Source organism: Chryseobacterium sp. MP_3.2, assembly GCF_035984805.1.
GTDB lineage: Bacteria > Bacteroidota > Bacteroidia > Flavobacteriales > Weeksellaceae > Kaistella.
Genome location: NZ_JAXCHW010000002.1, coordinates 1 through 57,671, shown reverse-complemented (window position 1 = coordinate 57,671; position 57,671 = coordinate 1). Strand labels below are relative to the sequence as shown.

The following is a 57,671-nucleotide window of genomic DNA, read 5'->3' as shown; positions in this document are numbered from 1 at the left end:
TTCTCACCATGGCGCGTTCCAATAATCTTAATTTCATTGTTCGCATTTTTTAATTCGAGAACCGCTTTAGCCAAGTCTCCTATGGTTGCAGCAGGAGCTTTATTTACAAATAAATCGCCAGGATTTCCATTTTCAAAAGCAAACAATACCAATTCTACAGCTTCATCCAATGACATTAAAAACCTTGTCATATTAGAATCTGTAATCGTTATATGCTGATTGGTTTTTATTTGATTTAGAAAAAGTGGTATTACGGAACCTCGTGAAGCCATGACATTACCGTAGCGAGTAAGACATACTGTTGTCTCTGTCAAATTTCTCGCTTCAGAAACTGCTACTTTTTCCATCATTGCTTTGGAAATACCCATTGCATTGATAGGATAAGCTGCTTTATCTGTAGACAGACAAATTACTTTTTGCACTTTATTTGCAGCGGCTGCACGTATCACATTTTGTGTACCAATTACATTTGTTTTCACCGCTTCCATTGGAAAAAATTCACAAGATGGTACTTGTTTTAACGCTGCAGCGTGAAAAATATAATCAACTCCTTTGGTTGCATATTCAATACTTGCAAAATCTCTTACATCTCCAATATAATATTTGATTTTATTATTTTTATAATAATTTCTCATATCATCTTGTTTTTTCTCATCACGTGAAAAAATTCGAATTTCTTTGAAGTGGTTAGTTTGTAAAAACCGGTTTAACACTGCTGTACCAAACGAACCTGTTCCGCCTGTAATTAAGAGCGTTTTATTTTGAATTTTCATAATATATATTATTTGAACAAATATTCTTTTTCTTCTTTTGTAGGATAATTAATAAGCACAGCTTTGTATTTTCCTTTATAAACAAATAAACTTCCGGCAGCTACTCCAACTATTTTCTGCAAAGATATTATTTCTTTTATATCTTCTAAATTGCGTGCACCACCTATAAAAGTCATTGGAAGTGTACAACATGATCGGGATTTATTAAGCAATTCTTTATCAAAGCCTTGCATTTTTCCATCTTTGTCTATGGAATTGATAATAATTTCGCCTGCTCCTAAACTTGCCGCTTTTTTTATAAAATCGAAGGGATTTACTCCAGTCGCTCTCAAACCATTACGAATATAAACTTCATACCCTCCAAAATTTTTTTTCTTAACATCCAATACAATTGACAAACTTTGACTTCCTACCCTGTTTGCAATTTCTACAATTAACTCAGGATTTGCTAGTGCAGCTGAAGATATAGCGATTTTCTCGACTCCTAAAGAAAAAATACGTTGTGCCTGTTCAGCAGTTTTTACTCCACCGCCATAACAAAGTGGCATCCTACATTGGTTCGCAATACGCTGTATAAGACTGTAATTGGGCTCCAGATTTTTTACAGTTTTATCAATGTCAAATATAACTAATTCATCAACCTGCATTTCATTAAAAATCTTAACGGCATTAATAGGATCACCTATATATTTCGGATTTTTAAAGTTAACTGTTTTTACCAAGCCGTTATCTTGAATTAAAAGACTGGGAATTATTCTTGGTTTTAACATTATGGCGATTACTTAAATATTTGCAAAATTGTACAATAAAATCTCACCATTACGGTGACTTTTCTCTGGATGAAACTGAACCCCATAAATATTACCATGGACAAATGAAGAAGTAAAGGTTTCTTCATAATTCGTGGTCGATAGAATATTAGTAGCGAATTTACAAGATATGTAATAACTATGCAAAAAGTAAAAAGAGGCCTCTTTATCTATATTATTAAATAACGCACAAACTCCAAAATGGAAAACTTCATTCCAGCCCATGTGCGGAATTTTTGCATCATGTCTAATTTTAGTAATATCAAATTTTTTTACTGATGCATCAATGTAATTGAGTCCCTTTTCGTTTCCTTCTTCACTATTTAATGCCATCATTTGCATCCCAACACAAATTCCTAGAATTGGTATTTTTTTATTCAGGACTAAGTCATTTAAAGCTGGTATCATCCCAGAATTTTTTAGGAGAATCATAGCATGATCAAAATGTCCTACTCCAGGTAAAATTAATTTTTCTGCACCTATTAGATCGAAAGTATTCTTTGCAATTTTACAATTTATATTGAAAGTTTTGTAGGCATTTATAATCGCATTTATATTTCCTAAACCATAATCAATTATTGTTATCATCTAAAAAGCCTTTTTTCTACTCCTATCCTACTTAATATCTTACTACCCAAATCAATGAACCATTTCTTATTCCTATAATCGCGAAATGTTCTATTTTCACCATCAAAAATTAGTTGAAGCTCCTCTCTATTCAAGTCAAGTTTATCTGCGATGTAGCCAAATTCTTTGTCGTGGAAATCAGCAGAAAGTTCAGTTTCTGCGATTTTTTTTAAAGCATTTTCGCGGGTCATCTGATTAGTCATAATTAAACTTGAAAAGTGCGCTTTCCGGCGATCGAAACCGAATTTCTTTGGCAACCAAAAATCTTCAAAAAACCGCGTAAATCTGGACTCGTGATGTTTATGTTTAAACGGTTTCCAATCCAGTTTTTCTGACAATAATTTTTCGGCACTTTCTTTTTCGTACACTATATAATTTAAGGGTTTAAATACGTTTAAACCAAAAACATATTTATAGTATATTTTATACTTAACAATATCTATAATAGGAAATGTTTTAAGTTTTATTTTTCCAAACTTCTTATGAATGTCAAGAATTAGTTTCTTATCAATACCTGGATAAGCACCCCAATCTTCAGGTTCACGGCAGCACTCAGTACTATAATTACCACCGGTAATAACGTATTCTATCTTATGTTTTTTTGCAAAGGCGTAAAGTGACGAGAAAAAAGCAATATCCTGCGGTAAATCCTGATCTGGAATCTGGGATCTTAAAAAAGAAACTTGCAAATCTTTCATTTCCTCCCAATTGATAACCTCCGTATATAAATCTACATTCAGATTCTTCACAATACTTTCTATATTTTTAACTGCATGATCAGTGTTCCAGCCAGCATCTACATGAAAAGCCAAAGGCCTTAAACCCATAATTTCTTTTGCAACATAGAGCGCGTAAGAACTATCCAATCCCCCACTTATACCGATAATACAGTCAAAATCCTTTCCTTTTCGGTGTTTTTTAATTTTACCAGCAACTTTCATTAATTCATCAAGCTTACCTTCGCCAAAATTCCAATCCGGAAGTATATTCTGCTGAAAGTTGGTATAATGATCGCTTTCACCTCGCTCATTAAAGATGATGGTAGGATCCGTAGTGTCCATTACGGTTTTCGTGCATATCTGGTCTTGTTTCATTGTCTGCAGTAGAGTTTTTTTTCAAATCGATAATTAAGATTGGTTGTTCCGCAATTTGTTTTGTATCCTATTTTTTTCAATGATATTCCCTTTATTAAAGAATATTTAATAATTCTTTGATATTATTTTTAACGAGAGAATGTGAAGATACTATGTCATTATGAGTCGCTTCATTAAATGCGTTTTCTATTGACTTTTCATTTAAAGGGTCAAAAATTAAACTAGGCTTACATACAGCGTAAAGGTATGGTAAATCAGCTCCGATAACCTTGCAACCACTTTCAATAGCTTCTACAATACCCAATCCGAAACTTTCGGCCAATGAAGGATATATTAAAAATTCACATGATTGATATATCTCGCCCAATGAATTACGATCAACAAAACCTATATTTTCTATCGGATAATTTGCATACCTTTTTTCATCAATTATTTTACAAAGTTCCTCAAATTCTGTATTTATTGTAACAATAAGTTTTCCACACTTATTTTTATCATAATAGTTACAAAAAGCATTTATTAATCTTTTATGATTCTTATGAGGTGGTGCATTGCTTATATAAACAAAGGCGTTTTTTTCACGTTTTACCACTTCATCATTTAATATTTCAGGATAATAAGGCAAAATCATGATATGCTTATCTTCTACCTTAAATTTATTTTGAAAATTGTTCTTGATAACAGCAGTCTGCAATATCCAAAAGTCTGTATTTTTAAAAAGAAACTTTAAAACAGTTCTTTTTAAAGAAAATAAGAACTTATGGAAAATCGGAGTATCCTTCGGAACTTTTATATAAAGCTGCTGATGAAAATACGTATATACTTTTGCATTCAACCTAATATTCGGAGGTAAATCTCCAAAACAAAGTACTGAGGTAAAGCGATTTTTAAACTTTAAGTAGAATTGATGGCGTTTCAGAAGGGAACCTTCTAAAAAAAGCACTTCATTTTTTGAATCTTTTAAATACGGAACAGAATTTTCCACTCTTTTATCTAGTAGGTAGAAAACTTTCTTACCTGAAGCTTCTAATTCTTGCAATAGGTAATCCAACAATATTTTTCCTCCGCTGTTATTGATGTACATTGCATCAATAAGTAGTTCATGCGTCATATTTAAAATGTTATGTGAATGTAAAGAAACTACGTCCTTTCTATTAAGTTATTTTGATCTAAGAGTTTAAATAAAGGTTTATTCCGGATTTAGATACTGAACTATTAAAATCTAAAAAAAACATATTAAGTATATTCAATACTAAATTTTAAACCGATTTTTTAAAAAGTTGTGAAAATAAATTTTTACAGTGTCTATCACTGTGAAAATATTTATTTACCTCATTATCCGTCGAATTGTTACAAGTTTTTACTCTAAAATTTTCACATCGCAAGTTACTGTTTTAATTTTTATTCCTTATATTTAATTCTAAATCAACAATTATGAAAAATGTATTATCTGTATTATTTCTATCCATTCTATCATTTATTAATTCTCAAATAATAAATTTGGACACTTACAGTTCAGTTAAAAATAGTGAAGTTTTCAATACAGCAATTATAGATTTAAAAAAGAAATACAGTAGTAAAAAACAACATGTTACTCTACTGATTCCCGCGGGAAGATATGAAATTTCCCAGCCTATCATTTTGAATAAATACATCAGTCTTGAAGGTGAGTCCGCGAATTCAACCATCCTCCATGTTACCAGATCAGATATGGAGGCGATTATTTTGGAGGAAAATCGAAATGACTCAGATATTTATAACGGATACAATTCAATTAAGAATTTAACTATTACTGGACCTGATTTTGGGAAAAACTTTTTCGCATGGAAAGATAACAAACGAAACAATCCTAAAAGTATAGGGATTAAAATACTTGGATTAAGAAACCGTATAGAAAACTGTACTATTGATGGTTTTCTTTGGAGTGGAATACATATTACAGGTAGCTATTATAATTTTATGACAAATAATTTTATAAAAAATAATAGGATTGGAATTATAATAGAAAACACTTCCACAAGTACCTATGTAAATAATAATGAAATTAGAGACAACGGTTCGGGAATTTTAATTAACAATAATTCGTACGCAAATTTTATAAATAATAATATGATTGAAAACAATATTACTAATTTTCTAGATACGGAAATTGGCGGAGAAAATTTGTATTCAAGAGGTAATGGAATAATCATAAACAAGTCCATGAACAACTTTATTCAGAATAATTATTTTGAGCAACAATTTAATAACATCTTGTTGAGCAATGCAACGGACAACGAAGTCTCTTCTAATTTTTTCGCGTTGGGATTCGTGGAGAAGAAATGGCAGAACGTAATTAAATTAGAGGGGAAATCTGAGAATAATAGCATTGTACAAAACAAGACAATGGGTACAGATCAATCGATAGATTTAACAAGAATTAATTTTGATAGGATTAATAACTTTTCTTCCAATATTATCGATTTCGGCGAAGCTAAAAATAAACAATTGAAAAGTAAAGCTGATATGAAAGCTAATAGCAAATCACCGCAGATAAAATAGCTTTTTTAGATGTATTAATAAAAACATGTGTTTGATGCAAATTATTAACTAAGCATCCCACTTCTTTAATATCAAACTATTCTTCATTTTATCAAAAATCAATTTTAAAATTTCTCTAGTTTTAAAATTTTATTCCAAAGATTGTTTTTATAAGAGTCACCTCTTTTTTAAATTTAGCTTGTCGGTCACTGTCATTTAAAATACTAGCAATGAAATTTTTAATTTTGTATTCTCCTAGGTAATTTTTAACAACTTTTTCATCATCGAAATTATGCTTCTTCAAATAGTATTTCAAAGATTCTAATTCATTGCCAAAAGCTTTTTCGGAATAATCTTCTCTATCGCCTATTAAATGATAATATATTTTGCTATTGTCATAAACGATTTGGTATTTTTTTTCTAATAGTCGCTTTGTTACGTCCGCTTCTTCATAGTACATAAAAATGTTTTGATCGAAAAGACCTACATCGGTAAACTTTTTTTTATCTATAAAGAAAAACGCGCCGGAAAGCAAAAAATAGTCAGGAAAAAACTTGTCAATTTTATTTGCCAGCTTTGTAATAATATTCGAAAACACACTTTTAAACTCGGGTCTCTGATAAAAGGAGTAGTTAAAACCTCCAATCTGCTTGTATGATAATAGCGCTAAATTTTGATTATTAAATTTATTAATGACGTCTTTTAATACTGCACTACCAAAACGCACATCAGGATTCATAATGCAAACAATCTCACCGCCGCTCAGCTTTATCCCCACATTGTTGCCCTGTCCATAACCCAAATTTATCGTGTTCTGCGAATAAATAATTTTTATAGTTTTATTGAGTGGATGATCTTTTACCAAATTTCTTATTTCCACCGCATCATCACCAGAACTATTATCAACAATAATTATTTCTAATTCCCCAGGTTCGATATCAAGATAGGCCCCAACAGAGCTTATGCAATCTTCTATCAATTTTTGAGAATTATATGTAACTACTACTATTGAAATTTTAACCATGCGGAAGTATTTTTAAAAAATGAAATCGATATATTCGATAGATTTTAAGCTTTTTTCTAATTCATACTCAAAACTTGATTCTCCAAATACAATATTTGGCAAAATGTAAATGCAAAAACCTGCTACAATATGAACCAAAGCAAAGAGTAAAAATGAAAAGAGCTTTTGCTGTTTAGATTGATTTCGTATCATGTACATGTAATAAATAATCCAAATAATCAGAAATGGAAATACATATCGATGACCTAAAACCTGTGTAATGAATGATGCTGGAATGAATATAATAGTGAAAAAACTTAATTTACTCAGGAATCTATAATTTCTGTCTAAAGCATAGTCAGAATTATTTTTTTTGTATTTTTTATCAATAAACCATAAAAACGATAGATAAACAAAATAAGGTAAAGAATTAAAAAATCCACCAGAAAGTGATCCAGTATTTCCTTTACCAAAATATTCTCCAAAATGTTCGAGCTGCTGTAAAATACCAAGCTGAAAAAGTAATAACACAATCGCAAGAAATGCAAAGGCTGAAATAAAGGTTACGAGAAAAAAGTTTTTTGTACTAAGGAAATAAAACATCGGAATAAACAGATATAAAATCAAAATTGCAGAATGTGTAATAAGGGCTAGAAAAGTGAAGAGGATAAAAAGAAACCAATTTCTCGTCGTTAAGAAATAATGCAGAGCCAGCAAAAAGAAAGGAAAGGCCATATAATATCTGATCTGATTAACATAAGGAACATAATACAACACAATAAAAACTAAGAAAACATAGAAGTAGTTTTTGGTATAGCGCGTGATGAAAAAGAAGTAAGTTAACGTGTAAACAATTAAATGAAATTTAAAAAATTCTAAAAATGTAAACCCGTTAGTCTTCATTATAGAATTAAGAAAGACAAACATAGGATCAAAATCATTTCTTTGTTTACCGTAAGCAAATTCATACATAGGTAAATCAGCAGAATCGGTAATCCCTAATGTGAAGTAAAAAACTAGAAAAAGCAACATTAAATTAAAGGCATAGTTTATTCCTTTGATCTTGGTACTTTCCAAAATTTGCCCAATAAAAAAGTGAGAAAAAAATATTATGATTAGTAATGCCAAATTCTAAAATTTAATTTTATTATACGTTTATTTTATAGAGATCAATAGGATTATATGTACAATCATGTTTACAAATTTAATCTACGTAGATGCGCTTTTAAATCTTCGAAGGGCATATCTTGAATTGAATTATAAAGATGATCCAGATTGTCTATTATAAATTGATCCTTAAGTTTAGAAAAATCTACATTTTCTAAAACTTCTACAATATTTTTTTTGAACCTAGGTCGAATAATCTTTGCTGGTACGCCACCAATTATAGAATATGGAGGGAAAGATTTGGTAACAACACTTCCTGCAGCTACGATGCACCCTTGGCCTATAGTTACTCCAGAAAGAACACTCACATTACTACCAACCCAAACATCATCTTCTAATATTATTGGACCATTACTAAAAGCTTCTATTTCTTGATTATGAAAATAATGTTTGAATGGAAAAGTACTTAGATTATCTTTATAATGATTGCCTCCTAAAAAAAAATTAACTCCACTGGCAATGGAGCAAAAGCTTCCGATTGATAAAAATTCGTTTGTTGAATTCCAACTATGAACCTTTATTGGTCCATAAGATAATCTCCCTATTTTTACCGAATTCAGAGGGAATATATTATTCGCCGTAATTTCATTGTGTTTGTTCGCCTCCCTAAATTTGAATTGAAAGTTAAAAAGTTTAAAACTTCTAATCACTAAGGCTATAAAGTTTTTTATTATAAATATAATTTTCATGAACAGACAGTTTTTAAAAACGTAGGAGCAATTATTTAGCTGCTAAAATAATTAGTGAAATGTTAATTTTTTATTTACAGATTTCTGGTTTTTACTAACAGTATAATTTGATTTACAAATTTTCTATAAAAAATCAGGTAGTAGACTAAATACAAAATTAGACTAATTCCGAAACCAATTAAAAGATTAAGTAAAATATTATCCCGCAATAAGTTCATGTAGTATTTGGAAAAAAACAAAAGTAAAAATGAGAAGAGATAAAATGAAATTACAACTTTAATTTGGTCAATATTTTTCCTGTCTAGCAATTTCTGTATGAATAGAGAAGAAATTAAAAATTGCAAAAATTGATTGACTAATATCCCATATGCTAATGCAACTAGTCCATGCTTATAAGTTAAAAGTAATATTGTAACACCAATTATTTTGGTAAAAATTTCTATCCTTAAAAATAATGCTGTTTTATTTTTAATTTGAAAAATCATCATATTGTTTACAGTTATTGGATAGAAGGTATACGCAATACAAAAAATAATAAAAATATCCGTCATTTCCGCCCACTTTTCTGAAAATAAGACAATAATCAAGGGCTGCGCTACTATGGCTAAAATGAAAAATAGGGGAAAAAAAAGCAAACAACTTAATTTTGTAAACAAATCATTAAGAGTTGCAATTTTTTCATTGTTTGACTGGTGTGAAGAAAAGAATGGGAATAAAACACGTTGTACAATTGTTGTAAGAACAGAAGCAGGCATTTGTGTAAATTGATTAGTTTTAGAATACAATCCCAAATCTCTAGTTGACAAAGCTCTTCCAATCACTATTGGATAAGCATTAAAATAAGCAGCTTGTAAAAGCGCTGATGCTAAAATGTTAGATCCGAATGCGAATAATTTTTTTAGCGATATAAATGAGAATCCGGCAGTGGGAAACCATCTAACCCCAAACCAAAAAAATACTGCGTTAAAAAATGCCATGAAAATATTTTGCATAACCAAGGCCCAAACTCCGTAACCTTCGTAAGCTAAATAAATTCCCAAAACCCCTGATAATAGTACCGCAACTAAAGAATATTTAGCTTGTGTTTTAAAATCCATCTTGATACTCAGTTTTACCTTGTGCACCATCACGATTGAATTTAGGATAATGCTTAAGGAGATAACACGCAAAATCAAAGTTAGATCTGGTATTCTAAAAAAACGCTCTATTGATGGAGCTAAAAAATATAATACAATAACGATTAAAATTGAAGCTGCTAAATTAAAATAGAAGACGGTAGAATAATCTACTTCCGTTCGATCTAAATTCTGTATAAGCGCATTTGTAAATCCCCCCTCGGAAAATGTAATTGCCAATGATATAAAAACCAACACTACACCTATGACCCCGTAATCTTTGGGTAAAAGTAATCTTGCCAATACAAGTTCTAAAGCTAACATTAGAAAAACAATACCCAACTTATCCACGCCGCTCCAGATAAAACCTTTTACTAAATCTTTGCTTTTATATTCCAAAATTTATGTTTCAACTAGATTATCAACGAACAGTAAAAAAAATTAGTTGAGTTATATTAATACCTATTTACTAGCACACAACTAACTATTATTAAAAAGAAGATGTTCGAAAAATTTCCTCTTTTAAAAAATTAGAATTTTTCTTTTAGTTTTTGCCACCAATTTAATTCTGCAGAATAGCCGTAGCCATATTTATTACCATAACCAAAATGATTTTTACTCACGTCATTAAGCACAAAAGCGACATTTTTAATTTTTTTAGAATCAATCTGCGAGTTAGCATATTCAATCAAAGGTTTATCTGTGTAACCGGATCTAGTAATATAAATAGTTGCATCTGCAAATTCAGATGTTAACAAAGTGTCCGTCACTAACATTAAAGGAGCAGTATCTATAACTACAAAATCATAAGACTCTATCAATTCATCTAGCAAGTTTTTATATCTTCCATTATTAAGTAGCTCTGTTGGATTCGGAGGAATTGCACCAGAATAAATAACATCTAGATGCGGATTAAATGTAGAAACATGAATAATATCCTCCAGATTCTGCTGATCATCATATAAAAATTCGGTAAGTCCTTTCAGACCTTTTTTGCTCGGATTATAGCGCTGCAGTTGCGGGTTTCTAATGTCTGAACCTATAATGATTACTCTATTTTTAACATTAGCCATAGTCAGCGCTAGGTTGACTGACGCAAATGTTTTCCCTTCTCCCTTAATGGTGGAGGTAACAAAAATCACATGACCATTATTTTTCTTAGGAAGCATAAATTGCATGTTGGTAATAATAATTCGGAAAGCTTCTGCTAATGGTGAAAGGTCATTAACACCTACTACTTCATTTCCACCTCTACCCAAAGAAGGTATTTCTCCTAATATAGAAGTTGAAGTTAATTTCTCTAAATCGTGTTTTGAATTAATCTTAGTATTGAACAGCTCTTTAAGATAAATAACAACGAAAGGTATTCCTAGTCCAATTAAAAGTGCAGCTAACAAAATAAACATTTTTTTTGGCGCAACGGGTTTATCAGCAGCATAAGCGAAATCTAAAATTCTAGCCTTAGGAGCTGTAATGGCTAAATTTATTGCCGTTTCTTCACGTTTCTCTAGTAACAATAAATATAAATTCTCTTTTATTTGCTGTTGTCTTTCTATACTACGAAACATTTTTTCCTGCGCAGGAACCTTTGCAATTTTAGAGGCAATTTGATTATCCTCGATTTTAATATCTGCTTTAGATATTTCCATTGCCACCTTATATTTCACTAAACCATCCATAACAGATGATCTTAAATTATTTATCTGTTTGGTTAAATCACCAATTACAGGATTTTGTGGGGTTGCATTCTCTAGTAGATTATTCCTTTCTAAAATTAATTGATTATAAGCGTTAATACTTGCGGATGCTGTTGGATTGCTTAACCCTACACTGGCAGGCAAAGTTTGATTACTCCCAATTCTGGACATATAGTTAATTAGATCGTTAGTAAGACCAATTTGTGTATCAGTTTCTAACAATTTCCTTTGAGCCTCAGCTGCCTTACTGAGGTTAATAGCCGTTTCAGTAGGTATATCAGTTATATTATTGGAAATTTTAAAGTTTTCCTTTTGAGATTCTACGTCACCTAATTCACTGGCGATAATCCCAATCCGCTCGTCAATAAAATTTTTGGTTTTTTCCGACTCAGAATTTTTATCGTTTGTAGCATCATTATTATAAGCCTCTACTAATTTATCAATTATATTTTTTCCTTTCTGAGTGTTTTGTTGATTAATGGATAAGCCTATTACGGTCGCATCTTTATCAACTAAATCAACTTTTGTAGATTTTTGATAATCATCTACCGCATTTTCTTTAGTATTGTAAGAGAAAAACAGTTGTCCTAAGTCTTCAATTTTATGTTGCTTAGCATTGGTATTTTTACGAATCATAATATTCGCGTAAGGCAAACTAATCGTTTTATTATAAGTTGTAACGATAGTTTTTGGAAAATCTTCTGAAATAAGTGTTATTTTGTCTCCTGCCAAAACAACTTCTATAGCGTCTTCAATCGGCAGATTGTATTCTTTTTCATTTATAACTTCTATAAGGACAGGTGCATTTTCGCCGTATAGTTCACTTTTCTTAAACCCTTTTTCTGAGAAAAGATTTAACTGAATTCCTAAACGAGTCACTACATCACTCATTAGTTTTTTCGATTTAAAAACTTCTATTTCATTTTCTATACTATTGGTTGCCATATTTCCAAATCCAGACAAATCAGAAAGCGCTCCCAAATCACCAGGCGATTTCTTGGCGTCTTTGATAAGCACCGTAGAATTAATCTGGAAAACAGATGAGGTAGTTTTTAGATATAAGAATGATATTACAAGAGCGATCAAAATAGAGACTACAAACCATATCCATTTGTGGACATACGGTTTAATAATTTCGTTAATATCGGAACTCGCAGAAGCATCTGCTCCGGCGCTGCTGATTTTACTCATAGTTTGCTAATAAAATTAGTTCTTAAAAATAGTAATGAAAATTCCTGCTAAACCTACTATTGTTCCTGCAACAGCTATATATACAGCAGTATTTGGGTCTTGGCGTGCGGCGCGCTCCTTCGTTTCAGTAGGCGAAACATATATTACATCACCTTGCTTAAGATTAAAATAAGGCGAATTGACAAAATTTTCATCAATAAGATTTATTCTACTCTTTGTAATTTGTCCGTTAATATTTCTGACAATCAAAACGTCATTTCTCTTTCCATACATAGTTAAATCCCCGGCAATACCAAGAGCATTAAGAATGCTAGGATTTTTTTCAGAAAGTATATATTGACCAGGTTTAGCTACTTCGCCTAACAAAGTGACTTTAAAATTAGCTAGTCTAACTGATACGGTTGGATTTTTTACATAAGAAGATATCTGAAATGTTAAATCAGATTTCAAATCTTCAAGTGAAATTTGAGTAGTATTAATTTTTCCCAAAAGTGGAAAATCTATATCTCCATTTTCATCAACTTCATACAACTTTTCCGAATTAGAAGAATTAGAAGCATTGCCAGGAGTTGCACTATTTTGAGAAGAGTAATAGCCTTGATTGAATGGTTTTACTACATCCATATTTTTCGACGTTACAAATATTACTAATTGATCTCCAACTTGTATGGTAGATTTCGAATTACTAATAGAAACATCAGTAGCAATTTGTTCTACATTCTGCAAATAGCTCAATCCAGTTGTTTTTTCTTTTGTTTTACAAGACGAAAAAGCGAAAAGGATTGCTATATAGAGGGGAAATATTTTATAATTCATTGTTACTTTTTGAATGGAATTTTGCAAATATACAATTCTATATTACTTATCCAATACTTCGTAAATGGAGTTGTTGCTTTTAAAATCCACTACAATATCTTTTAAAAGTTGAACCACTTCTATTTTTTCACTGTTTAATGCAACGGCGATGATATTATTCGTGTAATGGTCTATTTCATCAAATTTCATCAATGGATCTTTGGAAATCATTATCTTTTCATGGTGAGTAGCCATGGTGGTAGCATCATCACTCAAAAGTTCTTCGTAGAGCTTCTCACCTGGACGAAGTCCTGTGAAAATTATTTTGATCTCAACATCTGGCTCAAATCCTGATAATTTTATCATTCGCCGCGCTAAATCAATAATTTTTACGGGTTCACCCATGTCGAAAACAAATATTTCCCCACCTTTCCCCATCGTTCCGGCTTCAAGCACGAGTTCGCACGCCTCAGAAATCGTCATAAAATAACGCACAATATCAGGATGGGTAATGGTCAATGGTCCACCAGCTTCAATTTGTCTCTTAAAATGAGGAATAACAGAGCCATTTGAACCTAAAACATTTCCGAAACGCGTTGTAATAAATTTCGTGCTGTTGCCTTCACAATTTTGTAAGGCCTGTACAAAAAGTTCTGCAACTCTTTTAGAAGCGCCCATTACATTAGTGGGTTTTACGGCCTTGTCTGTAGAAATCATCACAAAACGGTTAACGCCATATTTGCTTGCCAAGGTGGCCAAGTTTTTTGTCCCTGCTATGTTGACCAGAATCGCTTCATGGGGATTTTCCTCAATGAGTGGTACATGCTTATAAGCTGCCGCATGATATACCATGGAAAATTTAAATTGTTGAAAAAGCTTTTCCATTCTTTCGTCACAAGAGATATCTGCAAGCACAAATTTAAAACTGATGTGTGGGAATTTCTCCCGCATCTCCATTTCAATCTCGTACATCGGGGTCTCTGCCTGATCCAAAACGACGATGAGCGCAGGATTGAATTGCGCAACCTGTCGCACAATTTCGCTTCCAATAGAGCCTGCCCCACCAGTTATTAAAATGATCTTATTGTGATGTCTTTTCTTTACGTCGTCATTTTCAATTTTGATGGGTTTTCTATTCAATAAATCTTCAATCTGCAGATTACGGATGGATCCCATTAAATCACTATCTCGCAACTTCTGTAAACTTGGGGCTTTAAAAACCTCCAAATCTTTCTCTAAGAAGAGATTTACCCAACTGTTCATCTCTTCTTTAGTCATTGCCTCTTTTACAATCAAAACTCCATCTAAAGCGAGATAGACTTTATCATATTTTTCTATTTTTTCTTTGGTGTAAATAGGTTTGCCTAATAATTTAGCACGTTTAGAATCATACCGCTGTGTTAAGAATCCAACGACTTGATAAGGTAAATTGGCATTATCTAAAATTGCTCTGGCAAATGCAACCGATGTTTCATCAATACCCAAAACTAAAATTCTTTTCTTGAGGGTACTTCTTCTAAATTCCCGAACGCTGTGGAAAAACTCCTTCACAAACAATCTAAATAAAAACAAAATCATAAATGAAGTTGCAAAGAGAATTACAAAGAAAGGAATATGCGCACTCAACATTTTAAATCCGCTGAACACAAAATAAGAGTAGCTTATTCCCGTAACTAATAATGTACTGCAAAAAGTGGACAATACTATTTTAAAGAGGTCAATAAAGGTAGAATGGCGAATAATGCCTGCAAAAGTTTTGAAAATAAACATAAATAATACGTTGGCAATCAAAATCAAGGCATACATTGGAATATCGTCATAAAAAAGCTTCGTATTATAATTAATACGCTCTATGATGTAAGTAGAAAAATAGGTAGCAAGAAAGATGAGTACAATATCTATAACTAAAATAATCCACCTTGGCAGATATCTCACATCAGATAAACTCATCATATTATCACCACCGTAAATCCTGTTATTCAAATTTTTTCGGTAGTTCATTATAAAGTGAAGGTTAATTGAGTGTTAGCACAGACATCAATTCTTTCCATCATGTTCTTAGGTTGATTTATGGTGCAAATTTACAAAAAAACAATCGGATATAAATTCTTTTTAAAGAAGCTGGTTCAATTCTTCGAACGTAGCAGTGATCCTTTGTAAATCTTTTTCAGTAAGGTTAGAGCCTGAAGGCAAACATAAACCATTTTGAAAAAGTCTTTCCGCCAAATCAGACCCAAAATACTGAGCTCCCTTAAAAATAGGCTGCAGATGCATCGGTTTCCAAATTGGTCTGGTTTCAATATTCTTTCTCAGAAATTTTTCCCGTACCATTTCTTGCGTATAATGCTGATCAGGATCAATGGTAATTACATTCAACCAATGATTAGAAAAATAATTTTCATTCGGCTCTGTATGTAGAATAAATCGGGAATTATCTTTAAAAAGTTCTTTATAAAAAAGGTGATTTTTTCTCCTTTGCTGAACACGCAAGTCCAACACTTCCATTTGACCTCTTCCAATTCCAGCGCTTATGTTACTCATCCGATAATTATATCCGATGCTTGTATGTTCGTAATGTGGTGCTTCATCTTTGGCTTGGGTAGATAGAAAGACCGCTTTATTCTTAAACTCTATATTTTTTGCTACCAATGCTCCACCGCCAGAAGTGGTAATAATTTTATTGCCATTAAAACTAATGACTGAGAAATCACCAAAAGTTCCACATTTTTGATTTTTATAAGTACTACCTAAAGCTTCGGCGCTATCTTCAATAATAGGAATATCAAACCGCTGAGAGATTTCTTTAATTTCATCTACTTGATGAGGCATTCCGTAAAGGCTTACTGTTATAATCGCTTTGGGTTTTTTGCCTTTGGAAATTCCAAATTTAATGGCGTCTTCTACCGCGTTTGGACATAAATTCCAAGTTTCTTTTTCACTGTCTACAAAAATGGGAACAGCACCCAAATAAATGATGGGATTGGCAGATGCGGAAAAGGTAAGGCTTTGGCAGATCACATAATCGCCAGCTTTAATATTTAGTAAAATTAAAGCGAGATGCAGTGCAGCAGTTCCAGAACTTAAAGCTGCAACATGAACTTCTTTTCCGAGATAAGTTTCTAAATCTTTTTCAAGTCCGTTGACATTGGGGCCTAAAGGTGCAATCCAATTTTCATCAAAGGCATCTTGAATATATTTCATTTCTGTTCCCCCCATGTGTGGAGAGGAAATCCATATTTTGTCGTCCATTTTTAAACGGCGTTGATTTTTAAAATTCTTCCGGGATTCCCAACCATCACTGCATTTGCGGGAACATCATTTAAAACTACAGTTCCAGCACCAATCACTGCATTTTCACCGATGGTAATACCTTGAATTATATTAGCTCCTAAACCGATTTGAACGCCTTTTCTAACCGTAATATTACCGGCGAGCGAGGCTTTGGGAGAGATATGAACAAAATCTTCAATCACACATTCATGTTCAATTGTGGAGGCAGTGTTAATGATGCAGTGATTTCCAATTGTTACTTCCGCGTTGATGCAAACTTGAGGCATAATTACCGTTCCTTCTCCAACGGCAGAAAAACGAGAAACGTAAGCGCTTGAATGGATAATGGTTTCAAATTCGCACCAATCTTTAATGTCGTGGTATATTCTTTCCCGGATGCTGTTGTCTCCAATGGCAATAATGAGTTTCTTGAATTGGATTAATTCCTTGGAGGGTTTATAAATTTTCAGATGATGCGGAAATTGGTCATGCGGGTTATCATCCACTAGATACTCTAACAAATGATTGTTTGATAAGATAAGATCGTAAATAACTTTCGCCTGACCTCTGGCTCCGTATAATATCATGCTGCGTTCCCCTTAAATGCGTCCATGGTCATGTAATTATTGGCATTTACTCCATTTCTGTGTAACACCTTCTCTATCGTAACCAATAGGATCTTTGCATCTAAACGTGCTGAAACAGTCTCTACATATTCTACATCAAACCTAAATTTCTCTTCCCACGACAAGGCATTTCTTCCGTTCACTTGTGCCCAACCTGTAATTCCAGGCTTTACGGCGTGGCGCTTATTTTGCTCGGGGCTGTACAGTTCCAAATATTCGGGTAAAAGGGGTCTTGGTCCAATTAAACTCATATCGCCTTTCAATACGTTGATTAATTGAGGGATTTCGTCTAGGGAAGTTTTGCGTACGGCTTTCCCTATAAAAGTGAGGCGCTCATAATCTGACAAAAGTTTACCATCCGCACATTTGCAATCATTCATGGTTTTAAACTTAATGATGGGGAATATTTTACCATTTTTACCTGGCCTGCTCTGGATAAAAAAGGCATCGCCTCTATTATTGAAAACCAGCAAAATAGTGATCAGCAGAAATAAAGGACTAATCACTACGAGGCATAAACCAGCAAAAGAAAAGTCCAAAATAGGCTTTAGGTATTTAGAGTACATATTTTATTGCTATTTTCTTTTATAAAAAGGTAACCTCTCGATTATGATTTTTATACATTATTAGATTTAGCTAGCATTTTTCTGCATATTACGGTACATAATGATTCCAACTGCCGTGAGAATCAAAACTGGAATATAACCATTTATAGGGACTGGCTCGCCGGGATTCCCGGGACCTTGCGGTAATTCATCTTTAAAAGGTTCAGCATTATCCACTTCATTTTGATTAAGTCTGGCATCTTCTTCCTCGAATCTATTTGAGGTCTGCTGTGCATATCCTGCACTGAAGATCAAAACCAATATTAATATAAAAAAATTTCTTAGTTGCATTAGATATAGTTAGAATTCTATGATTATAGATTATAATTAAATATTGTACAATACTGTACAATATTACACAAATATACAATACCACATCATAATATGATTATCTTTTTTGAAATGGTTTCATAATTTCTCTTAATTTTTAAAACGTAGCCTCCAGAAGAAATTAATGAGACATCTATTAGTACCTTATTTGATGTACTTTTCACTTTCAGTACCATTCTACCTGAAACATCGTATAATTCTACTTCATCGATATTTCCTTTTGTAGAAGAAATAACAAACTGATCTCCATTTCTGTACACTTGTAATTGATCTTTCAGAGGGTCATTAACTGTCAAGATTGATTCTGGTTTGTATATAATTTCAAAGCGACCTGTTTGTTCTCCTGCATTTGCTGGAAAACTATAACTTCCCTGACTTAAATTGGTTATAATTCCAGTTTGAAAATCTTTCAAATAAATATTTTGCCCGTTGTCAAAGATGCCTTCTTTAGTTCCCAAGCGAATCTTGTAAGTTCCCGAAGTAAAAAAGCGATTTCCAACTTTCAGGACATCAGTGTCTGTAAATATGCTTCTTCCATTAATCACCACCTTCTCTTCACCAGCATTGGTAAATAAGGCATCTGAAACTGAACTTTCCATCTTCGTATCATCGAGGGAAAATTCATTCGTTCCATTATCAAAATAGACAATAGCATTACTGAATCTAAGGTTTGCAGGCGTTACCATCTCCAACCAATATCTATTATTAATTGAATCTACGGCACTTTTCCCAAAAAACTGAGCGTCAGTTTGATCCGTAATTCGATCTGCATTGGTAAAATTAAGGGATGCACCAGAAGCGGTTGCTCTAGCGATAAAACCTTGACCGATTTTTAAAATTCTGTTCGGAGCTTTAATGCCCGAAGGTTCCGTACCTCCATTTCCTGGAGCGGGATTTCCAGAACCCATATTTCCCGCAGCAGGATTATATATTGCATAACTGTACCCCATATAACCAGTCCCTAATTGAGACTGTTCTGTATTAGAGGTATTATCCCAAAATTGAAACTTAGCTTCTATACTGGTAGAATTTGCGTATAATTTATTCAAATCAAGATTGGAAGGATAAGGATTTCCTACCAGATTATAGCCGTGAGCAGTATCTGTAAATGCCAAAGGAAAACTTAAATTTCCTACATAAGGTTTTCCTGTAAATTTAGCAGTTAGAGGTCCCGGTGACGTACTTGGGTTTCGCACAGCCAATCCACGCCCTTCAATATACGCACCTGAAGAAGTGTAAAATTTGTCATTACTCTCATTATAATATAAAGCCGCAGTTGTTTGACCAGGAAAAATGCCTCTAAGATTTTGATTGTCAACTGGTGAACTCCAATATACATATTGATTAAATGTACTGTTTGGAACTGTTGCAATCCTTTTAACGTTGATATTACCAACATTTGTTGCATCAGCATCTTGCATCAGTTGCGCATTATTTTCAAGGTTGAAGATTCCGTTGCCATTTACTAAAACTGCTCTTCGTGAAGTGATAACGTTGGGAGATAAACCTTCTAAAGTAGATGGAATGGTTAATTGTCCCGTATTTGCAATCGTGGTTATTTGATTGACAATGAGATTTTTACCACCAGCTTCTACATTTGTGCCGGAAACTTCCACGTTATAATATTGTTTTGCAGGCGTACTTGTTCTAATTTTTGTTGCCGCAGAACCTGCAAACTCAACTGTTCCAGCAGAAATCGTGTACATTCCTGATAAGGAGGGTTTGGTACCTGCACCAGAGACCACATATCTTCCGCCGAGCATTATAAAGTCACCCCGTTGTATGTCTGTTTCTCCATCATCGAGAGCACCGTTATAATTACGGAATCCAAAATTTGGTTGGTCAAGCACTTTGCCCTTTTTGATTTCTAAAACACCATTAACTCCAGAAACGGTACCAAAAGTTGTTGTTCCACTTGAAGTGAATTGTAAATCATCTTGAGCAATGTTTTGCGTATCTAATTCCACAATGAGTTTACCTGTAATTTGATCTGGAATACCATTTCCAGTTACTTGGTTGGTTTTTCCGATATAATGGTAAGTAGCACCTTTATCAAAAGTTCTACCTGAAACAGGTGTTTGAACATTTCCTGAATTAGCACCTGCAGCAGCTGTTGTTACACCATGTGGAGAAGTAATTTTTAGAATACTTCCTGATTGAGCATTGAAAGTTTGCAATGTACCATTTGCAGTTAAATTTAAAGCAACTGATCCATTATATCCAAAATTTAATATTCCCCCATTTTCAACTATTATTTTGGAATTAGTTCCTAGTGCAAAATCTTGATTAATTAGTTTCAAATTAGCACCATTTTTTATATGAATTGGAATATATGCAAAAGATGAACTCGGAACATAATTAACAGTTTGTTCAGACAATCCAACAAAATTAAACGCACATGAAGCAAATGAAATTGTATTACTATTGTATAATCTTCCAGCTAAAATATTTAAATTTCCTTTCAAATTCAGTGTGAAAATAGATCCCCCTGAATTACCTTGAATCATATTAACAATACCATTATTTATAATAAAATCACCATCTATATTAAATGTAATATTATTTGCACTTGATGTTGTGTAAGAAGAAAATCGAAACTCACCATTACCTGTTCCGTTCTTAATAAAATTTCTTCTTACATTTAATACGGAATTTCCCGCTCCTGTTTGATAGGTTACATTGAAAGAGGATGTATTTGTATTTACAATAAGATCTCTACCTATTCCCATTGTTACAGAATTACCACTAAATAAACTAAAGTTAGATATTGCTGTATAATTGATATATAGGTCTTTGTGCGTTAAATTAAAATTAGCATCTGTTGGTAGAAAACTACTCCATCCGTTTGCAGCTTCAAATACTAATTGTCCGAAAAGTGCCGTGTAGCCATCATAGGTTCTTGGAGTAACAACGGGAACTCCTAATGAAAATGTAAATAAATTAGCTGAACTATTTATCAACTTAAATTTAAAGATAGATTCTGGCTCAAAGTCTTCATCACCTTTCCAAATATTTGTTGAAAGATCAGCAACTGAATAATTTACTACAACTGTACCACCATTCTCTACTTTAAATCTTCCATCATTCGTAATCTGATTATCTAATGTTAAAGTACCACCTGTTTTAACCGTAAGATTTTTAGCAGTTGCTGATGCCGTAGTTGTAACCGTATGGGCATTTAGAATTTCGATACTAAATGCTGACGATGTTGGGGCCAAAGTGGAAGGATTAACCCAAGTGTTTCCATCACTAGAAGATTCCCAAGTACTTGCAGAAGACCAATTTCCCGAAGTTCTTGTTTTAAATCGGTCTGTAGCGGCAGAAACTAAAGTAATATTAAAAGTGTTAGAAGTTGCACTAGTTAGTCCTGTGAAACTCGCAGTTAGAGAACGTCCTGTTCCTTGGGCGGTATGTACAATAGCATTAAATGAACCCAGACCACTTATCGCTGTAGCATTTGCAGGACTTATATTTAAAGTTCCGTTAGAGGTAATTTCGACTAAACTACCAAAATCCAAATCTCGATTTCCATTGACGTCGTTTGCTGACAACGTTACCGCAGGCGACATTGCAACATTTACATTGGCGTTACTCGGTTGTTGTACAAAAGCCAATCGATCTGCGGTCACCTCAATTCTGATATCATCACCTGATGAAGAGGATGCTGCGCCACCTGCATTGGTTGCGGCAAAAGTAGAAGCAGTTGATGCTGCACTTGTAGTTGCAGTAACGCCCAAAACAATCTGTTGATTATCTGTAACTGCAGTATTAAAACTTACTCTTACACTGAAATCTTTTGTTCCATTATCCGGCGCTAATAAATTTAAACCAGTAAAAGTATGAGTGGCAGCACCTGCTTGTTCCGCAATTTCGATCGCGCCGTCATACAATGCTATTCTTCTGATATTTGAAAAGTTAGACGTGCTTAAAGTTAGTTGTGACAAACTGGTGCCTAAATTATCTGCATCTGCAGATGCACCACCATCACGAATAGTAAACTTAGCAATTTCGATATCATTTGCGCCACCATTTATATCTGTTGCCTGATAATTAGCGTAAGGAATATTTTGTGGATAGACGTATCCACTTTTAATGACAATATCAGATGCCGCACTTGCTGTTCCTGTTCCTGTTAAATTAATAAGATAGGGATTTTCATTGCTGTCATTATTTGCGATAGACAGTTGCGCGATCTTAGCTCCTAAAGTGGTGGGAAAAAAGGTCACAATAAATGATGTAGAAGAATTTCCTGTAATCGGCGAAATTGTAGCCGTTTGGTTAATAGTAAATTCGGCAGCATTAGTTCCAGAAATTACAATTTTTGGAGTACCTGATAAAATCAAATTCGCTTCACCCTTATTTTCTATGGTGAAAGTAACCGCAGAGCCAGAGGTTCCAGAAACTTGATTTCCAAAACCATAGGTTCCACCAGTAGCAATATCAGTACTTTGTTTGATATTAATTTCTTGTGCAGTTTGTATCGTTAAAACGCCACTATTTGCAGAACTTGTCCAGAAATTATTATTGGTACCGCCATACTTATATTCTGTACTTCCGACCACCTGAAATCTGGAAACATAATAATAAATTCCTACTGGTCTTGCCGCACCTCCAATATTGGAAAAATACTCAAAATTGTTAGCAATTTTAGTATTGTAGGTTGCTGGAATCCACGTCCAAGATGCAAAATCACTTTCTGTCGTAGCATTGGTTGTTGAAATACCGATCCACGCATTTATTTTTGAACTGTCCACTGTTGCAATATCTGTAATGCCGGCTTTATAAGTTTGAGCATATACATTAAAATCTGTTCCTTGTGTAATTGTTCCAGAATATGGACTTTGAATATTGGCATATCCAACTACATTGGAATTGATGGTTAAAGTTCCACTGATATTAGTAGTTCCGTCCCAGAAACCTCCATTATAGCCACCATAAGTGTAGGAACCTGTACCAATTTGGAAGCGTGATGCATATCGATATGTACCTGGATTTAAATTTTCTGTTGCAGAATTTATTGTTGTCGCATACTGATCATCATTAAGTTCTTGGGAAAACCAAGAGGCAGGTATCCACTTTGTCCAGGTGTTAGGATCGGAACTTGCTGGTGCATTTTTAGGTGAAATTCCAATCCAGACTTGTAAGCCAGGAGGAACTAATGGTAATACTTCCGTCAAACCTGCTTTATAAGCTTTTGCATATACGGTTTCGGTGGTTCCACCTTCTGCGATAGTTGTATTAGATGGAAATTGCAAATTTGCAAATGTCAATGTTTCATTAGCAAGTGACGTCCCACTAGTTGTTCCACTGTAAGCAGTTTCCACAGTAGCACCATTTCTTGCTTTTGTTTCAAAGGTGTAAGTAGTTGATGGAATTAAACCTGTAACGGTTTTTGTACCCCAGGTTGCAGCAGTCTGCCAAACAGTAGCTGTATCTAGAGTTCCATTTGCCTGAACAAAATTTCCTCCTATTTCATACATTGCATATTCAGTAGTTGCCGGATTTCCATTGGCATTGATGCTCACATTTAAACTTGTAGAAGTAGGTGTAGCGACGGTTGGCGCAGATGGAATATTGGCTAAAGTATAAAATGAAATTTCTGTTCCGTAAGAAGTCCCTACAGAATTGGTTGCATAGGCGCGGTAAAAATATTGCGAATTAACAGACAAAGAAGTTAATGAAGAAGTGAAACTTCCTGTAGTTCCTGTCTCTGAAGTTCCCGTAGTAGGAGCTGCAGTTGTTCCAAATGCAACCCCTCTTGCAGTTACTGTTGCACCACCATCTGCGGTTACATTTCCACCGCTATCTGCAGAAGTTGTCGTAATTGGGTTTGCTGATGTGGTTGCAACCGTTGGAGCTGTATTGTTTAAAGTCCATTGTGCAAATAGAGTTAATGCATTTGCAGGCATCGCAAATGTAGCACCTGCTGCATACAAGGTTCCAGAGCCATCTGCTGCTGTATTCCAACCGCTAAAAGTAGAACCTGTCTTCACCAAAGTTCCTGCACCTAAAACAGTCACCGTAGAACCAACAGTATAAGGACTGCTTGAATCTGTAGGCGCGGTTCCGCTTGTGTTGGTATTACCATTATAAAAAAGTGCATATGTTGCAACACTTGGTAAAGTATTGGAATATTCTATATCATCAATGTAAATTGTTCCAGGCGCAGTTGAACTTGCTTGATGATTAAAAGCAAAAGAATCGATATTAGCATTTGCACCTAAAACACCTTTATTTAAAGCAGTTCCAACTCTTACGCCATTAACCCATAAATCCCACTTTGCATTTGCCAAAGAATAAGATGGTCCTGCTCTAACATAGTTAGTGGTCGCAGTTGTATTATTCATATAAATCTCAACAGCATATTCATTAGAAGTACTTTGAGAAAACAGTGTTGTTGGATTAGTTAAACCAACAGATGTTGATGTTGCATCATTTAGATAAGTGTAACTTACCGTATTAGAAGTACCAAAAGACCAAGTTACTTGCGAGAATACTTGACCAGTTGCAATAGCATTATTATCTGAGAAAGCTAGACCATCACCCAATGACAAATTATATACACCATTTGTACCACCATTAAAAGCTATTTTAAATTTCATGTATCCAACTTTACCACCAGGATAGTCATAAATTGAAAATTTAGAAGTAGAAGTACTTCCTGTATTAGAAGTAAATTGTACCTCTGAATTTGTACCTATTGCAATTCCAGGATTCGAAAGTGTAAATGCACCTGGATTAGTACCAACTCTTACTCGTGAAGTACCTGCACTTGGGGCAGGCAAGAAGGTTGTTGAAGCGGTAGAACTAGTGAATGTTCCGGTTCCTGTCCCAAAGTTATAATTCCAAACCTGCCCCCAAACTCCCACCGAGCTCAGCATTAAAAAAGCCGCGAGTAAATATTTTTGAAAGGTTTTGAAACAGGAGATTGCACTAAGTGTTTGGCTCCTAGAAGGAACCAAAGAGAATAAATTTGTTTTCATCATTTTGTGTTAGGCGACAAATTTACAAATTTAACTTTATCAATTGATTACTATTTTTCAACATTACATAACGTATTGCTAAAATCAATTACTTTAAGATACATAAACCTCAATATTTTTCGCCTCAACCTTCACTTTTGGTAATTTAAAAAATTTCACTTTGAGTACGAGCGCGGAAAGCAAATTTCATCCCCCAAGAAAAACCCTCCGAAGAGGGTTTTGAAGAGGTATTATCGAATGATTTTTTTGTTGTTTACATTTCCATCTGTGGATTTAATGAGAAGAATATAGACACCACGCATAAGAGAGGAAGCTTCCAGGACCGCCCGCTTTTGATTTGGTGTAAGGACTTTTACTAAATTTCCAGACATTCCATATACTTCTACGCTTGCAATTTCTTTCGGAGATTGAATAATGAAATGATCTTGATTGCGATAAACTTCGATTTGTTCTTTTAATTTATGATCTGTTAATAAGAAATTCTCGCGCTGATAAATAATCTCAAATCTTCCGGTATTTTCACCTGCTTTCGCTTCGAAGGTATAACTCCCTTCACTCAAGTTAATCAATTTTCCGTTTTCCGTGTCTTTTAAATAAATCTGCTGACCCGCAGCAAAGATTCCTTCTGGTTGTTGAAGATTAATGGTGTAAGTACCATTCTGATAAAAATTAGCGCCTAATTGAACGTGGTCTTCTTTTTTAAATTGCTCAGCTCTTCCCTGAACAATCAATCGTTTGTCTTCTAAGGTAGAATAAAACAGATCAGAAGTTAAGGCCATTGGTTCTGCATCAAATGCATTATCAAAGGAATTTGTTGCACCTTCGAAATATCCAATCAATTGGCTGTTCACAATTTTATCAGGAGCGGTGAGCTGAAGCCAGAAGCGGTTTTTAGCAGAAGTATTTTTCTGATAAAAAGTTCCTGTAGTAGCAACTCGTACAGGCGCAGTGCCGTTCATATTTTTAAAGGTTAAAGTTCCCGAACCAAAATTTGTTTTCTGAACAATAAATCCCTGACCAACTTTTATTATGCCATCAACTCCTGCATCATTAGATCCTCCTTTGGTATAAACCACATAATTACTGCCGTCGTAGCTTGATCCTCCTTGTTGTGGACTGTATATTTTGTTCGTCCAAAAGTACACTTTAGGCTCAATGATTGTGGAATTCACATTGTGCAGTTCATCAAAATTAATATTGGAAGGATACGGATTACCGACGAGATTGTAGCCATGCACGGTTCCACCTGAATTTGGGGAGCGATTAATCGCAATACCAATATCTCCATTATTTGGTGGACCTATAAATTCATAGGTTTTATTATATCCATTGAGAGTGCCATTAGTCGGTCCGTTTTCTGCCCGAATAGCATATCCTTTTCCTACTGCAAAGTTTCCTGCAGCCGGAATAAAAAAATCGTTAACTTCATTATACTGATAGATTCTATTCGCAGGAGTTAGCGGTGAGAAGGACTGCAAATTTTGCCCAGAAACTGGGGAACTCCAAAAAACGAAATCTACTGCATAAACCAAAGGATCAGGACCTGGATTGTTTCGCAATTTGGTTACCTCACGTTGTGCTTTAAATAAGCCTGGACCCGTGTAATTTCCTGCAGCCCGTACTTGAATTAGATTACCCTCACTTTCAACTACGATGCTTCCATTATTTAAAATATGATCTTCAACTTTCACATAATTATAGGCGGAAACAGTAAGGGATTTATTCAAATCAACTTCGCAAGAACAAGCATCAAATGAGCCCTCTGTTGAAGTGAAATAGTCACCACGTATTACAGCTGTACGATTATTACCATCTGCTATAGAGGGTTTTCCCGCATCCCAGCCTTTTCCAGCCTGATACACTGATTGCCCAGCGACGGTGAGGGTTACATTTCTGGTATTTGCCAAAGCAGTATTTGCAGAAGGCGTGGCTTTCAAAGAAAAAACGTAATCACCTGCAACGGTCAGGAGCGGCAGCATTGGGTTTGTACTTGTAGTGTCTGCGAAGCTAAAATTAGATCCAAGCGGTGATGAGATTAAGTGCCATGTAAAGCTAATTGTACCCAGTGCAGGACCATACTGAATTGCGTTTCCAAATAACTGGGGCGCGGTACTATTAATTAAGCATAAGGCTGAAGGAAAGGCACCGGGACTGGAGAGTAAGCTACCTCCATTTCCATTAACATCGGGAAAATCACCCGCAACAGAACTGCCGTGACCGGTACATGATGTATACTTAATAACACCTATATATAAAGCAGTTTGTGCGCTGCAAGTGTTAACAGCAGTTGAAGAAAGCCCTACAACATAAGAATTATTACAAGTGCTTGCTGGAGCTGGTTTTGTGATTACCAATGCTGAATTTTGAGGGATATAAAAACCGAAATTGCCATCCCAAACCATGGAACCACCATCAATCCATAATTTGTACGTAGTTGGAAGTCCAAAATCATCATTTATAAAAAGGACCCCTTTAATAAGAAGATCACCAATATTATAATTTACTCGAGGGTCATTCTTCTTGGCACGAATTGGTGTTTGTATGGTATGGCAATTTAAAATGGTTACCGAAACATTACTCGCAGTTTGTCCTGGATAAGTAGTAGATGTTACCCAAGTTTCTGGTGACAAGTTTGTACATTTTTCCCAGCTTCCTGGAGTCGTCCAATTACCAGAGGCTTTAGAACGAAAATCACCAATTGTTTGTGCTGAGGAAATTATAAAAAATAGGGTGAATAAAAAAGATAGAAAGACTCTTTTCCCGAAAGAGAACTCTTCCAAAAAGGTAAATTTTGTTTTCATGATGTTGTGTTTGAAAATAAAGTGAGTTGTGTACGATATTAATCAGTAAAAGTGCTTGCTTAATTAAGCAGGTTTAACCATTCAATTTTTGGTATAAAATATCCACCGTTTGAAGACCATAAACTGGCTGGTTCATGGAAAGAGAAAAATTACTTCTTCTCTATTACAGATCAAATAACCAGGGCCTGCCGAGGGTGTAATTTTTTGCTGTTTTTCGTCTCCATAGAATAATTCCCCAAACAAATTATTATAAAAATGTAATCAAGTGGAAAAACATGATGGAGAAAGGCCTTAAAAATTTAAGGTCTTCTTGACTGTAAGATGGGGTGTGGAAAGTTGAGGAAATGGAAGTACGCCGCAGGACCATACATTCCAAAGGTGTATTAATTTTTTCATCGTGTGGTGTTTTGTGTGTTTGTGTTTTACAGAATCCTTAACTTTCTAAAACAATAGTTAACGATTCTATAATGCAAACTTAAGAACTTATTTCCACATAATGCCATTCAAATCATCGAAATTGTAGAAAATTATTCTACTGGAGTGTGATTAATCCTCATCACGCTTTAAAACACCTGCTATTTACAATAGTAGCAATTGCAAATAAAATTATTTCTAAATTAATATTTTATAGGAAAGTTGTCATTTACTGATTCAATTCAGCAATTCTCCATAATTTCGAGGAGCGTATTTTGTTGATAGTTCATTCTATTTGAGAATAAAAAATTAAGTACTACATGCCAAAAAAAAAGCCGAACGCTATGTTCGGCTTGTTTATAAATCTTCTAATGAACTATTTTTTTATTTTTTTGGTGGTTATTTGTCCACCTTGATTAATTTTCAGCACGTAGATGCTGTTCACCATTTTTTCCGCAGAAATAATTACTTTTAAAGAATTCGCATTAGCTGAATAGATCAGTCTTCCCGAAACATCAAATACTTCCACATTGGAAATTTTCTTGTTTTGAGCGTGAACAATAAATTCATTGCCCTCTCTGTAAACGGTCAATTCATCTTTGGAATTAGTCTGTACTGCCAAAACCATATCTGGTTTGTACACAATTTCAAATCGACTCGCAGTATCTCCAGGTGTTGCGGAGAACGTGTAACTTCCTTGATTGAGGTTCGTAAGTATTCCAGCCTGTTTGTCTTTCAGGTAAACGTTTTGATTGTTTTCAAAAATTCCTTCAGCACTTTCCAAAGATATGGTATAGATTCCGTTTTGATAGAAATTGGCACCTAAAGAAATTTTATCCTCATTTGTGAAAGTCTGCCCTTTACCTTGAATCAATAATTTTTGGTTTCCAAGTAAAGAGTAAAAAAGATTGGAACTTAAGGAGAAAGCTTCGGCATCGTAATCCATTTCAAATCCGTCTGTTGCTCCAGCAATGTACCCAATGAGCTGACTGTTCATCAAATTATCTGGAGATTGAAGTTTGAGCCAGAATCGGTCTTTAGTTGCCTCGCCGCGGGAATAGAAAGTACCCGATGTTGAAACACGAAGATCCAGGCCTGGTCCATAAGAATTCTTAAAATTTAACGGGTCCGTTCCCAAGACTTTTTTCTGCACCAAAAAGGCTTGACCCACTTTTACAGTTCCAGTGGGCACTACAGAACTGTATATAACATTAGCAGGCACGGTTGCCGCCGTTCCGCCAGTTCCGTTGTACACTGCATAATTATTGCCGCTGTAAGTAGATCCTTGCTGAGAGGGTATGTAGGTGCCATTAGTCCAGAACCAAATGGTTTTGTAAATTAAACCACTATTTGCGGCGTGGAGTTGATCGAAAGAGATATTGGAAGGATAAGGATTCCCCACCAAATTATACCCATGAACATAGGTAATACCTCCAGAAATAGTGTTAGCAGATCTTGTGATGTTAAAATTGACATCCCCATTGTTTGGAGTTCCCCTGAAATTATACGGTTTACTGAATACCGCACCTTGATTACTTTCTGCCTGTACTGCATACCCTTTTCCTGGTGTGAAGGTAAGATCACCCGTTTCATAGAAGCGGTCATTGGATTCTCTGTAAGTAAAGAATCTATTATTAGGCGTTCCCGGAGAAAAACCACCTGCACCTTTAGTTTGCTGACCAGCAACTGGGGAACTCCAATACACATAATCTACGTTTGTTCCGGGTTGATAACGCAAATTTGTCACGGCTCTTTGTGCCGTCATCTTACCGGAGTTGGCAGCATTGCTGTTAATCTGAATTAAATTGGCATCGCTTTCCAACATTAACTTATCTTCATTACCTAATGTAGCCGTTTCATTTTTAATATAATCAGTGACGGTCAATGTTCGGTCTTTCTTGATGATTAAACTTCCGCCTGGCTGAATGGATATGTTTTTAGCCAGACCATTTCCGCTAGAAATTAATAATGGAGATCTCACAATAACACAGGTATTCAGAGTAGGCAATACTGCATTTGGTTTCCATTTGGAGGAATCAGACCAATCGCTAGAGGCGGAGTTCCAAATTTTATTGCTATTGGTTACGGTGATATTACCTGCAACCGGACAGCCATTCCCTAAAGTAGCGGTAGCACTGATATTCCAACTCGTAGCACTTTCCATCTGATCCAGAGTAGGTCTAATATAAACCGCCTCTATTGGAGTACCTTGCGCGTATAAAGTAGTAGCGCCTGCATCAGTATAAAAATTAAGTGGATTTACACCTGGATCCCAACTAAATGAAGGTTTTAGCTTTTTTTCACCATAAAGCTGTATGTCATCTACAGCCACACCATCACACCATTCTCCATGGTAAAGAATGCGTACTTTTAATGTACTTTGACCCGCATAACTATTAAGATTAAATGTCAGCTGTTCGAATCTTGTTCCAATGCCTTTATCTACGATTAAATTTCCAGCAGGAACCGTTACCCAATTGTCACCTGCAGCATTGGTAGCCACCTGAACATCTATAAAATCTTTGGTGGTTAAAGTACCATCTGGGTGGTATCGGGAATAGTACATTTTAAAGGAAAGGGTAAGATTCACATATTCTAAAGCACTTTTCTGTGGAGATACAAGTGCATTCTCTGCAATACGTGGATTATTGGCACTGATTTGACCGATATCCGAGGAGGCCATGACAAATTTATTTCCATTGACTCCCGAAGAAAGTGCAGGGAACCAGGTTTGCGACGAACCTGTACCATAATTTACGGGAAAATTAACGCTTGACAGAGATTGCCATGAAGATCTGGAGTTGATGGTTGTTCCATAATCTGGACCAGTTCTTACATTGCTAAAAGTGCCAAGTCCACCAGCTTCAAAATTTTCGTTAATTAAGTAATCCACTTCATTTCCTCCCACTGCGGAGAGCGTAATGACGGAATTTTTTCCGCACGATTCTGCTACAGACGGCGTAAAGGAGACCGCAGGAACTAATTTGATGTTTGCTTTAACAGGAATCCGAACAAGTGATGGACAAGTTCCATTGTATGCTTCTACATAATAGGTTGTAGTTGAATTAATCGACGGAGTATTCCATGTTGTCGTGGTCCCGCCAGTTGCAGGCGCAGAAGTTCCAACTAATGTACCACCAGTTTCTGCACTATACCATCTGAATTCAGTAATACCGCCTCCAGATGCTGTTGCGGTAAGAGAAACTGCACCTGGTCCACAATGAAATTGATCTTCATCTTTCCCAACAGACGTTATTACTGCTGTACAGTTGGCAATCACCTGAATTAAATAATCTTCGGTTTCCCCGTTGTTATTAATATTGTTGCAACTTGTAAAACCACTTTCACTTTTATTGATTCTTATTCTCAATCTGTAATCTCCTGGTCCATAAGGGATAATACTGGGGTTTGTTGGAATAATAACTCCGAACGTGGTTGAAAGCACCATTGCATTCGATTCATATACCATCTCTCCAGCATCAACAAAATCGCCATCTTTATTCCAATCAATCCAAGCCCTGTAGTAAGAATCGTTGGTCTCATCACCGTTTACATCTAAAATACTGTTACTTTCTACATACACATTGATTCCATTCCCCATAGCCTGACGTGTTTTATTGGGAAGTGTAGTATAATTTTGATATCCAAAAGGTGCCACTGTGGCATATCGATTTCCTGCAGCCTGATCATTATTTACATCATTTAAGGTCCCAAGAAATCTTACTTTTTGAATATAGGTTCCCGCACTCTGAGTTCCGTTGCTAACACTTGCTGCGCAATAACTTAAAGGCAAAAACACATTTCCAGTCAAAGGAGAAGATTCTAAATACAAGGGTCCCCCTGTACACACGAGGTTAAACGAGTAAATATAAAAATAGTAAGTTGTATTTGGAGTTAACCCTGTTGCAGAAAAAGTGGTATTTCCATCATTATCAACTACGGTGTAACCGGCGCCCAATGTAGCCCCAGTTGTGTAGGTCGTTCCATTCACAGGAGCACTTGGCGGTATAGAGGAGGTACTGCGCACCACTAAATAACTATTGGGTGCAGGAGAAGCTGCCGTAAACGTTCCGTTAATTTGTGAAACTGAAACAGCAGTTAAGTTTAAACCAGTTGGTTGTGTAGTAGGAGCTACACATATCGTTGCAGGAATAATTTTTAATTGGTAATCTTCTACTTCTCCATCAAAACCTGTTAAACAGGGGTTGGTGCTTGCAGCGTTAAATTGAGACTGAATTCTCATTCGCACTGTTCCGGTTGTTGCACCTGCAGGTACTGTTATGGAAAGTGGGGATAAACTTGTATTTCCATTTGTAACGTTTGTTGCAGATCCTAAACTATAATTTTCGCCAGCATCTGCAAAACTTCCATTACCATTCCAATCGATATACGCGGTCTGAAAATCAATATAATTTCCACCTGTATTTACTTTAATATTTAAACTATAGGAAGATCCTTTTATTACCGTTGTATTAAGGCCAGTAAAATCTGTGTATCCTGTATTAACAGAGGTGTCTAAGTTATTTATAGTATTAAAAGTTACACCAGTGATTCCGTTTTGAAAAGTACTTCCCGAAGAAGGACAGTAGCAGGGTGCATTGGAAGTGGTAAATGACCAGGTAACCGGTGTGCCACTTGTAATCCCACAAGCATTTCGTGGCACTACTTTCCAATAATAAGTAGTATTTGCAAGTAAGACTCCTGTAGAATAAGTTGTTGTAGCAACGTTGGCAGTGATACTTCCTGGTAAACTACCTGCACCAAAATAAACATCATAGGAAGTAGCTCCTGTTGTTGCACCCCAAGAAATACTTGAGATAGCTCCTACACCAGAATAACATACTCCTGTTGCATTGTTTGCTGGGGCTGGACTTGCAGAAGTAGCAGAAGGCGCAGTAGATATTGTTTGAACAGGTGTCGTAAAAACTGTATTTCCCGGTCCTCCCCCATTATTGTTGTTTCCAAACCAGAATTGACCTTCATAAACAAGATCAAAAGTAAGATTATTCGTTGGTCCAACTAAAGGAGCACCATATGTTCCTCCAACATTCGCGGAAGCGGTTATCGGAAAAACATACGTTTCAGTAGCACCAGGTACTAAGTTTTTTGCGTCAACTCTAACATTGTAATCACTCCAACTGGCACCATTCGTATTCCATTTAACACCAACATTAAAATCTTTTCCGCCCTCATCTGTCCACGGCGCACTACCAATATTTTTGATGGTTACACTAACATTTCTAGTTTCACCACCACACCAAATATTTGAACCTGGATCAGCAGAGATAATTTGTGCGCGATAAAGCGGAGGAGTCCAGGTAAAAGTACGTCCTGACGCAGGTAGTATTGATGATGAATAAGTACAAGAAGAACTATTAGCAGTTCCTGTTGTTGTACTTGCCCAATTTGATGTAGTTAATCTATTATTATAATCAATGACTGCAGAACCTCGTAATCCCACTTGTGCTGTGGTAGAGGTTGCGGTTGCAGTATTTGTTCCATATATAATATCGATTTTATTTGTCGTCTCATACAAACGTATTTGAAAATTAATTCCATCAACTTTTAGTCCGGATGAATATCTACCCACATTTGACCACTGACATACATATATCCTATTTGGAGCAGTTCCTAGAACTTCAGATCTTACGGTTGAATTTAAATTTGCTCCGAAAGCGGAGATTGCAAAATTTGTTGCACCTGTTGATAAAGGAGTGTATTGATTTGCAGCAGGCGCATTTGCGCCTAATACCAAAAATCCATTTGTACTGGGTCTTGCGACTGTATAATCAGTGCCATCGTATGTGAATGTAAATGGTAATGTGAATGAATAACTTGCGTTATCTACCGCACTTGCATGTAGTGATCCACCAATTATTGGAGTATATGTTCCGCTAGATTGAGAAAAGGTATAATAATTGGCAACTTGTGCAAAAGCATTTGCTCCGAAAAAAGCGCATAAGAATGTAAGAGCTATTCTTAAAAATAGTAAAGATTTATTCATATAAATATATTATTAAAAAGCAGTAGCAAAATTAAACTTTTTACAGAATAAACAATGAATTATTGAGAATTATTTAGCTTTTTGAAACAATAATCAGTTATCTTTCACATAAACACACAAAAAAATACATATTCTGCAATAACGATTATACAGACATAATAAGTTTTATAAGCAAATAACTGACTGATAAAAACTTATTGCATTTAATATCGCAATGGTAAACAGTTATGTTTAAACATATTAAAAGTCGCACACGCTATCAATTATTTTTTAAATGAAGAACCAAATGCCTGAATTTTCAATCATACTTCTTGTATGCAACAAAAAAAAAGCGCCTTTAAAAAAGACGCTTTTAAGCTATAAAAAGTGATTGAAATTACTTCCGAATTTTACGAGTTTGAATTTCCCCCGTTATCAGGGTAACTTTTAAGACAAACATGCCTTGCGTTAATTTTTCTGCATCCAAACGCCATTCTTTTTGGGAGCCGTTCCGTGTCAGTATTAATCTGCCACTGGCATCGAAAAGCGCTACTTCTGTAATATTTTGTCCTAAATTACGCACCACAAAATCATTGCTGTCTCTGTAAACCTGCAAAGATTCTTTTACGGTAGAATCCGTTGTTAAAATGCTTTCCGGTTTGTAAATAATTTCAAATCTACCGGTGCTTTCTCCGGCATTAGCACCGAAGGTATAATGGCCTTCACTGAGATTGGTGATGATGCTGGTTTGTCTGTCTTTTAAATAAATATTCTGACCATTGGCGAATATTCCTTCCACGGCATCGATGCCGATGGTGGAGGTACCACTCACAAAATGTTGCGATCCTAAGGGAATCACATCCGTAATCACCATGGTACTTCTGCCCTCAATGGCTAATTTTTCATTCTCTACCCTACTGAATAGCGCATCTGAACCGCCCATGGAGCGGGAATCTTCCGCACCAAATAAATTGTTGCCACCCGAGTAGTGAACCACTGCCATTGTAGAAATTATTCCGGAAGGTGCAGTCAGTCTTAGCCAATACCGATCATCCTCTGCACCAGAACCCTGTTTTCCGAGAAAATCAACCGGTGTAGTTTCAGCGGTTCTGATGGTGTTATCGAATTTAAACGAATAGGTAGATTTTAAAGATCTGGTCATAAAACCCTGACCCACTTTTAAAATATTGGTCGGAGTTTTTGTACCGACAAGCGTTCCATTACGAGCCCCTACAGCGGCAGTTCCGGTTCCAACACTTCCGGCAAGCGCATTGTAGATTGCGTAAGCCTGACCTTCATAAGAACTTCCCTGCTGTACATAAATATCGTTGGAGTTATTATCCCATAGGTAAAAGGAAGCACTGATATTATTTAGAGTATTGCTGCCATTCAGCGTGTACAATTTAATCAAGTCAATATTAGAGGGATAGGGATTTCCCACCAGGTTATACCCATAGGTGGTAGAATTGGGATCAATATCACGGTTGGCAATTCCGAAAATAAGATCTCCGGTTTGGGGCACGCCCTTAAATTGAGCAGTGGTTTTGCCGCCGGTTAATAGGGTGGTGGTTGGCGGTTCCTTCACGGCTAAGCCTCTACCCGGAATATTAGCACCAGAGGAGGTAGAGAACGTATTTGATGTTTGATTATAAAAGAGAACCTGGGTATTGGTTGATCCTGGAAAAATTGTTTTGTAAGTCTGTCCGGCCGCAAATGCAACAGGAGTACCTACATAATTGTATTGTAATCTTGCAGCGCCAATTTTAAATTCCCGTTCGGATGTGAGGTTGCCAGTGTTGGTATTAGTCGTATTGATCTGGATGAGGTTTGCATCGGATTGGATGATAAAATTGCTACCATCTCCGAGGTTGGTAATTCCGTCCTTAACGGTTAATGAGGCTGTAGTAAAGACTTTAAGGGAAGCCGATGCATTTACTTGAAGCGTACCGTCTTGAGAGTAGGTCATTATCGCAAAGAGCAATGCAGAAAGAATGGGTAGTTGTTTTTTCATGATGATTTCTTTTATAGAATCCGTAAGCTGTTCTTAAGAATCAGAAAAATGCGAGGGAATTTTTTAGGTTGTTGAATTGAAAAAAGATCAAAGAGGAATGAATAATAAAGCTTTAGAAATAAGATAAACAAAAGCAGTTTTTGAAATACCATTTGGTCAAAAATCACCATCTTAAATATCAGCAATCGTCCTTATTAGCTTTTTTACATATTACTATAAATAGATCCTAATTTATCTCATAAATAAACTTAAGGACACGGTAAGCATATCACTACTCCCACTAAACCTTTGTACAAAAACTTCTACAAAATCATTGGGGGATAATTCCAATATGGATTGAATTGGAACCGCAACTACATCTGCAGAATTGGTTGTGAAAATATATGTTTTAGAACGTTGAACTGGAACTCCGTTTAATGCGATATAAAAAACATAAATAGTGCTGCTTACAGCGGTTCCCCTAAATGAAGCAACAGAATTTACAGTGAAAAATCTTTTTTTATTTCCCAAATAAACCAATTTATTATTTACACCTCCATTAGATGCTCTAAAAAAGTTATTGGAAACCGTTGTTCCTCCAACTTTAACAGCAGTACCAGTTGTTAAAGCAGTTGTAACTCCAGTGCCATATGGAGAATCTAGATTAACATCGCCAACCGCTACTGCGTCAGTTTCTACAGGAATTCCGGCACTTCGGACATTCCATTTATTATTAAAATTATATCCCGTATAACTTCCGGTGGTATAGCCATTTACATAAGCACCCGTGGTGAGTGTACCAGTGAACACGACATTTTCCATTACTGCATCTCCAGAAATCGTAGGATTACCGCTGACATCAAAACCTACCGCGGCGCCATTCACTTCACTGAATCCGCCTTGTTTTTGTACCAACTTAAAGGTCCCTGTTAATTTTTCAAACGTCCCCGCATTATTTCCAAACCATCCCAAATTACTGAGTAAAAGTTGGTTAATATTGCTGTACGTAATTCCGGCTGTATTTCCAGAAAACTGTACGACACTGATAAAAACAAGACCAAAGCCATTGATAGAACCTACATTAGAGGAGTTTGCCACGATACAATCTCTAAATATGAAATTTTCAGTATTGGCTCCGCTAAGATTGAAAACTTTTCCACCCACAGACCTTACCGTTAATCCTTTTACGGTCCCACCAGTGATACCATCGAAAATATTACCTGCGGAAACTAAGATATCATCGCCCGAATCTACTCCTTGAATATAGGCGTTATTCAATTCTATCGGTTTGTCCAAAGTAACCGTTCCATTAATTTCATAGAGGGTATTGGTCTTTAATTTATACTTAGTTCCACCTCCGTCTGAAAGCTCTGCCGCTAAAACGGTAGCTAAGACATCCGTAGATTTTAATCTTTTAAAATTTGTCCTTCCATTGACATCACTATTGATTCTAATCCATGTTGAGGTTGTCGTGTCATAGTAGTGGAAAGCTTTTATGTCCATATCAAAAACTAGTAAACCATTTGCAGGTGTAGTAATTCCAATTCGCTCTGCACTGGTCATTCTCGGCGTCAGCATTCCTTTGGGGCTACTCCCCGACTGAATTTCAAAAGCGGCAGAAGAATTTACCGAAGTGTTTGCAGGAATATTTACGCCCACTTGTGCAAAGGTGAAAGTGCTGCACAGCAACACCAAGAAAAAAAGTTTAGATGATTTCATAAGCATGATAATTTTAGTAAGAATTGAATAGGCAAACCTTCAAAGAACATTTGATTCAATAATAACAGTAATTAATTAATTTAACTATTTTACTCACATAATGTGATTATGTAATGTATTCCGCAAAGTTAAATTAAATTAGCATAGCGAAGACATATAATTGATAATCTTTTACTAAAATTTTTACATTGCGATGAATAAAGCGCTTAAAAGCGATGCAATACATAGGACGGCACTTGCTTACCGATATATGCTCCTCAATTTTTAAAATAAATATATAAAAAATATCACTCATAATGTTATATGGTTATATTTTCTATTTATGAGGTACTCATTAAAAAGAGATGATATTGCATTGCTAATTTCAATTTCATATTGAAAAGAAAGGGCAACTGACCTTACGCTTCCATTTTATGAAAGTCCGCCGCCATTCTTTTTTTTTAAACATTCATAACTTTAGAAATCGTTTCATCTGGTTGATGAAAGCATCATATTAATAAAGCTAACCTATTGGATGTGGAATGGTCTAAAAAAAATCCCCCGGAGAGGATTTTACAATTTAAAAAATGAACGTAATTTACCGGATGAATTTTCGACTCACCACCTCACCCTCTTTGGTTTTAATTTTCAAAACATAAACAGCATTGGGCAGCGCAGAAACATCTACCCTTGCAATTTTGTTGTTAGGCTGTAACTGATTCCACAACTTTCCGGAAGCCTCATAAACTTCTACTTCGGCAATAATTTTTGGAGATTTAATGACCACCTCAGTCGCCTCCCGATAAACCATGATCTGTTCTGCGGAAGTACTTTCGGTTATCAAAACAGTTTCCGGTCTATAGATAATTTCGAACCTTCCCGTACTTTCTCCGGCATTAGCGGTGAAAGTATAAGTTTCAGCACTTAAGTTGGTTAAAATTCCCGTTTGTCTGTCTTTTAGGTAGATGTTTTGACCGTTCGCAAAGATTCCTTCCTGATCTTTCACCATAATGCGATGATTGCCCGCAGCGAAATGGACCGTTCCCAAAGACACCACATCATCTACAGTAAAGGGACTTTTCCCGTTGATGGAAATTTTCTCGTCTTCTACGATACTGTAAAGCGCATCAGAACCCATCAGAGAGAAAGAATCATCCCGTGCTAAGGCATCATTACCACCTTGAAAGTATGCCACTGCAATGGTGCTCGCAATATTTGCGGGAGAAACCAAAGAAAGCCAGTAATGATCCCCAGATTCTACATGGACTTCCACTCCGCGCGAGTTAAGCGGCGGTGTAGCGTTCGTTCTGATGGAATTATTAAAAAGCAGATTCGTGGTTGCCGAAACAGATCTTGCCAAAAAAGCTTTTCCTACTTTCACAAATTCTGTAGGCTGAACGAGCGAAACAGAACCTATATCTCCATTTGCAGGGATTCCAACTCCTGTAGAGGCATTGAACTGTCCATAACTTTGTCCGCCATAATTAGAACCCTGCTGCACGTAAATGTCATTTACACTGCTGTCCCAGAAATAAAAGGTGGAACTTAATGTTCCTGCATTTCCCCCATTGATGGCATAAAATTGCGTTAAATTAATATTAGATGGGTAAGGATTTCCGACCAGATTATATCCCCTTACGGTATTGCCGGTTCCTGTGGCTCCGGGAGCAGAATTAACCATGGTGTAGGTAAAACTACCGTTGGTCGGTTTTCCTGTAAAAGTCCCAGTAACAGTAGAAGTTCCGGCAGGAATTCCACTGGTATTAGGTTCTTTAACTGCCAAACCACGCCCTTTGATATAGGCACCGCTGGAATTGTAGAAATAATTATTGGATTCGTTATAATAGAGCACGAAATCAATGCCGGGGTAAATGGTTTTTAAAGTCTGACCTTCCAAGGGCGACATCAAATAATTATACTGTTTGCGCGGATTAGAAATCTTCAGGGTTTTTTTAGCCGTAATGGCTCCCGTATTAATATTAATTCCGTCGTTCACCTGTATAAGATTACCATCAGATTCCAGGAGGACATCAACAGCTGCTGCATTATTAACAAGTGCATCCTGAATTTTAAGAGAAGCATCATTTTTAATCGTTAATGTTCCACCGGCAACTACTTGTACGTTCTTCGCTTCAAAATGACCTCCGGTTAAAATATTCACCGGCTGTTTGATGAGGACGCATTTACTAATATCCGGCACCGCAACAGCAGGTTGCCAGTTCGCTGTGCCCCAATTATTATCAACCGAATCCCAAACTTTATTGTTATTGGCAATGTTTACCGTTTTGGAAAGATTACAACCATTTGCCAGTGTTGCCGCAGCAGTAATATTGAATTGCGTTTTTGTTTGATTATCATTTTCCGTGGGCATAATACAAATAGATGGTGAACCTCCACTTATTGGCGCGCCAGAACAGGAACTGTCGTATAAAGCGGTATTTCCTGACCATATAAAATTGGCCGGAACTTCTTTATTTCCATAGATTCTAATATTATCCAATCCTACAATATCTGCCATCCATTCTCCATCAGAGCCTAATGCATATGCTGTAAATCTAAATTTAAGCGCCGTTCTATCTTCACATGCTGCGGGCAAAAGAAGAATTTCATTTTGAAATCTACTCGGAATCCCAAAATCACTAATATAGGTTTTCAAATTTACCCAATTGACACCTCCATCGATAGAATACTGAACCTTGAGTGAATTTTTGCTTTCCAAATCTTCTTCAGAAAAGTAGTAAAGGTCAAATTCCAATTTTATATTGGTAAAACCCATGGAATTGAGATTATTTTTCACCACCAGATGGTTCACAATATTGGTTTTTTGACGTACATCGGTTATAATATTTGCAAAATTGCCACCCCTGTATCCGGAAGAAATAGCAGGTTTTACCACATTGTAAGGTGGCGTCGTCGGAATATACGGACTTGCTCTAAGTTGCCAAACTCCATCAGCATTCGTATTTCCGGCAGATACATTTTCAAATAATACTGGATTTTCCAGCGTGTTCTCAAAATGCTCTTCCAATAAAGTGACTTCTTCTCTATCGGAAGATGAATGGATGACAACCGCATTGATTGGTCCACAAATTTCTGGTACGCTCTGAGTAAACTGGATAACTGGAGTCGGACTCACCACTACTTTCACAGGAGTCCGAAATGTTGAATAACACGTGCCATTAAATGCGGCAACATAATACGTATAAGAACCTATGGACAAGGTGGATGTAGTAAAGGTGTTTCCTGTCTGATTGGCAATGGGTGGACCAAATTCTGAATTGTACCACTGGTAAGAAATAGTGCCACTTGAACCCACTGCACTCAGTAAAACAGAACCTGCACCGCATCTTTTTTCCGCCGTAACAGAAGTGATTGTAACAGCACATTCTTCTACAACTTCAAAACTGTAATCTTCCGTTTCCCCATTTGGAATCGTACTACATGAATCAAATGTAGAATTTGTAGCGCTAGACCTTATTCTAATGGTATAAAAACCTGCAGGAGTTCCAACCGGAACCACAAAACCGAAAATTACATTTCCGCTCCGGGCGCCGACTAAGCTTATATCATACACCTTTTCTGAAAGATCCTGCTCGAAAACATCATTTTTATTCCAGTCTACCCAAGCTTTAGTCGTACTTAAAACAATTCCGGTCGCGTTTCTTACACTAACATTTACATTCACCACTCCACCAGGAATCTGTTTTGCTTTCTGTGACAAATTGCTATAATTTTGATAACCGGTATTGGAAAAAACACTGGTGTTTGTTATATCTTCATTTAAAGTTCCCAGAAATTTCACCTTGTCTATATATATACTGCTTGACGAAGAAACAGGACTACAGGTTTGCAAAAAAGATTGGCTATTTAATATCTTTATAGAATCACTTGTTGATTCTATTTTCATAGGCAACTCTCTTATCAAATGTAAGGATTTCGCCTCCAAAAAGGAAGACAAGAGAGGAAAGAAGCACAGCAGAATAATCACCTGCTGAACTTTATAGGGTAGATGATTTTTCATATTATTAAATAGAAATTTAGTTAATAATGATCATCATTGTGTTTAGAACCGTTAAATATAATACGTTTTTTTTAAATAAAAAATTATTTTTATATCATTTTTATTACATTTTAGCAAACATAGGTTTTTATGAATGAATAATTGACAAATTGAAACTCAGTAGTCTTATGGCTGATACTTCAAATTTTACCCACCTTGAACCGAAACAAATTTCAAATGCGGGGAGGTTTGAGATTGATAAAAGTGCTAAGTAGGATTTGTTTTATCATTTTTAAATCGTGATTGTACAAGTCTGATTTACTTGTTAAATATAAATTCCGTTGCGCAGTAGGGCAGAAGGATTGATAACTTTGGTTCCATTGGAATGCAATTTCAAAATAATCTTCCTCTCAACTCATACGATTCCAAATCTGTTATTTTTTTGTCGCTGCTTTTACAATGAAATCTCCAGAATGTTTGGAGACTGAAACTTCTACTTTCACAACCCTACCAGGAGTCAAAGTAGTTTCCATCTCATAAATAATTTCAAATCTCCCCGTACTTTCGTCCCCTTTGGTGGCAAAAACAGAGCTTCTTTCCCTTAAATTGGTCACAATCCCTATCTGTTTGCCTGTTAAATATATATGGTGTCCGCAGCGAAAACACCTACCTATGTATCAACAGCGGGAGTATAATTTCCTGAAACAAAATGTTGCGTTTCAAATACTTGATCAGAACTATGGATCTTGGTTCCGCCCTTGATACCCAATTTTTTATTTTCAACAGTGGTGTAAATTTCATCTAAAGCTCATTTTGCTTCTGAATCTTCTTCGCCCTAGGAATTATTGCCTCCTTAAAAATAAATACCTGCTGTACCATTCGTTAGATTTGCAATTTCTATGTGATAAACGCACACCTCGAAACCCCCGATATCCGTAAATCGCATTTCAAAATCCGAATCCCGAATCCCGGAACCAAAACCCGCATCTCCTCCCGTGCTCTGTCCGTAATCTTTGCGCCATCACCCGAAACCTTAACATGAAAACCCCGAAACTCGAAACAACACCCCGCTCCGCACTCCTTTGCGTGAATCTTGGCGTCTAGGAGTGAATAAATGGAGTGAAAAAACTATTTAAACCCTTCTAAAATTTCCTCCACTGTCACTTTTCCAAAAAACTCCGTCAAGTCCAAAATTGAAAACACGTTAGTTAAATTCGAAAATATTCAAATATTTCTTAGATATTTTATAAAATACTTCGCAAATAAAAAAGATTTTTCTCTTCACCTCGTCCTTCATCTCAACCTTGACCTCATCCTTAACCTCAACCTTAAACCCCTTCCTCAAAGAATTGCCTATTTTTGTAAAAAAACTATGCTCCTCCTCAACTCCCCTTCTCACAGCGCCTATTTCAATATCGCCTCTGAAGAATATCTGCTCACCAGATTTCCTACCGAAGACATCTTTCTCCTTTATGTGAATGCGCCTTCCATCATCGTAGGGAAATTTCAGAATACCCTGGCAGAAATTAATCTGGACTATGTGAAAGAAAAAGAGATTAAAGTAGTACGCAGAATGTCGGGCGGAGGCGCAGTTTATCATGATTTGGGAAACCTAAACTTCTCCTTTCACACGGTTTTGGGGGAGAAGGATTTTGGGGATTTCTCCTATTTTACACAGCCTGTTTTAAATATGCTGAAAGAATTGGGCGTGCCCGCCGAATTGAAAGGCCGAAATGATCTTTTGGTAGAGGGTAAAAAATTCAGCGGCAATGCAAAATTAGCCCGAAACGGAAAAATGATACAGCACGGAACCATCCTCCTCCATTCGGAAATGGAGGTTTTGGGCGAAGCTCTGAAAGCGAACCCCTTAAAATTCCTCGATAAAGCCACCAAATCCAACCGCGGAAGAGTGACCAATCTCATCCATTATTTACCGGAAGATACAAGCACGGATGATTTGAAAAAATTACTCACCGCTCAAATCTTAAAAACTCATCCAATGGCAGAATACTACGATTTCACAGAAGAAGACATTGCAGGTATTGAAAAACTGCAGCGGGAGAAATATGAAACCTGGGACTGGAATTATGGCTTTTCACCGAACTATAATTTTAAAAAAGCTTTGAAAATTCCCGCCGGATTTATAGAAATTCATTTAGACGTCATCCACGGAATAATTGAAAAGGCCAAGATCTTTGGAGACTTTTTCGCGTCGAAACCTATTGAAGAACTGGAAAGTTTACTCATCGGAATAAAACATGAAGAGGAAGAACTTGTGGTACTTTTTGCAAATTTAGATCTCACTGAATATTTTGGCAAAGTGACGGCGGAAGAAATATTGGCGGGATTTCGATAGGAAGTGGTGAATGATGGATGATGGATGTTTGGTGAATGGTGTTTGGATTTTAAGGAGTCACCCTTGTCATCAGTTTTATATTTGTTGATTTTACTGCTAAATGAATGTTTAAACAGGTTGATTTTTCATATCATTTAAACCGTTCTAAGCCTTATTGATTGCTTTTATTTGGATAAATAGCCTTTAAAACTCTTTATGTAAAGGAAGCCACAGCAGGAGTGGAAAATTTTAATCTTAATTTTCTTAAAATTAAAGTCAGTATAGTGCAATGCATTATATTTGTCGGAAATCAATAAATTTTATGAAAAGATCACTATTATTTGTTTTTGCTTTATCTTTTGCTTGTGGTTTTGCGCAAGATTCAAAAGAATTGACAAAGCTGAAGCAACAAAGTAACGCGATGGTTACCATCAGCAGCAGTACTTCTAATCCAAACTTTATTCGCTTCCAAAATGCAGCAGGACTTCAATTGAAAGCTCCGTCTGCCCGATTAAAAGCGGAAGAATTTTTAGCCCACAACTTCAAAGTTTTTAATCTGACTTCTGCAAATGACATGGTTTTTGTGGAAGAAACGACAGACAGTCATGGCCTGAAAAATGTCATTTACAGACAAACCTATGGTAACATTCCCGTTTATGATGGGTTGCTGAAGTTTCACTTTAATGGAAAAGGAGAACTCTCTTCTCTAAACGGAAATACCATCTCTAATATTAAAGGTGGAACTACGCCGACCCTTTCTGCCACCGAAGCAGGAACACTTGCAAAGTCTTTCGTGGAGAAACAAAACCTTACGTACTCGAAAGAAAAATTAGCTGTGGGGAAAAACAATCTTCTCATCTTCCCCAAAAACTTGGTTCAGGGTGGTCAAATGAGTCCTTACCTGGCGTATCAAATTGAAATTACAAATAAGAGTGACGTCCGCGAATTTTTATTTATAGATGCGCACAGCGGTGAACTCATCGATCAGTTCACAGGAATTCACCCTATCGACAGAAAATTATTTGAAACAAATACGAATGCTGCCAATCTAAAGTGGAAAGAAGGAGACGCCTTTCCGGGAACATTGGACAAATGGCAACAAAGTGAAGTCGTAAGTTCAGAACACGTTTATAATTTCTTTAAAAACGCCTTTAATTTTGTGTCGTTCAACAATGGAGATGCCTCCATGATTACGGTAAACAATGATCCCGGAATCAGCTGTCCGAACGCGAACTGGAACGGAGTTACGGCAAATTATTGTACAGGAACCGCTTCTGATGACGTAGTCGCTCATGAATGGGGACATGCTTATACAGAATACACGAGTGGTTTAATTTACCAATACCAATCGGGTGCGTTGAATGAATCTTATTCTGATGTTTGGGGAGAAACCATCGACTTAATGAATGGTTACGATGACGACAATGAAATTTTGGACGTTCGGACCACTACCACCTGTTCCGGAACGCAAAGATGGAAAATGGGCGAAAAAGCGACGGCTTTTGGCGCACCAATCCGGGACTTGTGGAATCCAAAATGCAACAATTATCCTGCAAGTGTCATTGATACTTCATACTATTGCGGCACTGGAGATTCTGGTGGCGTGCACCGCAATTCCGGCGTACCCAATCACCTATATGCTTTATTGGTAGATGGTGGAACTTTTAATGGGTACACCATTTCCAGTATTGGATTTGTAAAAGCCGCCCATTTGTGGTGGAGAGCACAGCAAAATTATTTAACGCCGACGAGTGATTTCGCCGTCTTCGCTGATGCTTTAGAAGCTTCTGCAAATGATTTGATTGGGATTAACTTACAAGGTTTGTCTACTACAGGAACTGCAGCTGGTTTAACGGGGCAATTCTGGGCATCCAGCGATTTACAGAATCTTAAAAACGCAATTCTTTCAGTACAGTTAAGAACTTCACCGAATGCGCAATGCAACTACCTTCCGATTTTAAAAGCTGTTCCAGACTTGTGTACCACCGCGGTGAGTGGCGCTTTATTCTCCGAAAACTGGGAAAATGGAACAGGAAGCTGGACGATAAATAACCTTCCGACCAATCCTGGTTCTTGGGAAAATAGAAACTGGACTATTGCTTCTACCCTACCAAAAGGTCGAACTGGAAAAGGAATCTTTGGTGCAGATCCAATTAACGGAAATTGTACAACCAGTTTGCAGAATGGAATTTTGCGTCTAGAAAGTCCCCTGATTACCATTCCAACATTTACTGCGGGGAAATATGAAATGGCTTTTAATCATTACGTGGCAACGGAAGCACAATGGGATGGTGGAAACATCAAGTACAGTCTTAATGGCGGTGCGTGGACCATCATACCTAAAACGGCTTTTACCCAAAATGGTTACAATATGAACCTCAATGCAACTACCGGAAATGATAATCCCTTAAAAGGTCAAGCTGCTTTTAGTGGTACAGATGGCGGCTCCCTTACCGGAAGTTGGGGCCAAAGTGTCATTGATTTATCGCTGATCGGCGTTAATTCTGGCGCAAACATTAAATTCCGCTTTGAAATGGGAACAGATGGCTGTAATGGAAACGACGGTTGGTATTTGGATGAGATCTATGTTTACAATTGTGATAATCCAGTATTGGCAGTGAGCAATTTATCTGCAACCAATGGCGTTCAGGTTTTCCCGAATCCTACTTCCGGTCAAATCACGATTCAAAATAATACCGCTTCTAAATTGAACACTGCGCAGGTTTATTCTGTAACGGGCCAATTGGTGAAGAGTTTTAAATTGGACAACACGACTAAAAATTCAAGTATTGATATTTCTACTTTTGCGAAAGGAACTTATATCATTAAGTTAAATTCTGCAAGTGAAAGCACGAGTGTCAAAGTAATAAAAAAATAAGAATTCCCCACTTAGTACCCAATCCGGAAGAGTTTACTTTTCCGGATTTTTTGGGTGTTATTTTAAAGAGATTGCTTCGGCGGTTTGTAAACTCTGAATGCATTGAAAAGTTTGGACAACCTTCTCTCCATGACACAGCGTTTGAAAAAATACGTCATTGCGAGGCGCGGAACGAAGTGGAGCAACGAAGCAATCTCAAATTAACACATCCATAAGAATTGGTTATTTCTTGAGGCAGATCGCTTCTTGAGGTAGATCGCTTCGGCGGTTTGTAAACTCTGATACATTGAAAATCGTGGACCACCTTCTCGCAATGACGCTGTGCTTGTCAGTTCCCGCGTCATTGCGAGGCGCGGAACGAAGTGGAGCAACGAAGCAATCTCAAATTAAGTGCTTTCATTAGAATTGGTTATGTCATGTGCATAGATTGCTTCGGCGGTTTGAAACCTTTGAATACATTGAAAATCGTGGACAACCTTCTCGCAATGACGCTGTGCTTGTCAATTCCCGCGTCATTGCGAGGAACGGAACGCAGTGGAGCAACGAAGCAATCTCACTACTGAACTGGGCATTTTTAATCAAAAGGACTCAAAACATTTTGTATATCATCAAACAAATCATTCCACATCGGGTTAATACTTGCTATCAAATCTATTTTCTTTTGTCGAGAACCTGCTTTTAATTGTTTTTCTCTGCCAATTGCATCTGTAATATCTGAGAAGGCTTCCCAGTAGACCAGCTTACCAATATTATATTTTGAAGTAAAACTTCCTGGATACTTCTTTTCTCGATGTTCTAAAATTCTTTGAGGCAAATTGGAGGTAACGCCAATGTAAAGTGTGGTATTGCTTAAGTTGGTGAGAATGTAAATGAAACCTGTTTTCATTGTCTAAAAATAAGTAAATCAGCGCATAAAATATTGTGAAAATAAAATTTTTAGAAGGAGATTGCTGCTTTAGGATAGATTGCTTCGGCGGTTTGGAAACTCTGAATGAATTGAAAATCGTGGACAACCTTCTCGCAATGCCGCTGTGCTTGTCAATTCCCGCGTCATTGCGAGGAACGGAACAAAGTGGAGCGACGAAGCAAGCTCTAATTAACACATTCAAGAAAATTGGTTATTTCTTGAGGCAGATCGCTTCGTGACGCAGATCGCTTCCGCGGTTTGGAAACTCTGAATGAATTGAAAATCGTGGACAACCTTCTGGCAATGACATTGCGTTTGTCAATTCCCGCGTCATTGCGAGGAACAGAACGAAGTGGAGCGACGAAGCAATCTCAAATTAACACATCCATAAGAATTGGTTATGTCATGTGGATAGATTGCTTCGGCGGTTTGTTAACTTTGAAAAAATTGAAAATCTTGGACCACCTTCTCGCAATGACGCTGTGCTTGTCAGTTCCCGCGTCATTGCGAGGAACGGAACAAAGTGGAGCGACGAAGCAAGCTCTAATTAACACATCCATAAGAATTGGTTATTTCTTGAGGCAGATCGCTTCTTGAGGTAGATTGCTTCGGCGGTTTGTAAACTCTGAATACATTGAAAAGTTTGGATAACCTTCTCGCAATGACACAGCGTTTGAAAAAACACGTCATTGCGAGGAACGGAACGCAGTGGAGCGACGAAGCAATCTCTAATTAAGTGCTTTCATTAGAATTGGTTATGTCATGTGGATAGATTGCGAGGCGCGCAACGCAGTGGAGCGACGAAGCAATCTCTAATTAAGTGCTTTCATAAGAATCGGTTATGTCAGGTGGATAGATTGCTTCGGCGGTTTGTAAACTTTGAATACATTGAAAATCCTGGACAACCTTCTCACAATGACGCTGTGCTTGTCAGTTCCCGCGTCATTGCGAGGCGCGGAACGAAGTGGAGCAACGAAGCAATCTCAAATTAAAATGCTTTCATTAGAATTGGTTATTTCTTGAGGTAGATTGCTTCGGCGGTTTGTTAACTTTGAAAAAATTGAAAATCTTGGACCACCTTCTCGCAATGACGCTGTGTTTGTCAATTCCCGCGTCATTGCGAGGAGCGCAACGCAGTGGAGCAACGAAGCAATCTCTAATTAACACATTCACGAAAATTGGTTATTTCTTGAGGCAGATCGCTTCTTGAAGTAGATTGCTTCGGCGGTTTGGAAACTATGAAAGATGTTATTGAATAAAAGTAAATCTGCTACCGAAAGCAATACGGTAAAGGTGATTAAGAAATGGTTCGCCGTTTGGTCTGTAGAATAGATGACGTTAATGATAATCCGGGAAAGTGGGCTTTTTCGGATTTTTTAGGGACAGATGGGAAGGTGACGGAGGATTAATGATCATTGATAAATTATGGATGATGCGTTATTTCTAAGGCTCATTGTTTTAATGGTTCACAGCCTTATTGTATTCTTCCAGAAGGGCTTTCCAAACTTTATTGTGACAATATTTGTCGATGACCATCTCCCGGGAATTAGCAGTAAGGGCCGTTCGAAGCTCTTCATCCTCTAAGAATCTTTTCATGGCATCACCGAGGGATTTTGCATCTTTCACCGGAATGATCGATCCATTAAACTGATCTTCAATGATTTCATTGCACCCATTGATATCGCTCACAATACTTGGCAGACCCATCGCGCCGGCTTGCAGGACTACATTCGGGAAACCCTCCCGATAACTCGGAAAAACCAGCGCATTTGAAATAGCAAAGTACGATCGAACATCCTGCTGAAAACCAACGGAAAGAATATGGGGATTACTTTCTATTTCTTTTAAAGTTTCCAGCTTCAGGGGATCGAGATGCTGTTCTAAAGATCCGACAAGCAGTAATTTGGGTTGAAGTTGCGGAGAGGCGGGATGTTGGATGTTGGATGCTGGATGTGGGGTGCTTTGGTTGAGGTTGAGGTTGAGCGCATGCTCGCTGAGCGGAGTCGAAGCGAGGTTTTTAAAGGCGTGTATCAATTCATTGATGCCCTTGTCTTTCACAAGTCGCCCCACAAAAATAAAGACGAAATCATTCTCAGAAATTCCTAGAGCCTCTTTTAAATCGCGTTGTTTATTTGCTGAAATTTGATCACGGTTAAAATAGGTGGTATTTATTCCATTTACATTGCCATTGGCTATTATTTTCAGGGGTTTCCCTGTGATACGGTACTTTATTAAATCTTCTTTTACTCCTTTTCCTTCGGGATAAATGTGGGTGGCACTCTTTGCTAAAAGACGGTCCATCCAAATAAGAATTGCTTTTAGAATTCCTTTTTTACTGGGAAAAATTAATCCTGTAAAAGTATGCATCCTTACCGGAACTCCTGCGAGACGCGCCGCAACCATTGATAGCAAGCCGGCTTTTGGTGTAACAGAATGAACAATATCCGGTTGTTCTTTTTTAAAAAAACAATATAAGTGATATAAAGCAACAAGGTCTTTCAAGGGTGAAATTTCCCTTTGCATTTCTATAATTTGGGTTTTCACGCCTTCACGTTTTTGCACTTCTTCCAAATCTTTACCAGACCCCGAAATGGCGGTGACCTCATAAAATTCATTCAAATACCGCAGCTGCCCTCTCAACAAAATATTGAGGGAAATAGGGACGGTGGAAATACGAAAGAGTTTTTTCAAGGTTGAGGTTGAGGCTAAGAGTGAGGTTGAGGGTAAGGTTTGCTTTATTTAGGGCAAAGTTAAAATATTTGTTTAGATAAAAGGAGTTAAGGTTGAGGATGAGGATGAGGATGAGGATGAGCGTTTGAATAATGTTTGAATAAGATCGTGCCTAAAAAATTCGCAATTGCTTATTTTAATACGATTTCTCAGATGCGTATCATATCCATTATAAATGCAGGTGAGCGGACGGCGCAGTTTTTATTTTTTGGTGAGTTCGCGGTAAAGTGCAAGGTGTTTGTGAACCATTATCGAGATATCATAGTGTTGGGCACGTTCCAGACATTGCTCTTTAATGCGGTCGTAATACTTTTGATCTGTGGCAAGCAAAAGGATTTCTTCAGCTAATTTTTTTTCATCACCTACCGGAAAAAGAATTCCGGCTCCTTCTACAATTTCTTTCAAACCCGGAACTTCACTTGCAATAAAAGGTCTCCCAGAAGCCATTCCTTCAATACTTGAAAGGGATAACCCTTCATATTTTGAGGAGAGAACAATAATATCTGCCATTTTCAATAACTGGGGCACATCCATTCTACTTCCAAGAAAAAAAACTCTTTTTTCCAGGCCAAGTTCAGCCACTAAAGATTCACTTTCCGGTTGTAAAGATCCTACTCCTACTAAAAGTAATTTAAAATAACCTGGCAACAAAGCCATTGCGCGAATGAGGGTTTTTTGGTCTTTAGGTTCCTGAAAAGAAGAAACCTGGATTAGGAGACGATTATGCTCACTATAGTTTTCCAATAAAAAATTTTTATCTGCGGGTATTGCTTTTGAAATTTTACTAAGATCCAACCCATTTTCTATAATATGAAATCTTGTACTTTCAATATTTGTGTAATTCTGCAACACTTTTTGTACTTTATCAGTGATACAAATTATTTTATGAAATTGCCTATAAAAAAGAACATCAATATACCGAATCAGAAAATTCCCCCTGATTCTACGGTTTGAGGTACTGTGCTCTGTAAAGATTAATTTAGTTTTGGACCCCGATACTATTTTCGCCAAGACTACAAAATATTGTGAAGGGAAAAGATGCACATGAACCAACTCATATTTTTTAAGGAAAGAAATGATGCGAAAGAGATGGAGCGGATTATAAACTGACCCTTTTCCTAAACTAAAAATACGGCAGCATTTTTTAGAGGTCAATTCTTTGAAGAAAGGATATTCTGTTCCATTAAGTAGTAATAAATCTACTTCAATTCCTTTGTCTGCATACAAGGGTAAAGTATCTAAAATTAATTTTTCGGCGCCGCCGGTGGCTAAACTGTTGATGATGTGAAGAACTTTCATTAGCAATTTTTTACCGTTTTAGAACGGATGTAAATATGAAGTAAAATACCGGCAGGAATTGCTAAAAGAACCAGAAAAGAATGTCGAGTTTTTAGGAGGGAGGCAAAATCTTTCGAAAAAAAGCTAGATGATACAAGATGTATCGCATTCTTAAACTTCTCTTTGAAAGTGGCACCAAAATTAATTCTTGAAATTCTCGAAAAGGCAAATCCGCGTGGATTTCGGCGGTATTGCTTCAACATATTTCGGGTAGAACCATCTTCTTGGTACTCCACGATACACCAAACTTCATTTACGGGTTTTATAAAAGCAAACTGATCGGCTAACAAAGATTTGTAATCTAAAGGAACTAATCTTTCCCCTTCGTAAATGGGGTAAGGTGGTAATTTTTTCATTACTTCTGTTCGACAGACGATTTTTTTATCGCCTGTAAGATGGTATTTTAAATAAATTTGATTAAACTTTATTTTCTCCACATTAGGCGGAAATTTTGTACCGATGATATTGCCTTCTTGATCGGCGTCTAAACCAACTATTGCATAGAAATCGTGATCAATTTCAACACTTTGAAGATTTTTACAAATATTTTCTACGGCATTTGGAGCCATCATATCGTCTGAATCGATACAGGTATTCCAGAGAGTTTCTATCTTTTCATACGCCCAGTTGTGAGCGGAATGCATGCCTTGATTTTTTTTCCAGTAGTATTTTATTTCAATGATATTTTCTGCGTTATACGTTTTAATTAAAGCTTCAGTCCCATCAGAAGACCCATCATCTATCACCATCCAAATAAAATTTGTATCAGTTTGTTTTATCAAACTTTCATACAATCTGGGAAGGAGATGCTTGCGATTAAAAGTGGGCGTGAAGACGGTGAGGTTTTTCATTAAAATTTTTGTGAAACAATTTTAGAGTAAAATACTTTTTAAAGCTTTTCAATAATTAAATTTTCACCTGACAACACAAGTTTGTATTTTGTGAAAGTTTTGTTTACTGCTTCAAAGAACGGTTTTGAACATCCTGGTTCTAAGTAATCATGAAGTTCAATAGCTATAAGATTTGTTTTTGGAAGCCAATTTTCATAATTTTCCGTAAATAACTGTTTTTCGCTCGTTTCTATATCAAGTTTTAAAATATCAATTTTATCTATATCATATTTCTTCATAATACTGTCTATTGAAACCGCATCTATTTCGCCCGCTTCAATATCTTCTTCTACCACAAATCCCCATTCGCCGCAATTGTATTTATCATATACTTTTAATTTAGTGTCTTTATTCCAAATACCTGTATTTTCAGCAAAAATATTATCATAATGTTGTATATTCTTTTTCAACGCCAAAAAATTTGTTGGATCTGGCTCTATGCAGATTATAGTACTTTGTGGATATTTATTTTTCATTTGAATTGCGAACAATCCAATATTTGCACCGCCATCGATTATAAATTTGGGATTATTAGATTTAATACTTTCATATGAATTTTCTAAAAATATCTGACAAAATGTTGGAAAATCGGAAGTGTGTTTACGCAAAAAAATTGGATTGCGAATTTCAGGAATTTTTAGCGATGAAGTCTTCGCTATTTCTGCTTGTGCAAATAATTTCGCACCTTGCAAAATACCAAATCGATAAATAAATTTTAGTAGAATTGCTATTTTTAATTTTAAATTATTCATGTTTTTTGATAAATTAGTTTGGAAGTAGTTTAGCTATTATTATTTTTAAACGATATATCCAAATTTCAGATTCAACTTTTTTCTGGGACAAAGTAATTAATTTAGAAGAATCTTTTTTTAATATTGCTTTTACAAATTCGTCATTTTCATTAAGAGTAGCGAAGTAACGTGAAATATCTTCAAATTCTTTACTATTAAGATATCCTTTAATTTCACCATGAAAATTCTCAAAACTATTTTTTTTAAATTTCACTAAATTCTCAAGATAAGTTCTGAAAAAATTCTTTAATTCAATAATAATATATGGCTCTAAATGATGCAAATTATATATCTCAATTTGTTCTTTTTTAATATTATACATTTTAACAGCACCTGACATTAGCATATCATTAAATGTAGAAGTCATTCCTCCAAATCGATAATTATAAACGAATAATGGTAAAAACAAAATTTTATTTGCTTCCGGAAATACTTGAATATTATAATTTAGGTCTTCTCCTAAACTGATACCCAGCAAATTAATTTGCAAATTTTCAAGAAATGATTTTTTGTAAAGTTTCCCCCACATACTTATGTTAATTATGTTGTGCCCAAAAAAACTTTTATAATATTTAGTAATAAAATCTTCCTTATTAATACTTTCTTTTTTGTAAATATTAAAAACTCTTTTTTGTTTAATAATACCATAGCCATCTAATGTTCTATAAAAATTTGCCGAGACAATATCTGCATTAGATTCAATCGCTTCGTGAAGTAGTATATGTAAAGTGTGCGGAACCAACCAATCATCAGAATCTACATGATAGATATAATTTCCTTTCGCAATAGAAATCCCTGATCTGCGTGCAAGTTCTAAACCTTCATTTGTCTCTTTATTGATAATTACAATACGATTATCTTTCGCCGCAATTTTTTTTATAATTTCTAAACTGTTATCTGTTGAGCAATCATTAACTATTATAATTTCTAAATCTACTCCTGATTGAGTCGTTATTGATTTTAGACATTTAATAAGGTATTTCGAAGTATTATAAACAGGTACGATTACTGAAATTTGAGGAATATTTTCTTTTTTCATTAAGCTTTTAAAAACATAAAATAAGTGAATAAATAATACACAGCCAAAACTACTCCAGTCACTCGGTATTGATTCGGGAATAATTTATACCGCAATAAAGGATAGGCAATGACAGGCGCCATCAAAAACCAAGATAAATAAGCAAAACGGTTGGAGAAATTGGCACGAATAATTAAAATCCAAAAAGCATTGGCGATCATGTAAATGCCCCAGAGATGAATGTAGAATTTATCGGTAATGTTTTTCTTAAAAATAAAATACCATCCCGCAAAAGCGGCAAAAGAAGAGTAAAATAAAAAGTCCCAGCGAAAACCGGTGTAAGCGAAATCATCATTGTTCACATTACCTTTGGTGAGATAATCTTCCGCACGCGTATCCTCGCCAAATCCTAAACCCCCAAAAAGACTTTCCCAAAAGCTGCCCCCAATTAAGGAAAGAGGTATAGCAGCCAACCAAATATAGAGGTAAACTTTCGGATTTTTATAAATGCCGGAAATAATAAAAGCAGCAATGGGAATAATTAGAGAACTGTGCATGCCGAAAGACAATGCCATCAAGGAATAGAGGAGTACTTTTCGATCGTAATAACACAAAGCTAATATAAAGATAGATGTTCCCAACCCATTTCTAATCCCATTGGTTCCAAAGGGCCAAAACATATAAGAACCAATAAAAATAAAAAAGACAAAATACCAGAAGGAGCCCCCATATTTTTTGGAAAACAGATAACAGGGAATAATATAAATTAGCGCGCACAAAAAGAAAAACCAGCGGTCGCTCATAATTTTAGCTGAACCCGCAAGAAAATAATTAAAGATATATTCTTTTTTAATGATTAAGGTTTGTCCTGCCGCAGCTTGGTTGAAGAACTGCGCATAGGTACCCATATCGCCGAAAACGAAACTTACGGGTCTTGTTCCCATGTATAGGCAAATAAAAAATAAAAGAAACAGACCTATTCCATTTGAAAAACTTTTTGTAGAGGTGGCAAAAAAATCATTTTGATAAGCATGAAAAAGGGTGACGAGCATTAAGATCATCATCACATTATAATAAACAGCAGTGTAACTGCTAAGGGGAATCCAATCGAACAATTAAAGCTGAGGTTAAGGTTGAGGAATAAAGCGCAAAAATAAACTTTTTTTAATGTAGTTTCTTTTCTTTTAATGATTTTGAAATATTACGACTGCCCTTAGTAGAGTGATCTAAATAAATCTTTCCATTGTTGCATGACTTGGTCAATACCAAATCGCTGCACGTTTACAATTGCTTTATCACCCATCTCTTTTCGAAGATCTTCATTTCTCATGAGGTGTTTTAATTTTTCAGTAAAAATATCTAAATTTTTATGTGGGATCAAAAAGGAATCCTCCGCATTTTTTACAATATATTCAGGACCAGTTGGACAGTCATAAGTTATTACGGGCACACCTACAGAAAGCGCTTCCAGTAAAACCATGGGAAAACATTCGGTTTCAGAAGTCATGGCATAAATACTATAATTCACCATTTCGCTTTTTAGGTCATTACAGACCCCTTTGAAGAGTATTGATTTTTCCAAACCGTATTCTTTAATTTGTGCTTCTAATTTTTCCTGCGTTCCACCATAATTTTCTCCAAAAAAATGCAGCTCCCACTCTGGAAATTCATCTTTTAAATGGAAAAAGATGGTTATTAAGGAGGAAAAATCTTTCACGGGAGAAATTCTTCCCGCAGCTAAAATTTTCTTGGATTGTAAAGAGGCCTTCTCCCCAGAAATTTCAGCAGGATTCGGGATTACGGTAATTTTATCACTGTCATAAAAACCTCTTTCTGCTTCATTCAAAACAACCAGTTGGCTGTATCTCTTTTCTGTAAATCGATTTAAATAATTTAAGATTTTACCTTTTAAATTTACCCCCGTTTTTTTATAAAAATAGCGGGAGGAATGGAATTCTTTTATTATTGGAATACACTTTTCTAGATAGGGTAAAAAATAGAAATCAGGACCGAAACTGCTGCTGATAATGACATCTGGTTTTAAATGTTGGATGACTTTTTTTAAGCCAGAAATATGGTGGGGTACTTTCTTTATATTTTTTAGATGGAAATAAGATTGGGCAATTTCATAATTTACTCCTAAGTCAAGGAATGTTATTTTGGAACTGAAGGAATAAGATGGTTTCTTATTTTGCTGGTTATACGTTATTATGGTTACCTCATCACCCAGAACTTCAGCAAGATGATTCGCTTTTTGGGAGAGCACTTTTTCGATTCCGCCGTGCAAGTAGACTTGATCTGTGAGGTAGAGGATTTTCATGCAGGGTGATTGGGTGATTGGGTGATTGGGTGATTGGGTGATTGGGTGATTGGGTGATTGGGTGCAAAAGTAGGGATTTTCTTCTTTTGAGATGAATCCCAATGGAGGCAGAATTAATAGTTATTTACAGGCAAACTCTTGTCCCGGAGGAAGCGTCTTATGGTTAGGTGGTAATTTGTTGTAGAACGAGATTCCTACGGAATGACAAAAGGGGAATTATGCTGGAAGCGTCTCACGGTTAGATAACCTATGTTTTGAAGAAAGGGATTTCTACGGAGTGACAA

34 protein-coding genes (1 of these 34 running past the window's edge) are annotated in these 57,671 nt (G+C 36.0%); 3 read left to right on the top strand and 31 right to left on the bottom strand.

Going from position 1 to position 57,671, the window contains the following annotated elements:
- The 5 genes from RCH13_RS04330 to RCH13_RS04310 all read right to left on the bottom strand — a co-directional run.
- A protein-coding gene (locus RCH13_RS04330; RefSeq protein WP_326986005.1) for a polysaccharide biosynthesis protein crosses the window boundary here: on the bottom strand, positions 1 to 773 show its 5' portion. The gene continues 235 nt to the left of window position 1, outside the view; the window shows 773 of its 1,008 coding nt (coding positions 1–773); it begins with the start codon at positions 771 to 773; the stop codon falls past the left edge of the window.
- Between the two features lie 8 nt (positions 774 to 781).
- Complete coding sequence (locus RCH13_RS04325) at positions 782 to 1,543, bottom strand: AglZ/HisF2 family acetamidino modification protein (protein ID WP_326986004.1); 762 nt, start codon at positions 1,541 to 1,543, stop codon at positions 782 to 784.
- A gap of 12 nt (positions 1,544 to 1,555) precedes the next feature.
- A complete protein-coding gene (gene hisH, locus RCH13_RS04320) occupies positions 1,556 to 2,170 on the bottom strand; it encodes an imidazole glycerol phosphate synthase subunit HisH (RefSeq protein ID WP_326986003.1) in 615 nt (204 codons plus the stop codon).
- The gene (locus RCH13_RS04315; protein ID WP_326986002.1) at positions 2,167 to 3,303 is read right to left on the bottom strand and encodes an N-acetyl sugar amidotransferase; all 1,137 of its coding nucleotides are present in this window, start codon (positions 3,301 to 3,303) and stop codon (positions 2,167 to 2,169) included. Before RCH13_RS04315 ends, hisH begins: the two co-directional genes overlap by 4 nt.
- A gap of 94 nt (positions 3,304 to 3,397) precedes the next feature.
- On the bottom strand, positions 3,398 to 4,414 hold the full coding sequence (locus tag RCH13_RS04310; RefSeq protein ID WP_326986001.1) for a glycosyltransferase: 1,017 nt from the start codon (positions 4,412 to 4,414) through the stop codon (positions 3,398 to 3,400).
- A gap of 323 nt (positions 4,415 to 4,737) precedes the next feature.
- Here RCH13_RS04310 and RCH13_RS04305 point away from each other — a divergent pair, with 323 nt between their 5' ends.
- On the top strand, positions 4,738 to 5,844 hold the full coding sequence (locus RCH13_RS04305) for a right-handed parallel beta-helix repeat-containing protein (protein WP_326986000.1): 1,107 nt from the start codon (positions 4,738 to 4,740) through the stop codon (positions 5,842 to 5,844).
- 121 nt (positions 5,845 to 5,965) lie between these two features.
- On the opposite strand, the gene RCH13_RS04300 is transcribed toward RCH13_RS04305, so the two are convergent.
- From RCH13_RS04300 to RCH13_RS04215, 18 genes are all read right to left on the bottom strand, one after another.
- Positions 5,966 to 6,847 carry a glycosyltransferase family 2 protein gene (locus tag RCH13_RS04300; RefSeq protein ID WP_326985999.1) on the bottom strand — a complete coding sequence of 294 codons (882 nt, stop codon included), beginning with the start codon at positions 6,845 to 6,847 and terminating at the stop codon, positions 5,966 to 5,968.
- Positions 6,848 to 6,859: 12 nt separating this feature from the next.
- Complete coding sequence (locus RCH13_RS04295) at positions 6,860 to 7,903, bottom strand: EpsG family protein (RefSeq protein ID WP_326985998.1); 1,044 nt, start codon at positions 7,901 to 7,903, stop codon at positions 6,860 to 6,862.
- Positions 7,904 to 8,022: 119 nt separating this feature from the next.
- Complete coding sequence (locus RCH13_RS04290; RefSeq protein ID WP_326985997.1) at positions 8,023 to 8,682, bottom strand: CatB-related O-acetyltransferase; 660 nt, start codon at positions 8,680 to 8,682, stop codon at positions 8,023 to 8,025.
- A gap of 74 nt (positions 8,683 to 8,756) precedes the next feature.
- On the bottom strand, positions 8,757 to 10,196 hold the full coding sequence (locus RCH13_RS04285) for a lipopolysaccharide biosynthesis protein (protein WP_326985996.1): 1,440 nt from the start codon (positions 10,194 to 10,196) through the stop codon (positions 8,757 to 8,759).
- A gap of 131 nt (positions 10,197 to 10,327) precedes the next feature.
- Positions 10,328 to 12,685 carry a GumC family protein gene (locus RCH13_RS04280; RefSeq protein WP_326985995.1) on the bottom strand — a complete coding sequence of 786 codons (2,358 nt, stop codon included), beginning with the start codon at positions 12,683 to 12,685 and terminating at the stop codon, positions 10,328 to 10,330.
- Between the two features lie 15 nt (positions 12,686 to 12,700).
- Positions 12,701 to 13,501, bottom strand: a complete 801-nt coding sequence (locus RCH13_RS04275) for a polysaccharide biosynthesis/export family protein (RefSeq protein ID WP_326985994.1) — start codon at positions 13,499 to 13,501, stop codon at positions 12,701 to 12,703.
- A 42-nt stretch (positions 13,502 to 13,543) separates the two neighbouring features.
- Positions 13,544 to 15,481: a polysaccharide biosynthesis protein gene (locus RCH13_RS04270; protein ID WP_326985993.1), complete on the bottom strand. Its 1,938-nt coding sequence runs from the start codon at positions 15,479 to 15,481 to the stop codon at positions 13,544 to 13,546.
- A 111-nt stretch (positions 15,482 to 15,592) separates the two neighbouring features.
- Complete coding sequence (locus RCH13_RS04265; RefSeq protein WP_326985992.1) at positions 15,593 to 16,729, bottom strand: DegT/DnrJ/EryC1/StrS family aminotransferase; 1,137 nt, start codon at positions 16,727 to 16,729, stop codon at positions 15,593 to 15,595.
- Positions 16,730 to 16,731: 2 nt separating this feature from the next.
- Positions 16,732 to 17,337, bottom strand: a complete 606-nt coding sequence (locus RCH13_RS04260; RefSeq protein WP_326985991.1) for an acetyltransferase — start codon at positions 17,335 to 17,337, stop codon at positions 16,732 to 16,734.
- Entirely contained in the window at positions 17,334 to 17,942 is a 609-nt protein-coding gene (locus RCH13_RS04255) for a sugar transferase (RefSeq protein WP_326985990.1), read from the bottom strand. The genes RCH13_RS04260 and RCH13_RS04255 overlap by 4 nt, the downstream gene beginning before the upstream one ends.
- 66 nt (positions 17,943 to 18,008) lie before the next feature.
- A complete protein-coding gene (locus RCH13_RS04250) occupies positions 18,009 to 18,272 on the bottom strand; it encodes a hypothetical protein (RefSeq protein WP_326985989.1) in 264 nt (87 codons plus the stop codon).
- Positions 18,273 to 18,358: 86 nt separating this feature from the next.
- The gene (locus tag RCH13_RS04245; protein ID WP_326985988.1) at positions 18,359 to 25,297 is read right to left on the bottom strand and encodes a choice-of-anchor D domain-containing protein; all 6,939 of its coding nucleotides are present in this window, start codon (positions 25,295 to 25,297) and stop codon (positions 18,359 to 18,361) included.
- Between the two features lie 227 nt (positions 25,298 to 25,524).
- The gene (locus tag RCH13_RS04240; RefSeq protein ID WP_326985987.1) at positions 25,525 to 28,095 is read right to left on the bottom strand and encodes a T9SS type A sorting domain-containing protein; all 2,571 of its coding nucleotides are present in this window, start codon (positions 28,093 to 28,095) and stop codon (positions 25,525 to 25,527) included.
- Positions 28,096 to 28,885: 790 nt separating this feature from the next.
- Positions 28,886 to 34,513, bottom strand: a complete 5,628-nt coding sequence (locus RCH13_RS04235) for a GEVED domain-containing protein (protein ID WP_326985986.1) — start codon at positions 34,511 to 34,513, stop codon at positions 28,886 to 28,888.
- Positions 34,514 to 34,889: 376 nt separating this feature from the next.
- Complete coding sequence (locus RCH13_RS04230; RefSeq protein ID WP_326985985.1) at positions 34,890 to 36,503, bottom strand: hypothetical protein; 1,614 nt, start codon at positions 36,501 to 36,503, stop codon at positions 34,890 to 34,892.
- 231 nt (positions 36,504 to 36,734) lie between these two features.
- Positions 36,735 to 38,201: a hypothetical protein gene (locus RCH13_RS04225; protein WP_326985984.1), complete on the bottom strand. Its 1,467-nt coding sequence runs from the start codon at positions 38,199 to 38,201 to the stop codon at positions 36,735 to 36,737.
- 577 nt (positions 38,202 to 38,778) lie between these two features.
- On the bottom strand, positions 38,779 to 41,901 hold the full coding sequence (locus RCH13_RS04220; RefSeq protein ID WP_326985983.1) for a GEVED domain-containing protein: 3,123 nt from the start codon (positions 41,899 to 41,901) through the stop codon (positions 38,779 to 38,781).
- 713 nt (positions 41,902 to 42,614) lie between these two features.
- Positions 42,615 to 42,794, bottom strand: a complete 180-nt coding sequence (locus RCH13_RS04215) for a hypothetical protein (RefSeq protein WP_326985982.1) — start codon at positions 42,792 to 42,794, stop codon at positions 42,615 to 42,617.
- Positions 42,795 to 43,552: 758 nt separating this feature from the next.
- On the opposite strand from RCH13_RS04215, the gene RCH13_RS04210 reads away from it, so the two are divergent.
- Together RCH13_RS04210 and RCH13_RS04205 are read left to right on the top strand one after the other, a co-directional pair.
- Positions 43,553 to 44,536 (top strand): lipoate--protein ligase, encoded by a 984-nt coding sequence (locus tag RCH13_RS04210; RefSeq protein ID WP_326985981.1) that lies wholly within the window; start codon positions 43,553 to 43,555, stop codon positions 44,534 to 44,536.
- Between the two features lie 301 nt (positions 44,537 to 44,837).
- Positions 44,838 to 47,393 (top strand): M4 family metallopeptidase, encoded by a 2,556-nt coding sequence (locus RCH13_RS04205; protein WP_326985980.1) that lies wholly within the window; start codon positions 44,838 to 44,840, stop codon positions 47,391 to 47,393.
- A 574-nt stretch (positions 47,394 to 47,967) separates the two neighbouring features.
- Here RCH13_RS04205 and RCH13_RS04200 read toward each other — a convergent pair.
- From RCH13_RS04200 to RCH13_RS04165, 8 genes are all read right to left on the bottom strand, one after another.
- Positions 47,968 to 48,279, bottom strand: coding sequence for a GIY-YIG nuclease family protein (locus RCH13_RS04200; protein WP_326985979.1), 312 nt, complete (start codon positions 48,277 to 48,279; stop codon positions 47,968 to 47,970).
- 1,479 nt (positions 48,280 to 49,758) lie between these two features.
- Positions 49,759 to 50,991 (bottom strand): glycosyltransferase family 4 protein, encoded by a 1,233-nt coding sequence (locus tag RCH13_RS04195; RefSeq protein ID WP_326985978.1) that lies wholly within the window; start codon positions 50,989 to 50,991, stop codon positions 49,759 to 49,761.
- A 240-nt stretch (positions 50,992 to 51,231) separates the two neighbouring features.
- The gene (locus tag RCH13_RS04190) at positions 51,232 to 52,329 is read right to left on the bottom strand and encodes a glycosyltransferase (protein WP_326985977.1); all 1,098 of its coding nucleotides are present in this window, start codon (positions 52,327 to 52,329) and stop codon (positions 51,232 to 51,234) included.
- Entirely contained in the window at positions 52,329 to 53,219 is an 891-nt protein-coding gene (locus tag RCH13_RS04185; RefSeq protein ID WP_326985976.1) for a glycosyltransferase family A protein, read from the bottom strand. The genes RCH13_RS04190 and RCH13_RS04185 overlap by 1 nt, the downstream gene beginning before the upstream one ends.
- A gap of 38 nt (positions 53,220 to 53,257) precedes the next feature.
- Complete coding sequence (locus RCH13_RS04180) at positions 53,258 to 54,010, bottom strand: FkbM family methyltransferase (RefSeq protein ID WP_326985975.1); 753 nt, start codon at positions 54,008 to 54,010, stop codon at positions 53,258 to 53,260.
- A 13-nt stretch (positions 54,011 to 54,023) separates the two neighbouring features.
- On the bottom strand, positions 54,024 to 55,088 hold the full coding sequence (locus tag RCH13_RS04175) for a glycosyltransferase family 2 protein (protein ID WP_326985974.1): 1,065 nt from the start codon (positions 55,086 to 55,088) through the stop codon (positions 54,024 to 54,026).
- A complete protein-coding gene (locus RCH13_RS04170; protein ID WP_326986267.1) occupies positions 55,088 to 56,128 on the bottom strand; it encodes an EpsG family protein in 1,041 nt (346 codons plus the stop codon). The genes RCH13_RS04175 and RCH13_RS04170 overlap by 1 nt, the downstream gene beginning before the upstream one ends.
- 152 nt (positions 56,129 to 56,280) lie before the next feature.
- Positions 56,281 to 57,387, bottom strand: coding sequence for a glycosyltransferase family 4 protein (locus RCH13_RS04165; RefSeq protein ID WP_326985973.1), 1,107 nt, complete (start codon positions 57,385 to 57,387; stop codon positions 56,281 to 56,283).
- Positions 57,388 to 57,671 lie beyond the last annotated feature (284 nt).

Bases quoted from the DNA above. Each gene is read 5' to 3' on its own strand.
- RCH13_RS04200 (WP_326985979.1), bottom strand. From the start codon at position 48,279: ATGAAAACAGGTTTCATTTACATTCTCACCAACTTAAGCAATACCACA.
- RCH13_RS04270 (WP_326985993.1), bottom strand. From the start codon at position 15,481: ATGAACTACCGAAAAAATTTGAATAACAGGATTTACGGTGGTGATAAT.
- RCH13_RS04225 (WP_326985984.1), bottom strand. From the start codon at position 38,201: ATGAAATCATCTAAACTTTTTTTCTTGGTGTTGCTGTGCAGCACTTTC.
- RCH13_RS04175 (WP_326985974.1), bottom strand. From the start codon at position 55,088: ATGAAAAAAGAAAATATTCCTCAAATTTCAGTAATCGTACCTGTTTAT.
- RCH13_RS04190 (WP_326985977.1), bottom strand. From the start codon at position 52,329: ATGAAAGTTCTTCACATCATCAACAGTTTAGCCACCGGCGGCGCCGAA.
- RCH13_RS04230 (WP_326985985.1), bottom strand. From the start codon at position 36,503: ATGAAAAAACAACTACCCATTCTTTCTGCATTGCTCTTTGCGATAATG.
- RCH13_RS04280 (WP_326985995.1), bottom strand. From the start codon at position 12,685: ATGAGTAAAATCAGCAGCGCCGGAGCAGATGCTTCTGCGAGTTCCGAT.
- RCH13_RS04315 (WP_326986002.1), bottom strand. From the start codon at position 3,303: ATGAAACAAGACCAGATATGCACGAAAACCGTAATGGACACTACGGAT.
- hisH (WP_326986003.1), bottom strand. From the start codon at position 2,170: ATGATAACAATAATTGATTATGGTTTAGGAAATATAAATGCGATTATA.
- RCH13_RS04305 (WP_326986000.1), top strand. From the start codon at position 4,738: ATGAAAAATGTATTATCTGTATTATTTCTATCCATTCTATCATTTATT.
- RCH13_RS04260 (WP_326985991.1), bottom strand. From the start codon at position 17,337: ATGATATTATACGGAGCCAGAGGTCAGGCGAAAGTTATTTACGATCTT.
- RCH13_RS04210 (WP_326985981.1), top strand. From the start codon at position 43,553: ATGCTCCTCCTCAACTCCCCTTCTCACAGCGCCTATTTCAATATCGCC.
- RCH13_RS04245 (WP_326985988.1), bottom strand. From the start codon at position 25,297: ATGATGAAAACAAATTTATTCTCTTTGGTTCCTTCTAGGAGCCAAACA.
- RCH13_RS04255 (WP_326985990.1), bottom strand. From the start codon at position 17,942: ATGTACTCTAAATACCTAAAGCCTATTTTGGACTTTTCTTTTGCTGGT.
- RCH13_RS04235 (WP_326985986.1), bottom strand. From the start codon at position 34,513: ATGAATAAATCTTTACTATTTTTAAGAATAGCTCTTACATTCTTATGC.
- RCH13_RS04290 (WP_326985997.1), bottom strand. From the start codon at position 8,682: ATGAAAATTATATTTATAATAAAAAACTTTATAGCCTTAGTGATTAGA.
- RCH13_RS04325 (WP_326986004.1), bottom strand. From the start codon at position 1,543: ATGTTAAAACCAAGAATAATTCCCAGTCTTTTAATTCAAGATAACGGC.
- RCH13_RS04265 (WP_326985992.1), bottom strand. From the start codon at position 16,729: ATGGACGACAAAATATGGATTTCCTCTCCACACATGGGGGGAACAGAA.
- RCH13_RS04170 (WP_326986267.1), bottom strand. From the start codon at position 56,128: ATGATCTTAATGCTCGTCACCCTTTTTCATGCTTATCAAAATGATTTT.
- RCH13_RS04310 (WP_326986001.1), bottom strand. From the start codon at position 4,414: ATGACGCATGAACTACTTATTGATGCAATGTACATCAATAACAGCGGA.
- RCH13_RS04205 (WP_326985980.1), top strand. From the start codon at position 44,838: ATGAAAAGATCACTATTATTTGTTTTTGCTTTATCTTTTGCTTGTGGT.
- RCH13_RS04165 (WP_326985973.1), bottom strand. From the start codon at position 57,387: ATGAAAATCCTCTACCTCACAGATCAAGTCTACTTGCACGGCGGAATC.
- RCH13_RS04250 (WP_326985989.1), bottom strand. From the start codon at position 18,272: ATGCAACTAAGAAATTTTTTTATATTAATATTGGTTTTGATCTTCAGT.
- RCH13_RS04275 (WP_326985994.1), bottom strand. From the start codon at position 13,501: ATGAATTATAAAATATTTCCCCTCTATATAGCAATCCTTTTCGCTTTT.
- RCH13_RS04185 (WP_326985976.1), bottom strand. From the start codon at position 53,219: ATGAAAAACCTCACCGTCTTCACGCCCACTTTTAATCGCAAGCATCTC.
- RCH13_RS04300 (WP_326985999.1), bottom strand. From the start codon at position 6,847: ATGGTTAAAATTTCAATAGTAGTAGTTACATATAATTCTCAAAAATTG.
- RCH13_RS04240 (WP_326985987.1), bottom strand. From the start codon at position 28,095: ATGAAAACAAAATTTACCTTTTTGGAAGAGTTCTCTTTCGGGAAAAGA.
- RCH13_RS04180 (WP_326985975.1), bottom strand. From the start codon at position 54,010: ATGAATAATTTAAAATTAAAAATAGCAATTCTACTAAAATTTATTTAT.